This is a genomic window from Pseudomonas sp. P4_B4 (assembly GCF_056402255.1).
On record NZ_JBFUHS010000031.1, the window covers coordinates 1 to 57671 of the forward strand.

The 57671-nt window shown below is 60.7% G+C and carries 45 protein-coding genes and 2 pseudogenes (1 of these 47 running past the window's edge); 29 read left to right on the forward strand and 18 right to left on the reverse strand.

What is annotated here, in order from left to right; translation table 11 throughout:
• Positions 1-489: 489 nt before the first annotated feature.
• Both AC1DVE_RS25010 and AC1DVE_RS25015 read left to right on the forward strand, forming a co-directional pair.
• Positions 490-1599, forward strand: a complete 1110-nt coding sequence (locus tag AC1DVE_RS25010; RefSeq protein WP_223453670.1) for a DUF3182 family protein — start codon at positions 490-492, stop codon at positions 1597-1599.
• Positions 1589-2347 carry an alpha/beta hydrolase family protein gene (locus tag AC1DVE_RS25015; protein WP_057713108.1) on the forward strand — a complete coding sequence of 253 codons (759 nt, stop codon included), beginning with the start codon at positions 1589-1591 and terminating at the stop codon, positions 2345-2347. The genes AC1DVE_RS25010 and AC1DVE_RS25015 overlap by 11 nt, the downstream gene beginning before the upstream one ends.
• A 31-nt stretch (positions 2348-2378) precedes the next feature.
• On the opposite strand, the gene AC1DVE_RS25020 is transcribed toward AC1DVE_RS25015, so the two are convergent.
• From AC1DVE_RS25020 to AC1DVE_RS25035, 4 genes and pseudogenes are all read right to left on the reverse strand, one after another.
• Complete coding sequence (locus AC1DVE_RS25020) at positions 2379-3365, reverse strand: lysylphosphatidylglycerol synthase domain-containing protein (RefSeq protein ID WP_223453667.1); 987 nt, start codon at positions 3363-3365, stop codon at positions 2379-2381.
• Positions 3352-4645: pseudogene (gene clsB / locus AC1DVE_RS25025) on the reverse strand (cardiolipin synthase ClsB). The gene AC1DVE_RS25020 and the pseudogene clsB overlap by 14 nt, the downstream one beginning before the upstream one ends.
• The gene (locus tag AC1DVE_RS25030) at positions 4642-5406 is read right to left on the reverse strand and encodes an endonuclease/exonuclease/phosphatase family protein (protein WP_223453692.1); all 765 of its coding nucleotides are present in this window, start codon (positions 5404-5406) and stop codon (positions 4642-4644) included. The pseudogene clsB and the gene AC1DVE_RS25030 overlap by 4 nt, the downstream one beginning before the upstream one ends.
• Positions 5407-5655: 249 nt before the next feature.
• The gene (locus AC1DVE_RS25035) at positions 5656-6867 is read right to left on the reverse strand and encodes an MFS transporter (RefSeq protein WP_223453663.1); all 1212 of its coding nucleotides are present in this window, start codon (positions 6865-6867) and stop codon (positions 5656-5658) included.
• Positions 6868-7071: 204 nt separating this feature from the next.
• On the opposite strand from AC1DVE_RS25035, the gene AC1DVE_RS25040 reads away from it, so the two are divergent.
• The gene (locus AC1DVE_RS25040) at positions 7072-9201 is read left to right on the forward strand and encodes a mechanosensitive ion channel family protein (RefSeq protein ID WP_223453661.1); all 2130 of its coding nucleotides are present in this window, start codon (positions 7072-7074) and stop codon (positions 9199-9201) included.
• A 51-nt stretch (positions 9202-9252) separates the two neighbouring features.
• On the opposite strand, the gene AC1DVE_RS25045 is transcribed toward AC1DVE_RS25040, so the two are convergent.
• Positions 9253-13560, reverse strand: coding sequence for a DNA glycosylase AlkZ-like family protein (locus AC1DVE_RS25045; RefSeq protein ID WP_477784277.1), 4308 nt, complete (start codon positions 13558-13560; stop codon positions 9253-9255).
• 216 nt (positions 13561-13776) lie between these two features.
• Here AC1DVE_RS25045 and AC1DVE_RS25050 point away from each other — a divergent pair, with 216 nt between their 5' ends.
• On the forward strand, positions 13777-14661 hold the full coding sequence (locus AC1DVE_RS25050; protein WP_046041630.1) for a sugar nucleotide-binding protein: 885 nt from the start codon (positions 13777-13779) through the stop codon (positions 14659-14661).
• On the forward strand, positions 14654-15583 hold the full coding sequence (locus AC1DVE_RS25055) for an NAD-dependent epimerase/dehydratase family protein (RefSeq protein WP_223453657.1): 930 nt from the start codon (positions 14654-14656) through the stop codon (positions 15581-15583). Before AC1DVE_RS25050 ends, AC1DVE_RS25055 begins: the two co-directional genes overlap by 8 nt.
• 294 nt (positions 15584-15877) lie before the next feature.
• Here the strand turns inward: AC1DVE_RS25055 and AC1DVE_RS25060 are convergent, their stop codons facing one another.
• The 5 genes from AC1DVE_RS25060 to AC1DVE_RS25080 form a co-directional block, all read right to left on the reverse strand.
• Entirely contained in the window at positions 15878-16576 is a 699-nt protein-coding gene (locus AC1DVE_RS25060) for an OmpW/AlkL family protein (RefSeq protein ID WP_223453655.1), read from the reverse strand.
• A 181-nt stretch (positions 16577-16757) separates the two neighbouring features.
• Entirely contained in the window at positions 16758-17276 is a 519-nt protein-coding gene (locus tag AC1DVE_RS25065; protein ID WP_090451674.1) for a DUF3299 domain-containing protein, read from the reverse strand.
• 11 nt (positions 17277-17287) lie between these two features.
• Positions 17288-18553, reverse strand: a complete 1266-nt coding sequence (locus AC1DVE_RS25070) for an ABC transporter permease (RefSeq protein ID WP_056728943.1) — start codon at positions 18551-18553, stop codon at positions 17288-17290.
• Position 18554: 1 nt separating this feature from the next.
• Positions 18555-19265, reverse strand: a complete 711-nt coding sequence (locus tag AC1DVE_RS25075; protein WP_223453653.1) for an ABC transporter ATP-binding protein — start codon at positions 19263-19265, stop codon at positions 18555-18557.
• Positions 19266-19399: 134 nt separating this feature from the next.
• Entirely contained in the window at positions 19400-19990 is a 591-nt protein-coding gene (locus AC1DVE_RS25080; RefSeq protein ID WP_223453652.1) for a DUF2796 domain-containing protein, read from the reverse strand.
• 135 nt (positions 19991-20125) lie between these two features.
• Here AC1DVE_RS25080 and AC1DVE_RS25085 point away from each other — a divergent pair, with 135 nt between their 5' ends.
• On the forward strand, positions 20126-20464 hold the full coding sequence (locus tag AC1DVE_RS25085) for a hypothetical protein (protein WP_223453650.1): 339 nt from the start codon (positions 20126-20128) through the stop codon (positions 20462-20464).
• Between the two features lie 28 nt (positions 20465-20492).
• Here AC1DVE_RS25085 and trxA read toward each other — a convergent pair whose 3' ends face one another.
• From trxA to AC1DVE_RS25100, 3 genes are all read right to left on the reverse strand, one after another.
• Positions 20493-21365 carry a thioredoxin gene (gene trxA / locus AC1DVE_RS25090; RefSeq protein ID WP_223453648.1) on the reverse strand — a complete coding sequence of 291 codons (873 nt, stop codon included), beginning with the start codon at positions 21363-21365 and terminating at the stop codon, positions 20493-20495.
• Positions 21366-21547: 182 nt separating this feature from the next.
• Positions 21548-22201, reverse strand: coding sequence for a class I SAM-dependent methyltransferase (locus AC1DVE_RS25095; RefSeq protein WP_223534533.1), 654 nt, complete (start codon positions 22199-22201; stop codon positions 21548-21550).
• Positions 22198-22662 (reverse strand): YbaY family lipoprotein, encoded by a 465-nt coding sequence (locus AC1DVE_RS25100; protein WP_223533898.1) that lies wholly within the window; start codon positions 22660-22662, stop codon positions 22198-22200. The genes AC1DVE_RS25095 and AC1DVE_RS25100 overlap by 4 nt, the downstream gene beginning before the upstream one ends.
• A gap of 127 nt (positions 22663-22789) precedes the next feature.
• Here AC1DVE_RS25100 and nrdR point away from each other — a divergent pair, with 127 nt between their 5' ends.
• From nrdR to AC1DVE_RS25160, 12 genes are all read left to right on the forward strand, one after another.
• Positions 22790-23254: a transcriptional regulator NrdR gene (gene nrdR / locus AC1DVE_RS25105; RefSeq protein WP_003228656.1), complete on the forward strand. Its 465-nt coding sequence runs from the start codon at positions 22790-22792 to the stop codon at positions 23252-23254.
• Complete coding sequence (gene ribD, locus AC1DVE_RS25110) at positions 23251-24381, forward strand: bifunctional diaminohydroxyphosphoribosylaminopyrimidine deaminase/5-amino-6-(5-phosphoribosylamino)uracil reductase RibD (RefSeq protein ID WP_223453643.1); 1131 nt, start codon at positions 23251-23253, stop codon at positions 24379-24381. Before nrdR ends, ribD begins: the two co-directional genes overlap by 4 nt.
• Positions 24382-24572: 191 nt before the next feature.
• On the forward strand, positions 24573-25250 hold the full coding sequence (locus tag AC1DVE_RS25115; RefSeq protein ID WP_046041642.1) for a riboflavin synthase: 678 nt from the start codon (positions 24573-24575) through the stop codon (positions 25248-25250).
• A gap of 16 nt (positions 25251-25266) precedes the next feature.
• Positions 25267-26358 carry a bifunctional 3,4-dihydroxy-2-butanone-4-phosphate synthase/GTP cyclohydrolase II gene (ribBA, locus tag AC1DVE_RS25120; RefSeq protein ID WP_090325554.1) on the forward strand — a complete coding sequence of 364 codons (1092 nt, stop codon included), beginning with the start codon at positions 25267-25269 and terminating at the stop codon, positions 26356-26358.
• A 91-nt stretch (positions 26359-26449) separates the two neighbouring features.
• Positions 26450-26926 carry a 6,7-dimethyl-8-ribityllumazine synthase gene (ribH, locus tag AC1DVE_RS25125; protein WP_003228649.1) on the forward strand — a complete coding sequence of 159 codons (477 nt, stop codon included), beginning with the start codon at positions 26450-26452 and terminating at the stop codon, positions 26924-26926.
• Complete coding sequence (gene nusB, locus AC1DVE_RS25130; protein ID WP_003185935.1) at positions 26923-27423, forward strand: transcription antitermination factor NusB; 501 nt, start codon at positions 26923-26925, stop codon at positions 27421-27423. The genes ribH and nusB overlap by 4 nt, the downstream gene beginning before the upstream one ends.
• 18 nt (positions 27424-27441) lie before the next feature.
• Positions 27442-28407 carry a thiamine-phosphate kinase gene (gene thiL / locus AC1DVE_RS25135; RefSeq protein WP_223453641.1) on the forward strand — a complete coding sequence of 322 codons (966 nt, stop codon included), beginning with the start codon at positions 27442-27444 and terminating at the stop codon, positions 28405-28407.
• On the forward strand, positions 28404-28907 hold the full coding sequence (locus AC1DVE_RS25140) for a phosphatidylglycerophosphatase A family protein (RefSeq protein ID WP_007970166.1): 504 nt from the start codon (positions 28404-28406) through the stop codon (positions 28905-28907). The genes thiL and AC1DVE_RS25140 overlap by 4 nt, the downstream gene beginning before the upstream one ends.
• Before the next feature lie 53 nt (positions 28908-28960).
• Positions 28961-29701, forward strand: coding sequence for a substrate-binding periplasmic protein (locus tag AC1DVE_RS25145; RefSeq protein WP_223453639.1), 741 nt, complete (start codon positions 28961-28963; stop codon positions 29699-29701).
• A 251-nt stretch (positions 29702-29952) separates the two neighbouring features.
• Complete coding sequence (gene ribA / locus AC1DVE_RS25150) at positions 29953-30570, forward strand: GTP cyclohydrolase II (RefSeq protein ID WP_150726901.1); 618 nt, start codon at positions 29953-29955, stop codon at positions 30568-30570.
• Positions 30567-30986 carry an MFS transporter gene (locus AC1DVE_RS25155; RefSeq protein ID WP_477784278.1) on the forward strand — a complete coding sequence of 140 codons (420 nt, stop codon included), beginning with the start codon at positions 30567-30569 and terminating at the stop codon, positions 30984-30986. Before ribA ends, AC1DVE_RS25155 begins: the two co-directional genes overlap by 4 nt.
• Entirely contained in the window at positions 30986-31786 is an 801-nt protein-coding gene (locus AC1DVE_RS25160) for a cobalamin-binding protein (protein ID WP_223453636.1), read from the forward strand. Before AC1DVE_RS25155 ends, AC1DVE_RS25160 begins: the two co-directional genes overlap by 1 nt.
• A gap of 166 nt (positions 31787-31952) precedes the next feature.
• On the opposite strand, the gene AC1DVE_RS25165 is transcribed toward AC1DVE_RS25160, so the two are convergent.
• From AC1DVE_RS25165 to AC1DVE_RS25180, 4 genes are all read right to left on the reverse strand, one after another.
• Positions 31953-33836, reverse strand: a complete 1884-nt coding sequence (locus AC1DVE_RS25165; protein ID WP_223453634.1) for a TonB-dependent receptor domain-containing protein — start codon at positions 33834-33836, stop codon at positions 31953-31955.
• A 152-nt stretch (positions 33837-33988) separates the two neighbouring features.
• The gene (gene dxs, locus AC1DVE_RS25170) at positions 33989-35887 is read right to left on the reverse strand and encodes a 1-deoxy-D-xylulose-5-phosphate synthase (RefSeq protein ID WP_223453633.1); all 1899 of its coding nucleotides are present in this window, start codon (positions 35885-35887) and stop codon (positions 33989-33991) included.
• Positions 35888-35978: 91 nt separating this feature from the next.
• Entirely contained in the window at positions 35979-36866 is an 888-nt protein-coding gene (ispA, locus tag AC1DVE_RS25175) for a (2E,6E)-farnesyl diphosphate synthase (protein ID WP_223453631.1), read from the reverse strand.
• Positions 36863-37105 carry an exodeoxyribonuclease VII small subunit gene (locus tag AC1DVE_RS25180; protein WP_007970180.1) on the reverse strand — a complete coding sequence of 81 codons (243 nt, stop codon included), beginning with the start codon at positions 37103-37105 and terminating at the stop codon, positions 36863-36865. Before AC1DVE_RS25180 ends, ispA begins: the two co-directional genes overlap by 4 nt.
• A gap of 512 nt (positions 37106-37617) precedes the next feature.
• On the opposite strand from AC1DVE_RS25180, the gene AC1DVE_RS25185 reads away from it, so the two are divergent.
• The 6 genes and pseudogenes from AC1DVE_RS25185 (at position 37618) to AC1DVE_RS25210 (ending at position 47790) form a co-directional block, all read left to right on the forward strand.
• Complete coding sequence (locus tag AC1DVE_RS25185; protein ID WP_223453630.1) at positions 37618-38409, forward strand: YfaP family protein; 792 nt, start codon at positions 37618-37620, stop codon at positions 38407-38409.
• 39 nt (positions 38410-38448) lie between these two features.
• Positions 38449-40161, forward strand: coding sequence for a DUF2138 domain-containing protein (locus tag AC1DVE_RS25190; protein ID WP_223453629.1), 1713 nt, complete (start codon positions 38449-38451; stop codon positions 40159-40161).
• Positions 40158-40796, forward strand: a complete 639-nt coding sequence (locus tag AC1DVE_RS25195; protein WP_223453628.1) for a DUF1175 domain-containing protein — start codon at positions 40158-40160, stop codon at positions 40794-40796. Before AC1DVE_RS25190 ends, AC1DVE_RS25195 begins: the two co-directional genes overlap by 4 nt.
• Positions 40793-45352: an alpha-2-macroglobulin family protein gene (locus AC1DVE_RS25200; RefSeq protein WP_223532910.1), complete on the forward strand. Its 4560-nt coding sequence runs from the start codon at positions 40793-40795 to the stop codon at positions 45350-45352. Before AC1DVE_RS25195 ends, AC1DVE_RS25200 begins: the two co-directional genes overlap by 4 nt.
• Positions 45330-46974, forward strand: a pseudogene (locus tag AC1DVE_RS25205) (DUF2300 domain-containing protein). The gene AC1DVE_RS25200 and the pseudogene AC1DVE_RS25205 overlap by 23 nt, the downstream one beginning before the upstream one ends.
• A gap of 3 nt (positions 46975-46977) precedes the next feature.
• On the forward strand, positions 46978-47790 hold the full coding sequence (locus AC1DVE_RS25210) for a YfaP family protein (protein WP_223453625.1): 813 nt from the start codon (positions 46978-46980) through the stop codon (positions 47788-47790).
• A 68-nt stretch (positions 47791-47858) separates the two neighbouring features.
• On the opposite strand, the gene AC1DVE_RS25215 is transcribed toward AC1DVE_RS25210, so the two are convergent.
• Positions 47859-48101, reverse strand: coding sequence for a hypothetical protein (locus AC1DVE_RS25215; RefSeq protein ID WP_223453623.1), 243 nt, complete (start codon positions 48099-48101; stop codon positions 47859-47861).
• Positions 48102-48338: 237 nt separating this feature from the next.
• Between AC1DVE_RS25215 and AC1DVE_RS25220 the strand changes: the two genes are divergently transcribed.
• From AC1DVE_RS25220 to AC1DVE_RS25240, 5 genes are all read left to right on the forward strand, one after another.
• Positions 48339-49352 carry a PDDEXK nuclease domain-containing protein gene (locus AC1DVE_RS25220; protein WP_223534525.1) on the forward strand — a complete coding sequence of 338 codons (1014 nt, stop codon included), beginning with the start codon at positions 48339-48341 and terminating at the stop codon, positions 49350-49352.
• Positions 49353-49643: 291 nt separating this feature from the next.
• Complete coding sequence (locus tag AC1DVE_RS25225) at positions 49644-52934, forward strand: helicase-related protein (protein ID WP_477784279.1); 3291 nt, start codon at positions 49644-49646, stop codon at positions 52932-52934.
• Entirely contained in the window at positions 52931-53623 is a 693-nt protein-coding gene (locus tag AC1DVE_RS25230; RefSeq protein ID WP_477784280.1) for a DUF4391 domain-containing protein, read from the forward strand. Before AC1DVE_RS25225 ends, AC1DVE_RS25230 begins: the two co-directional genes overlap by 4 nt.
• Positions 53624-53666: 43 nt before the next feature.
• Complete coding sequence (locus AC1DVE_RS25235; RefSeq protein WP_477784281.1) at positions 53667-55538, forward strand: site-specific DNA-methyltransferase; 1872 nt, start codon at positions 53667-53669, stop codon at positions 55536-55538.
• 146 nt (positions 55539-55684) lie between these two features.
• Positions 55685-57671 carry the 5' portion of a type III restriction-modification system endonuclease gene (locus AC1DVE_RS25240; protein WP_477784282.1) on the forward strand. 1067 nt of this gene lie beyond the right edge of the window, so 1987 of the gene's 3054 nt are visible here — the first part of the coding sequence; the start codon lies at positions 55685-55687; the stop codon falls past the right edge of the window.

A 57671-nucleotide genomic window follows, 5' to 3' on the forward strand; every position in this document is an offset into this window, starting at 1 on the left:
CTTGATAGCAGAAACCGGCATTGCCATTGAACATCCCCCGAGATATGGTTTTGAGCACTTGAAGGGCTCACCCAGAGGCGCAGGCTTGTTCCTATCGTCGGTCTAGCCAGATGCATTCTTTATCGGCGCTTGGGTGAAAGGAGGAGGGGCGAAATCTCCCACGGATCTGTACTGCGCTAACAGTCAGAATCGAGCCTTGTCCCTCCTCCTCCCTTCAAGTCCTAGCATACAAGCGAGCCTGCTCGCGATAGCGGTGTGTCAGGCGACATCAATGTTGATGGTGCTGGCCTCATCGCGAGCAGGCTCGCTCCCACAGGAATCGTGCAAAATGCCGGAGTATCAAAGGGCGTCGTGCAGAATAAAACAGGCCCCATGCCATCACTTTATACGCAACGGGCTGATTTAAAACCCCTTTTGCCGCAACGGGCCTTGGCCTGATCTCTGCACCCCTTCAGCTACATTCATCAAGCGTCGATTGAAGGGGGATGCATGACCCCAACAAACCGCAGGAAACTGGTGGTCGCCCATTCGGTGCTCGCCGACGCGCCACTGCACGAAGTTGAAACCAACCGTGCACTGGCCCGCTGGCTGGCGCAGATTTTGCGGCTCAAGTACGGTGGCAGCTACGACCCGCAGTTGCATGACGGGCGGGACCTCTACCTGTTGCCGACCCAGACCCTGGTGGGCGCTGCGGCTGCCCGGCAACTGGGGGTCAAGGGACCGGAGGATTTGTGGGGTGGTTATGTCGACCACGACTTCATCTGCACCAAAGCCATCAGTCACGGATTGCTCAACCGCCACGCCCATGCGCCGCCAGGCTGGGCTCCGTTGTTTTCCGAGCGGGTGCGCAACGTGGTGCTCGACGGACTCAGCGTGTTCTCCCTGAAGGATGCGCGCCCGGCGGCGGAGCATCTGTTGTACACCGGGCCGATCCGCCTGAAGCCGATTCATGCCTGTGCCGGACGTGGTCAGGAAGTGATTAAAAGCCTCGACGAGTTCGATGAAGTGCTTGCCAGGCCAGAGGCTGAGGCCACGTTCTGCGAAGGCGTGGTGCTCGAACAGGACCTGGGCCAGGTGATCACCCACAGCGTCGGTCAGAGTTTTATCGGCGGCAAGGTACTCAGTTACTGCGGTGATCAATACTTGACCGAGGACGCTCAGGGTGAGCAGGTGTATGGCGGGTCCAACTTGCTGGTGGTGCCGGGTGACTATGACCAATTGCTGAAGCTGGATCTGCCGGAAGACGTGCGCCTGGCGATCCATCAGGCACAGGTGTTCGACAACTCGGCGGATGAAGCCTACCCAGGTTTCTATGCCTCGCGGCGCAACTACGACATCGCCCAGGGCGTTGATAGCGACGACCAGCCTCGCAGTGGCGTGCTCGAACAGTCCTGGCGCATGGGCGGTGCCAGCAGCGCCGAGGTGGCGGCCTTGCAGAGTTTCGTCAACGATCCGGGGATGTGCGCGATTCGTGTGTCTTCGGTGGAAACCTACATCGATCAGCCGCTGCCGGCAGACGCCATCGAGGTGTACCGCGGGCCGGCGCAGACCAGTGACTTTCTCCTCAAGTACGTGACGGTTAGATCCTATGACGGCTAGAAGCGAATCCATTCAGATCGACATCGACGACGAACAGATGAGCGGGACCTTCCTGAGTCCCAAATCGAAAGTCCCCGGTGTGCTCTTCGTGCACGGTTGGGGCGGCAGTCAGGAGCGGGATCTGGAACGCGCCAAAGGCATCGCCGGGTTGGGTTGTGTATGCCTGACCTTCGACCTGCGCGGGCACACCGGTGGCACCGGCATTCCATTGTCCCGGGTGACCCGGGAGGACAATTTGCGCGACTTGCTGGCGGCCTATGACCGCCTGCTTGCACACCCGGCCCTCGATACATCGGCGATTGCCGTGGTCGGTACCAGCTATGGGGGTTATCTGGCCTCGATCCTGACCTCGCTCAGACCGGTGCGCTGGCTGGCGCTGCGGGTGCCGGCGCTGTATCGCGACGAGCAATGGCACGCGCCGAAACGCGACCTGGACAAGCTGGATCTGCGTGATTACCGAAGCACCCTGGTGCGTGCCGACAGCAATCGTGCCTTGCATGCCTGCTCGCAATTCACCGGGGATGTCCTGCTGGTGCAGTCCGAGACCGACGACTACGTACCCCATTCGACGATCATGAGTTACCGCGCGGCGTGCCAGCAGACTCACTCGCTGACCCATCGCATCATCGATGGCGCCGATCACGCGTTGAGTGATCCGGTTTCGCAGCAGGCCTACACCTCGATCCTCGTCGGCTGGATTACCGAGATGGTGGTGGGGGAGCGGTTGAGCATTATTCAATCATCCTGAGATTTGCGGTGTGCTTGCGGACGCCACAAAATCACTTGGTTTTTTTCTTGATCCGCAACGCCTTGGCCTTGGCCTCCACCAGCAAATACATCACCACGGTAATCAACAGCGGCAGGATGAAATAAATCGCCCGATAGGCCAGCAGTCCCGCCACCAGGCTGCCCCGCGAAACCTCGTGTTGCAGCAGCGCCACGAATACTGCTTCCAGCACGCCGAGCCCGGCCGGGATGTGAGTGATGACTCCGGCGATGGCGCTGATCAACAACACACCCAGTACCAGTGGATAGTCCAGTTTGCTCGGCAGCAAGGTGAAAATCACCGCCGCCATCAGCGACCAGTTCAGGGCACCGAGTGCCAGTTGCAGCACCGCCATGCGCAGCGAAGGCAGGTCAATCTCGATGCCTCGAGTCGCCCACTCCCGACGTTTGGCAAACCGACATGCTGCCAGGTACCCGGCGCTCAGCAGCAATAACAAAACCCCCACGCCTTGCAGTGCGTTACTGCTGAGTTTCCAGCCCGGCGGCATGCGCACCAGCCCGCTGCTGAACACGGCGCCGGCAATCACCATGTAGCCGAACCAGTTGGTCGCCAGGCTCAGGCCGAGGATTTTCGCGATGTTGCTCTTGCTCACCCCGAGCCGCGAATACAACCGGTAACGCATGGCGATGCCGCCGACCCAGGCGCTCAGGTTCAGGTTGAAGGCGTAGCTGATGATCCCCACGGGCAAGATCTGCTTCCAGGTCAGGTTCTGGCGGATATAGGTGCGGCCGATCAGGTCGAAGCAGGCGTACACCAGAAAACTTACCAGGGTCAGCCCCGACGCAATGATCAGCGTGCGCACCTTGAAATCGGCCAGGTTATCGAACACTTCGTTCCATTCGAGGCGCTGGGCGAACATCGTGAACAGCACGATCAGCATCAGGAAAAACAGCATCGTCAGCGGTCGTTTCCAGCGGCTCCAGTGCGACTTGCCAGGGCTTTTGGCGTGAGTTGCCGTGTGCGTATCAGCGCGGTTCATGGTCAGCGCTCCCGGTCGGAGGGAGGGAAGGGTTTCAGGCGAGGTTTATGCGCCGGCAACCAACCGGCCCACGCCGGGAAATGCCGCAGGAAGTGAAACACCAGAAAACCGATGGTCATGTGCCAGACACGCCCGCGTGGCGCGATGTCGGGAGACATGGCCTGGCAATGATTGTCGCTGAGGTCTTCCAGGCGATCGAACAGATGACGATTGAAGCCACGGTCGCGGATCAGCACGTTGGCTTCCAGATTCATCGACAGGCTCAACGGGTCGAGGTTGCTCGAGCCAACGGTGCTCCAGTCCTCATCCACCAGCGCGACCTTGCCGTGCAGCGGGCGGTCGCAATATTCGTAGATCTTCACCCCGGACTTGAGCAAGTAATCGTAAGTCATGCGCGCCGCGAGCCTGGCCACCCGCATGTCTGGCTGGCCCTGCAGGATCAGCCGCACATCCACGCCTCGGCGAGCCGCGTTGCGGATCTCGCGCAGCAAGCGGAAACCGGGAAAGAAGTAGGCGTTGGCGATCACCACCCGGCGCTGCGCCTGGCGCAATACCTGTCGGTAAACCTCCTCGATGTCGGTCTGGTGTTCCCCGTTGTCGCGGTACACCAACCGCACCTGGCCATCGTGATCACTTAAGGCCAGTTCCGAGCGCCGCTGCCGACGGCGTTGCCACCAGTATTTGGCGTGCACTGGGCGGCCGCATTGCAGCAGGGCAAAGTGATGGATATCGGCCACGGCCGGGCCTTGCACTTCTACGGAATAATCCTGTTTGGCCTCGGGGCCGAAGTCGGCCAGATGATCGGCAGAAAAGTTGATCCCGCCGACGAACGCGACGGTGCCATCCACGACCACAATCTTGCGGTGCAGGCGCCGGAACCAGTTGGTGCGCATGCCCAGGCGTTTCGGCGCCGGGTCGAACATTTGCAGGTGTACGCCGGCGGCGGTCAGGGCGGTGAGGAACCCGGTACTCAGTTCGCCGCAGCCAAAGCCGTCGAGGCTGACGGTAGTACGCACGCCACGTTGAGCGGCTTCGATCAGGATCTGTTGCAGCTCATTGCCGACCTTGTCCTCGAACAGAATGAAGGTTTCCAACAGGATTTCACTTTGCGCCCGGCGCAGGGCTTCAAACACCCGGGGAAAATACGCCTCACCGTTTTCCAGCAACTCGACCCGATTGCTGCCTTGCCAGCCGTATTCGACATCGACCGCTGTCGGCTCGCGAGTGGGCGGAGCAGGGATGTGTTCCAGCGTGGTGTTTTCCATCGACTGGCTGCTCATAGCTCGATCTCCACCGACAGCGGGACGTGGTCGGAAAGGTGCGACCAGGGGCGGGAGGTCAGCACTTGCGGATGGCTGGCCTTGAGGTTGCGCACGTAGATGCGGTCCAGGCGCAATGCCGGCAAGCGCGCGGGGAAACTGCGCGCCGGTTTGCCATGGTGCGCGGCGAAGACTTCACGCAAACCGCTGGGCGTGAGCAATGCATCGGCGCGCTGGCGCCAATCGTTGAAGTCCCCGGCGACAATCACTGGGGCATCACCCGGCAGGGCATCCAGGCGTTGGGCGAGCAACTTCAGTTGTGCTGTGCGGTGGGTTTCGCGCAGCCCCAGGTGCACGCAAATCGCATGCACTTCCTGGCCATCACCGGGCAAGCGCAACACGCAATGCAGAATTCCGCGGTTCTCGTGGCCGCTGATGGACACGTCGAGGTTGTCGTGGCGGATGATCTGGAACTTTGACAGCAGCGCATTACCGTGATCGCCCGCCGGATACACCGCATTGCGGCCATAGGCGAACTGCGGCCACAGGCTGTCGGCAAGGAATTCGTATTGCGGCATCGCCGGCCAGTTGGTGTAGCGCCTGGGATGCTGTTCGTGGGTACCGTGGACTTCCTGCAAAAACACCACATCGGCAGACACACTGCGCACTGCTTCACGCAGTTCCGGCAGGATGAAACGCCGGTTCAGCGCGGTGAAACCTTTGTGGGTGTTGACCGTCAGCACCGTGAAACGACAAGTGACGGACGAACCCTGTACCCGCATGTCGGTTGCGTTTGAGTGTGCGGGAATATCGGTGTGATTCGCTGTCATGTCGTCTCCCGCCTGACGGCTCCTGTCATTGGATGACTCTGGGGCAGTGGCGAAAGTTTCGATGGGGCGGCGGACGGTACACAGTTTACTAATCACCACAAACATTGTGGGAGCGGGCTTGCCCGCGATAGCGGATTGGCAGCCACCTCCATGTTGAATGTGCCGTCGCCATCGCGGGCAAGCCCGCTCCCACAGGGTCCCTCAGTGGCCAGCAACGATCCGGGTCGTCCCTTCAACCGGTTCGGCATAGACCGGGCCGAGGCGATCAAGACGCCCGCTCCACGCGGTCAATGCCAGCGCCACCAACACCACCAGGCCACCGATCCACGCGGTGTGAATCAGTCCCATGTGGGCGACGATCAGGCCACCGCCCCACGCGCCACCGGCAATGCCGAGGTTGAACGCCGCGATGTTCAGGCCGGATGCCACGTCCACCACCTGCGGGGTGTGATGCTCAGCCTGGCGCACCACATACACCTGCAACCCCGGCACGTTGCCGAATGCCACGGCACCCCAGACCAGCACGGTGGCCAGCGCCAGCCAAGGATTGCCGGCGGTGAAGGTCAGCACGAACAACACGGCGGCGAGCAGGGCAAAGATGATTTTCAGGGCGCTGATCGGGCCGTGTTTGTCCGCCAGTTTGCCGCCCCAGATGTTGCCGACGGCCACGGAGATGCCGTAGACCAGCAACACCAGGCTGACGGTGCTGGCGCTGAAGCCGGAAAGGTCCTGAAGAATCGGTGCGAGGAAGGTAAAGGCAATGAACGAGCCACCGTAGCCGACGGCCGTCATGGCATACACCAGCAACAGGCGCGGTTGCTTGAGCACCTGCAGTTGCTGCCGCAACGATGCGGGTTTGCTGTGGGCGATATTTTTCGGCACGTAGATCAGGCTGCCGATGAAGGCGATCACGCCCAGGGCCGAAACGGCGAGGAAGGTTTCACGCCAGCCGAAATGCTGGCCGATGAATGTCCCCAGCGGCACGCCGGTGACCAGCGCCACGGTCAGGCCGGTGAACATGATGGCAATCGCGCTGGCGGCTTTTTCCTTCGGCACTAGACTGGTGGCGATGGTCGAGCCGATCGAGAAAAACACCCCGTGGGCCAGACCGGTGACGATCCGCGCGAGGATCAACGACTCATAACTCGGTGCTTGCCACGCCAACAGATTGCCGAGGGTGAACAGCACCATCAGCGACAACAGCAGCAACTTGCGCGGAACCTTGCCGGTGAGGGCGGTCAGCACCGGGGCGCCGACGGCAACGCCAAGGGCATACAGGCTGACCAGCAGGCCGGCGGACGGCAGGCTGACGCCGAGGTCGGCGCCAATGGTGGGTAACAGGCCAACGATGACGAACTCGGTCGTCCCGATGGCAAAGGCGCTGAGGGTCAGCGCGAGCAAGGCAATGGGCATGGCTACAACTCCGGAGGTTGATTCGATGGAGCGCAGTGTCGGGATTTGGCTCGTTCAGAAAAATACAGGGATGGACATTTGATATTTGCCTTGGGCGCAAAGATCGCGAGCGCGGGTGTTAGTCTGTGGCGAGGGAGCTATATCCGAACTTGCCCGGTATTTCTCGATCAGTTCCATACAGACACAGCCAAAGGAGCGGGTGCTTTGATCAGGCTCAAGACCGCGATACTGCTGGGAGCGTTGCTGTTTGTGAGCAGCGAGCAACTGGAAGCCGCCGCGATACCGGGGCTGCCGGCCACCGCGACTGCTGCGACGCCGTTGGCCCACCCCGAACCGCTGGTGCAAGGCGGATTACTGGGGGCCATCAGTTCGAGCATCGACGAGGTCCAGACCAAACTCGATCTCAACGAAAACCTCGTCGACGTCTGGCGCCTGCGTGCTGACCGCGCGGCCGATGAAGTGGATCAGTTGGTCAATCAGCCTTCGGCCCGTTCGCCCTGGAGCGTCGCCGGCGATTTCCTGCTGCTGACCTGCGTGTGGGCGGCCGTGTTTGCCTGTCTTTGGCTGCTTGGGCGGATGGCCGCCAGGCGTCTGTGCGAGCATCGTCTGCTGCTCAGTCGTGAACGGGGCCAGGCGTTGCTCGGCTACGTGTTGCCCTACACCCTTCCGGCGGTGGTCAGCCTGCCCTTGACGATTTATGCCAGTCAGTTTTTGCCGATATCGGCGGGAAGGGCGCTGGCGCTGTGTCTGGCTTATGCCACTAGCGCGGGGATATTTTCCGCGTCATTGGTGCTGTCGCTGGTGGTGGTGTTCAATGCCGGGCACAAGCGGCGGGCGGTGCAGATCATCCGCAAGAACAGTCCCCGACCCTTGTTCGTTATCGGCTTTCTGGTGGCATTGAGCGACGCTCTGACCAGCCCGCAGATCGCCCATCAACTGGGCAACAATCTCACCAGCAGCATCGCCGTGTTCACCGGGTTGGCAGCGTCGATATCCTTCGGCTTGCTGGTGATCCGCATGCGCCGCCCGGTCGCTCATGTGATCCGTATCTTGCCGCTGGCCCAGCGCCTCAAGCAGCCGGCGTTGCGTGAAACCCTGCGGATATTTTCCGGGCTCTGGTATTGGCCGATTCTGTTGATGGTACTGGTTTCGATCATCAATCTGATCGGTGCCGGGGCCGACAACCAGAGAGTGCTGCGCAGCGCCTTGTTCACCACGGTGTTGCTGATTGCGACGGTGTTTCTCAGTACCACGCTACATCATCTGTTCAAGGCGCGCAGCGAGGCGGACCTGCGCCGCAGCAGCGCCTACAAGGAGCGCTTTCTCAATCTGTCCCACGCCTTGCTACGCATCGGCATGGCCATCGTGTTCATCGATATCCTCGGGCGGATCTGGGGCGTGTCGCTGTTCGAATTCGCAGTGACCAACGCCGTGGGCCGGGCGATCAGTGATTCCCTTAGCCACATCGGTTTCATTCTGCTGGTGACCTGGATGGTGTGGGTGGTGCTCGACACGGCGATTCAGGAAGCCCTGAAACCACCGACCAACAAGCGCTCGGCGCACCAGCCGAGTACGCGGGTGAAAACCATCCTGCCGCTGTTGCGCAACGCGATCAAAATCATCCTGGTGGTGATTTGCGCGATCACTACCATGGCCAACCTGGGAATTAACGTCGCGCCATTCCTGGCAGGTGCCGGGGTCATCGGCCTGGCGATCGGTTTCGGTTCCCAGCAACTGGTGCAGGATGTGATTACCGGGCTGTTCATCATCATCGAAGACACCTTGTCCATCGGAGACTGGGTAGTGCTCGATTCCGGTCACGCAGGCACCGTCGAAGGCCTGACCATCCGCACCTTGCGCCTGCGCGACGGCAAGGGCTTCGTGCACTCGGTGCCGTTCGGGCAGATCAAGGCCGTGACCAACCAATCGCGGCAATTCGCCTATGCGTTTTTCTCGGTGCAATTCACCTACGACACCGATGTCGACAAGGCCATCGAACTGATCCGCGAGGCCGGGCATTCCATCAGCAACGACCCGTTCCTGCGCTACAACCTGCAAGGACCGCTGGATGTGTTTGGAGTCGACAAGATGGACCTCAACGGTGTGGTGCTGACCGCGCAATTCCGGACGGTGTCCGGTGGTCAATACGCGGTGAGCCGGGCCTTCAACCAGCGTTTGAAAAAGCTTGTGGATAACTGCCCGTGGGTGAACTTCGCGCAGACTTATCCACAGCAGGCGCTGGTGCCGAGGCATCCGGTCGAAGCACCACCCGAGGCAGCGCATGAGTCGGACCATTCGGCGGTGCTGATGCCGGATCGGCCGCGGTCTCAATAGTTTTTTTTGCCGTGCTGGCCTCATCGCGAGCAGGCGCCAGACCAGACACTCTCAATGCCGGATCAGTTTGTTGCGCACCTCGGCACCCACCCGCTGATCCAACTCCCCCCAAAATTGCTGCTTGCCAGCAATCTCGGCAGCAACCGGCAACCCGTCGCGATACACCAGCCGATTGCTCGCCAGTGCCGGGACTTTCGCGCCGGGCAATAGCGTGCCGGCGAGGTTCAGCGGATCGACCCCGCACACTGCGACCAGACTGCCGTCATGGGGCCGACGCCGCACCTCCCGCAACAATGGAATCGCCTCCGGCAGTGCGAATTGCTCGCCCGCCAGGCCGCTGACAAACCGCCCGCCGCGAATCTCGCCGCGTGCCTCCAGGCGATGGAAAGTACGCAGCAGTTCGCGCCAACTCGGCAGCCAGTCTGCCTCACGTTCCAGCAAACGCCAGAACACCACGCCGTAGCGGCGCAGCAACGTCAAGGCGATGTGTTCCAGGGTTTCGGCGGGCGTCCGCTGGTTTTCCACCACCGGCGCGGCCGGCGCGCGTCGCAACAGGGCCCAGCGCCCGGCGTCGTCCATGCCACCGATGAATGCCCCGCGTCCACGCCGACTGTTGCGAGGCTGGCGCTTGCTGGCCGGGGTAATCAGTGCGCGCAACCCGGCGAAGCTGTCGGCATTCACTAGCCCCGCGCCCACCAGTTCCTGCAGGGCGATCTCCAACTCTGAACGCAGCAGGTGGGCCTCATGGATCAACTCGTCGAAAAACAGCGCGCCATGCTGGCTGAGGGCGGCGTGGACCTTTTGCGTTTTCGGCGACAGGTCGCTGACCGGCGTCTGTTCGGTCAAGTCGCTCCAGAGGCTGACCCGGTTGCGCGGCAGCAACACGATCGGCGTGCTGCGCAGCGCGGTGCTGGCGCTTTTGTTGTGCGCAGTCAGGCGCGTCCACACCAGTCTGCCGCTGCGGCACAGTTCATCGAGCCAGGTCGCCGAGTAGTCCTTGATTCGCGCTGGCAGGATGTCGCTGTCCCAGGCTGAGGCGGCGGCGGGGTAGCCTTCGAATTGCGCGACGACGGCAGGCAGTACCGCCGCGCCCTGGCCCTGGCTTGCACTCGACACATGCTGCCAGTCGAACAGAAATCGCATGAAATCCTGCAACGCCACCGGTTCGATTTCCCGGTGCAGGCGCTTGACCGTATAGCGGTGAATCCGCGCCAGCAAATGCCGCTCGCACCATTCTTCCCGGGTGGTGCCCGGGGTGAAGCGACCGCGCAGCACGTAGCCTTCGCGTTCAAGTTGCGCCAGGGCCTGGTTGACCTGCGCAGCGGGCAATCCGAGTGGTTCGGCAATACGATCGAGCGCCAGCGGCCCGAAGGCGCTGAGCCGTGCGCGGATCAGTTCTAGGATGGCGTCGTCGGGTTCCCAGGCCTCATCGAAGTCCGGCAGCGCTTGCAGCGATGGCGTCAATTCGGCCTGTGGATAAATCGCCCGCAGGCAGGTCAGGCGTTCCAGTGCCAGCCACAGCGATTGCCTGGCGTTGATCTGCAAACGGCTTGCGCGTCCGCTGTCGGCCAGGGTCGTGAGCCAGTCGAGCCACTGCGGATTGGCTCCGGCTTCGGCGTCGGTGATGCACGCCAGGCTCATCAAGGCCTCGTGCATTTCATCGACAGCGGAGGGCGCCGGCCAGGCTTCTTCGCGCACGGCGGCAATCGCCTCGGCGTCCAGGGCACCGAGATCGTCGGTGGATTGCGGGTCGCTCCAGCGCCGATTGAGCACCGCTTGGGTGCGGCGTTCCTCCAGCGGCGCATCGTCGAGAAAGGTATAGGGCCGGGCACTGAGAATCTCCGCCGCCAGCGGCGAAGGCGCCGGCAAGTCGCGGCTGATCAGGCGAATGTCGCCGCGTTCCATGCGCCGCAACAAGGCCAGCCAGCCCTCCGTGTCCATGGCGTCGTGCAGGCAATCGTCGAGGGTCTGTTCTACCAGCGGATGGTCGGGAATCTCCCGTTCGCCGGCGAGGTTTTCCACGCAGGCGATTTGATCGGGAAACACGCTGGCGATCAGGTCTTCGCTTTTCATCCGCTGGATCTGCGGCGGGACTTTGCGCCCGCCGCTGTAGCGCTGCAGGGCCAGGGCCACGCCGGCATTCCAGCGCCAGCGCACGCCGAACAGCGGTGCGTCGAGCACGGCTTGAATCAGGATGTGTTCGGCACTGTTGCTGTGCAGGTAGCGCCAGACGTCATCCAGTTCAAAACTGTGGCTGGTGGACAGCGACAGCACGATGGCGTCTTCGCTGGCAGCGGCCTGCAATTCGAAGTTGAAGGTGCGGCAGAAACGCTTGCGCAGGGCCAGGCCCCAAGCGCGGTTGATGCGGCTGCCGAATGGCGTGTGAATGACCAGTTGCGTGCCGCCGGACTCGTCGAAAAAGCGTTCCATCAGCAGTGTGTCTTGCGATGGCAGGGCCCCCAGCGCTTGCCGCGCGCGGGCCAGGTAATCCACCAGTTGTTCGGCGCTGGCAACATTCAAACCCAGGGTGCCGGTCAGCCAGTCGAGCGCTGGCTGCACATTGCCTGGCGCAGCCCCCAGCAGGTCGTCGAGTTGTGCCTGCAAGCGCGCCACCGCCGAGGACAATTCGGCGCTGCGCCCCGGTGCTTCACCGAGCCAGAACGGAATGGTCGGTGGCTGGCCCTGGGCGTCCTCGACCCGGACTTTGCCGGTTTCCACCCGCAAGATCCGATAGGACGTGTTGCCCAACTGGAAGACATCCCCGGCAATGCTTTCCACCGCGAAGTCTTCGTTGATGGTGCCGATGTTCAGCCCTTGAGGCTCCAGCAGCACGCTGTAGTCGGCGTTGTCCGGAATGGTCCCGCCACTGGTCACCGCCGTCAGTTTCGCGCCCCGGCGGCCGCGCAGGGTGCGGTTCACGGCGTCGCGGTGCAGATAGGCGCTACGGATGCCCTGACGCCCGTTGTAACCCTCGGCGAGCATGTGCAGCAGCGCCTGATAGTGTTTGTCGTCGAGTCCGGCGTAGGGCGAGGCGCGGCGCAGCATGTGCAGTAGCGCTTGCTCCGGCCACTCCTGGCAACTGACCTCGGCGATGATCTGCTGCGCCAGCACGTCCAGCGGCGCTTGCGGGATCAACAACGTATCGAGTTCGCCCCGGCGCACGCAGTCGAGCAGCGCGGCGCATTCGATCAGGTCGTCGCGGGTGGTGGCGAACAAACGGCCCTTGGGCGTACCGCCGACCTGGTGCCCGGAACGGCCGACCCGTTGCAGAAACCCGGCAATCGAACGCGGCGAGGCGATCTGGCACACCAGGTCGACGTCGCCGATGTCGATCCCCAGTTCCAGCGACGCCGTGGCGATCAGCACTTGCAGGTCGCCGCGCTTGAGTCGCTGTTCGGCATCGAGGCGAAACTCCTTGGCCAGGCTGCCGTGGTGGGCCGCCACGGCATCCTTGCCCAGGCGCTCGCTCAGGTGCCGGCTCAGGCGTTCGGCCAAGCGCCGGGTGTTGACGAAAATCAGCGTGGTCCGGTGCTCGCGGGCGAGGGCGGCGAGGCGGTCGTAGACCAGTTCCCAGACATCGTTGGCCATCACGGCCGATAGCGGCACGGGCGGCACTTCGATGTCCAGGTCGCGGGGGCGGGCGTGGCCGATGTCGACGATCTCGCACGGACGGTTGTGACCGACCAGGAAGCGCGAGACTGCTTCGATGGGTTTTTGCGTGGCAGACAGACCGATGCGCAGCAGCGGCTCCGGGCAGAGTGCTTGCAGGCGTTCAAGGCTCAGTGCCAGATGGCTGCCGCGTTTGCTGGCGGCCATGGCATGGATTTCGTCGACGATCACCGTTTGTGCAGTGCCCAGCATCTGCCGGCCGGAGTCGGAGCCGAGCAGCACATAAAGGGATTCCGGAGTGGTCACCAGAATGTGCGGCGCCGTCTTGCGCATCGCCGAACGGTCTTTTTGCGGTGTATCGCCGGTGCGCACGGCGGTGCTGATCTGCAATTGCGGCAGGCCCATCACGCGCAATTGCTCGGTAATCCCGGCTAGCGGGTTTTGCAGGTTGATCTGGATGTCGTTGGACAGTGCCTTGAGGGGCGAGACGTAGACCACCAGGGTGGCGTCGGGCAAGCCTTCGGGGCTTTCCAGGCCGCGGTGTACCAGGTCGTCGATGACGGCGAGAAAGGCGGTGAGGGTCTTGCCGGAACCGGTGGGCGCGGCGACCAAAGTCGAGCGGCGCTGGCGGATCAACGGCCACGCCCGGGCCTGGGCGGCGGTGACCGCCGGGAACGTGTGGCTGAACCAGGCGCTGACGGCAGGGTGGAAGCCGCTCAGGGCACTGTCTGCGGGAATGGGCAGGTTCATGCAGCAATTTATGCGGGTGGGGGGCCGAAGATGCAAGTACCACTGGCTGGTCGGTAAACCTGTGGCAGCACCACAAATCCAGGACATCTACACTTTACGGGTGACGGTTGCGCACTAAACCCGCAAAATGCAACGATTCCGGCAATTATCAACGACATCGCCTGGGCGCGGTGTCGATAAAGCCATCGTTTCAATCAGACTGGGCCTGCTGACTCTATGCGAATGCGCCTTATGTTACTGGGCGGCGGAAATGCCCTTGGGCAGGCGCTGATTCGCCTCGGTGCGGAGGAAGACATCGGTTTCCTCGCCCCCCGCCCGCCGCAAGACGGCTGGGATGCCGCGAGCCTGACACAACTGCTCGACGACACCCGTCCCGATGCATTGATCAACCTTGCCTACTACTTCGACTGGTTTCAGGCAGAAGCAGTGAGCGAATCGCGTCTGGCCGGCCAGGAGCGCGCGATCGAGCGTCTGGCGGAACTGTGCCAGCACCACAACATCGTCCTGCTGCAACCTTCCAGCTATCGCGTGTTCGACGGCTCCCGGGCCACGGCCTACAGTGAAAAAGACGAACCCGTTCCATTGGGTTTGCGGGGTCAGGCCTTGTGGCGGATCGAGCAAAGCGTGCGTGCCACCTGCCCGCAACACGTGCTGCTGCGATTCGGCTGGCTGCTGGATGACAGCCCGGATGGCGCCCTTGGCCGCTTCCTGGCCCGTGCCGAACAACCCGAAGAACTGCTGATGGCCGACGACAGGCGCGGCAATCCAACGCCGGTCGACGATGCCGCCCGTGTGATCATTTCTGTGCTCAAACAACTCGATTGCGCCGCGCCGCTGTGGGGCACCTACCATTACGCCGGGCATGAGGCGACCACGCCGCTGGCGCTGGGACAGGCGATTCTGACCGAAGCCCGCAGCCTGCATCCGCTGGCCATCGAAGCCCCAACCGCCCAGGCCCACGCCGCGCGTCCGGATGCTGCCGAAGAACCGCAACACGCGGTATTGGCCTGCAAGAAAATTCTGCACACTTTCGGGATCAAGCCGCGCGCCTGGCGTGCGGCGCTTCCCGGTCTACTGGACAGGTTCTATCGCCATGGCTGACGGTCCCGTTTTGATCACCGGTGGTGCCGGTTTCATTGGTTCACACCTGACTGACGCCCTGCTTGCCAAGGGGCATGCGGTGCGGATTCTCGATGACCTGTCCACCGGCAAGCGCAGCAATCTGCCGCTGGACAATCCCAGGGTCGAATTGATCGTCGGCGACGTGGCCGATGCGGCTTTGGTTGCCCAGGCGATGGCCGGATGCAGTGCTGTGGCGCACCTGGCCGCCGTGGCTTCGGTGCAGGCTTCGGTGGACGATCCGGTGCGTACGCACCAGAGCAACTTCATCGGCACGCTGAACGTCTGCGAAGCCATGCGCCAGACCGGGGTCAAACGTGTGTTGTTTGCCTCCAGCGCGGCGGTGTATGGCAACAATGGCGAAGGTGAGTCGATCGACGAAGACACGCCCAAGGCGCCGTTGACGCCTTACGCGGTGGACAAACTGGCCAGCGAGCATTACTTGGACTTCTACCGCCGCCAGCATGCGCTGGAACCGGTGATTTTCCGCTTCTTCAACATCTTCGGCCCGCGCCAGGATCCGTCCTCGCCGTACTCCGGGGTGATCAGCATATTCAGTGAGCGCGCACTAAAAGGCTTGCCGATCACCGTGTTCGGCGATGGCGAGCAGACCCGGGATTTTGTCTACGTCGAAGACCTGGTCGACTTGCTGGTGCAGGCCATCGAGAAGCCCCGGGTCGAAGACGGTGCGGTCAACGTCGGCTGGAACCAGGCGACGACCCTCAAGCAAATGCTCGAAGCGCTCGAAGCCGTGGTCGGCAAGTTGCCACCGGTGAGCTACGGCCCGGCGCGCTCCGGTGACATTCGTCATTCCCGGGCGAACAACCGGCGTTTGCTGGAGCGCTTTCGCACTTCTTCGCAAACACCGTTGAGCGTGGGGCTGGCGCGGTTGCTGGGGCGATAGATCGCTGCCCTGCGGACATGAAAAAGGCGCCTTTTTACAGGCGCCTTTTTACAGGCGCCTTTTTCACGGCCGGAATTTAACTTTCAGATTTCGCAATTCCTGTGGCGAGGGGGCTTGTCGGATCGCCGCATCGCCCCGCTCGACTGCGCAGCAGTCGTAATTGCAGGCAATGCGGTTTGTCTGAATCACCGCTTCTGCCGAATCTGGGGCTGCTTCGCAACCCAACGGGGCGGTGCGGCGATCCGACAAGCCCCCTCGCCACACAAGCCTCATTCACCACCACGTGAACGTTCTTTAGAACTTGTAGCCAAGACCTACCATGTACACAAACGGATCGACGTCGATGTTGACCTTGGCGCGGGTGCCCGGTGCAATCGAGTTGTTTTCGACGGTGGCGCGGGTATCGATGTCGATGTAGCGCACCTGGGCGTTGAGCATGACATGTTCGGTCAGCATGTAGTCGGCACCGACCTGCCAGGCCAGACCCCAGGAGTTCTTCGCGTTGAAGTTGCTGAAGCCGGCGGACTTGGCTTCGCTGCTGAGGCTTTCGTCGTAGATCCAGGTGTAGTTGATGCCACCGCCGACGTACGGCTGGAAGGCCGACTTCGAATCCAGCGGGTAGTAGACCACGCTCAGGGTCGGCGGCAGGTGTTTGAGGGAGCCGAGTTTGCCGTTGGCGGCAGGCAGGGCGGTACCTTTGAGTTTCACGTCATGCTCGAACGGAGTGGCGGCAAGCAGTTCGATCCCCCAATTGTTGGTGAGCATGTAGGCGAAGTTCAGGCCCAGTTGCGTGTCGCTGTCCATGGTCGCCTTGCCGCCCAGGTTGGTACCGGCCAACGGACCCTGATCGACCTTCACGCTGGAGCTGTCGGCTTTCGGGTTAACGGTGATGGCGCCCGCACGAAGGATGATGTCACCGGCCTCGTGGGCGTGGGCGAGCGGGGCTGCGAGCGCGAGGGCAACCAGCGAAGCGCTGAGCATGGACTTGTTCATGGGGGCTCCAAAGGACGTTAAAAATGTTCGATGTCCAATGGTAAGCCGGCTAACTATTCGGTCTTTTGATGCAGCTCAATGAAAGTGGGAAGGGGTTGTATTTTGTGGTGTTTTTGATGGATTCATCGCGAGCAGGTCGGATCGCGATGACTGACTATCAAGCAACACATGACTACCGGACTCACTCCGGCAATTCATACAGGTAAATCTTGTCCGCCTCCATCTGATACCCGGCATCCGCCAACTCGCTGGTGGACGCCTTGACCTGCAACGCGCCTTCGATCCAGTAAGGCTGATACAACTCGTCGAGCTTCACGCCGACTTCGCTTTTGACGTGCACGATCTGGTTCGACGGCGGTGGCGGCACATGGATGCAGGCGCCGAAATACGGCACCAGCAGAAACTCCGTGGTGCGTCCTTCCTCGCTCACTTCCAGCGGCACGATGTAGCCCGGCAGGCGAATGTTCTGGCCGTCGAGGGTCTTGACCACCGGTGCGTTGGGCATGTCCTGTTTGGCTGCTGGCGCCGACTCTGCCGAGAGCGTGCTGCTCATCTGCGACAGATCGTGCAGCGGCGTCATGTTCGGCACTTCTTTCGGCGCGTCGGGCGGGATCATCTCCGACCAGGTCAGGTCTTTTGGCTGGGCTGCCCACAGGGGTAGGGCGACCAGCATCAACAGCGCAAGTACAGCGCGGGGCATTTTCAACGTCCTCATAAACGGATCGACAGGCCATCGGCCAGGGATTGGCGATAGGCGCGCCAGGCCGGCACGCTGCCCATCAGCAGCGCGGCGATCAGGATGCCACCGAGCAGCGTCCATTCATACTCGCTCGGCCAGGACAGCGGCAGGAACAGACCGTAGTTGGCTTGCACATAACCCTGCGCCGCCGCGATGCACACATACAGCAACGCCACGCCGGCGATCACGCCTGACAATGCCAGGGCAAAGGCCTCGAGCACCAACAGCGTCGCGATGTGCCAGGGGCGTGCGCCCACCGAGCGCAGGATCGCCATTTCCCGGCGGCGTTCATTGAGGCTGGTGAGAATCGCCGTGAGCATGCCGATCAATCCGGTCAGCACCACAAACAGCGAGACCACGAACAAAGCTTTTTCCGCGGTGCCCATCAGGCTCCACAGCTCTTGCAACGCCACACCTGGCAGGATCGCCAGCATCGGCTCACCGCGGAATTCGTTGATTTCCCGTTGCAGGGCAAAGGTCGAAATCTTGTTGTTGAGACCGAGCATGAACGCGGTGATCGCTTGCGGCGTGAGGTCCATGTTGCGCGCCTGATCGGCCGTGATGCGCCCCTCGCCCCGGGCCGGCACGCCGTTATGCCAGTCGATGTGAATCGCTTCCATGCCGCCAAGGCTGATGTGCAGCGTACGGTCCACCGGGGTCCCGGTGCGCTTGAGAATGCCGACCACGGTGAACGGTTTGTCGTCGTGCTTGACCAGGCTGATCGCCGCCACGCCGTGGGCCAGCACCAGTTTGTCACCGAGTTTGTAGTGCAGTGCATCGGCCACTTCGGCACCGAGCACCACTTCGAACGGGTCAGTGGCAAACGCCCGGCCATCGGCCAGTTGCAGGTGTTGCTGGCGGCCGTACTGATAATGCTCGAAGTAGGCTTCGGTGGTGCCCATCACCCGGTAGCCGCGATGGGAATCACCGAGGGACATCGGGATCGCCCACTTCACTTTCGGGTTGCTGGCGAAGTGTTCGAAGCTGTCCCAACGAATGTTGTTGGTGGCGTTGCCGATGCGGAACACCGAGTACAGCAACAGGTTCACCGAGCCTGAGCGGGCGCCGACGATCAGGTCGGTGCCGCTGATGGTGCTGGCGAAGCTGGCCTTGGCTTCGGTGCGCACGCGCTCCACCGCCAGCAGCAGGCACACCGACAGGGCGATGGCGAACGCGGTGAGGATCGCGGTGAAGCGGCGGTTAGCCAGGCTGGCCATGGCTAGACGAAACAGATACATCTCAAACCTCTGCGGGCGTGGCGGCGCGATTGAGTTCGGCCAGCGACAGGTTGTGGTCGAACAGCGGCGCCAGGCTCTGGTCATGGCTGACGAACAACAGGCTCGACCCGGCTTCGCGGCACTCGGCGAACAGCAGGCGAATGAAGTTCTCGCGGGCGTCGTAATCGAGGGCCGAGGTCGGCTCGTCGGCGATCACCAGTTCCGGTTGACCGATCAGCGCGCGGGCGGCGGCGACCCGTTGCTGCTGGCCGATGGACAGTGAGTCGGCGCGGCGACCGAGGATGTTCTCATCCTTCAAACCCAGGTGGGCGAGCAGCGTGGCGGCGGCTTTATCGACGCTGCCGTGACGTTGTTTCGCCCGTTCGGCGCGCAGTTTCGAGAAGTGGCAGGGCAGTTCGACGTTTTCACGCACCGACAGAAACGGCAGCAGGTTGAACTGCTGGAAAATGTAGCCGGTGTGGTCGACGCGAAAGTGGTCGCGGGCGCCGGCCGAAAGTTGCGTCAGTTCCTGGCCGAGCAGGCGGATGCTGCCGCGATCAGGCTTTTGCACGCCGCCGAGCAGGCCGAGCAGGGTGGTCTTGCCGCTGCCGCTGGGGCCTTTGAGAAACAGGGTTTCCCCGCGCTCCAGGCGAAACGCCGGGATGTCCAGCAGCGGCGGGTGACCGGGCCAACTGAAGCCCAGGTCGGACAGTTCGATGAGTGCTTGGGTCATGTGAAACCGGTCTGGTTGGTGGTGAACCCTGTGGGAGCGGGCTTGCTCGCGAAGGCGGTTTTACAGTCACATTGATGTTGCATGGACTGCCGCTTTCGCGAGCAAGCCCGCTCCCACATTCGATTTGCGGTGGATCAGAATTTCAGCGCCGCAGCCTTGGCCGTCACTTCAACCCCTTGCTGCCCGCTCGGGCCGATCAGTTGTACCTGAATTTTTTGGGTGGCCGGGAAGCTGGTGAAAATATTCGCCAGGTCCAGCGACTTCAGTGCCGCTGGTGTGGCGCAGGTGAACTGATAGCGAGCGTGGATTTCGCTGTGATCATGGTGATGCTCGTGGCCGTCTTCGTCCTTGGCGTCTTCATCGTGATCATCGTCGGCATCGGGCTTGTCGCCGAACAGCGGGCTTTCCAGTTCCTGGTTTTCCACCACGCAACCGGCGGCTTTTGGCAGGTTGAACAGGGCCAGTGGTTGCTCAAGCCGAGCGCGGGCGGCGGCGACCTTGGCTTTGTCTGCGTCGCTGGTGGCGACGTGCTCGAAACCCACCAGGTTCATGGCCGGGCTTTCCAGTTCCAGCTCCAGGGTCTGCCCGTCCAGCGCCGCATTCAGGCGACCCACGCCATGTTCGTGGGCACCCAGGCTGCCATGCTCATGATCGTGTTCGTCGGCGGCATGGGCGACAGCCAGCGGCAACATGGCAAACGGCAGAGCGAGAAGCAGACGACGCATGGCGAGTCTCCGGAAAGTAAAATGAAGAAATTGTTATGTGATCTTATAACGTAAGTGCGCAGAGTTTGACTGCCTGCTTGGCGTTGCACAAGTCCCATGGGAGCATGCCGGGAAGAAATGTGTGGGAGCAGACCTATGTTGCGAATTCGCGGAAGCATCGGCGACTGGCCGGTGGATTTGACCCTGGAGATGGACGACGCGGACTGGGCGCGACTAGGCGCGCAGTTGCAGGTGGAAAAATCCGAGGTCAGCGCGCCAGCGGCGAAACCGCTGAATCAGGATGATGCGCTGTGGCAGATCGCCAGGGATTTGCTGCGCAAGGCCGGGCAGCTCAGCGGGCCGGACCTGCTCGATCAGTTGGAAGGATTGACTGGCAGCGCGGCGGCGGGCAAACGCCTGCTGGTGCGTTTGCGCCATAGTCCGGACGTGAAGGTGGAAAGCGGTACCGATACGCCGCTCTATCGCTGGTTGTAGGAGCAAGCTCGCTCCTACAAGGTCGTGATCAGTACAGCGCGGCAAACAACTTGCGGCGGTACGTGCTCACCAACGGATGATCGTTGCCCAGCAACTCGAACACCTGCAGCAAGGTCTTGTGCGGCAAGCCTTCGCTGTAGCTGCGGTTGCGGATGAACAACTTCAGCAAAGCATCCAGCGCGGCATCGTACTGCTGACGGGCCAGTTGCTGGATCGCCAGTTGATAGACCGCCTCATCGTCCAGCGGGTCTTTCGCCAGTCGCGCCTTCAGGTCGGCGGCATCCGGCAAGTCCTTGGCCAAACCGAGAAACTTGATCTGTGCCTTGGCGCCGGCCAGCGCGGCCTTGTGCTCGTCGCTCTTGACCGCATCCAGCACGGCTTGCGCTTCGCCCAGTTCACCGCGCTCGGTCAGGCAGCGGGCGTACAGGATCAGTGCCTTGGCGTTGGTATTGTCTTCACCCAACAGCACTTTGAGCAGGGCTTCGGCATCGGCAAAACGGCTGTCATCGAACAGCGCCTGAGCCTGCTCGAACGGATCGGCAGCGGCCGGTGGCGGCATCTGTACATGGGGTTCGAGCAGAGTGCGCACGGCGGATTCGGGCTGGGCACCGGCAAAGCCGTCGACAGGCTGGCCGTCCTTGAACAGCACCACGGTCGGCAGGCTGCGGATGCCGAAGCGGGCAACGATGTCTTGCTCGATGTCACAGTTGACCTTGGCCAGCAGCAACTCACCCTGATAGCTCTCGGCAATGCTCTGCAGCATCGGCATCAGCACTTTGCAGGGCGCGCACCATTCGGCCCAGAAATCCACCAGCACCGGCTTGTGGAAAGAGTTCTCGATCACCGACTGGTCGAAATCGGCAGTCGTGGCGTCGAAGATGTACGGCGTTTCCTGACTCATGGGGGATCTCGTAAAAGCGTGAATGGGGCAACTATACGACTTGGTGGGGGGCGGCCGGAAGCGGTTGGTCGCTAGTCTTCTGTTGCCTGACAAACTGTCATCGCGAGCAAGCTCGCTCCCACAGGGGATTTGTGAACGACACGGATCCAGTGTAGGAGCGAGCCTGCTCGCGATGCTTTTAGCTAGCGTTGCGCGTGGTACAGGCTCACATGCCGAAACTCGTGGGGCTCGGCCAGATCCGGCAGGGTCATGGCTTCGAGCATCTCTATGCGCCGGTACAACGGGTGGCGAAAATCCCGCACTCGGGAATCCGCCACCAGCGCCTCTCGGCCGCGGCTGAGGAACTGGTCGAGCAGCGGCAGGTTGGCCCGGTCGTACAGCACATCCGCCACCAGGATCAGATCGAAGCGATCGGCCTCGGCGAAAAAATCCGTCGAGTAGTTGAGCTCTACGTTATTGAGCTCGGCATTGGCCCGACACGCGGCAATCGCCAGCGGGTCGAGGTCGCAGGCCAGCACTTCCAGCGCGCCGGCCTTGGCAGCGGCAATCCCTGCCACCCCGGAACCGGCACCGAAATCCAGCACCCGCTTGCCTTCGACCCAATGCGGGTTTTCGGCCAGATAACGGGCCACGGCCAGGCCGCTGGCCCAGCAGAAACTCCAGTACGGCGGCTCATGCAGGATGCGTCGGGTCTCTTCCGGGCTGAAGGCGCGGTCCATGTTGTCGCCGTCGATCAGCCACAACTTCAGGTCGGTCCCTGGTAACTCACAGGCGACCAATTGCGTATCACCGAGCAGTTCACCCAACGCCTTTTGCAGGTCGAGCGGTGCACTCATGGGGCTTTGACGAATTGCAGTTGGCCCAGGGCCTGGGTGGTCGGCTGGGTGATCAGCTGCGACGGCAAGTGCAGGATCAACTGCCCGGACTGACTGGCGCGGCCTCGCAGTTCAACGCGGGCCCCGGCCGGGAAGGATTCCGGATTGAAGCGCAGGTGAAACGCCAGCACCTGGTTGTTGCCGATCAGGCTGGAACTGGCGAGCAATTGTTGCGGGCGGTCCTTTTCGTCGATCACCAGCAGCGCCAGTTCGACTTCAGCGCCGGCTGGAACGCCTTGCAAGGTGCCGCTCAGTTCACGCTGATAGGCGGGCAGTGGGCCGAGGTCGGCGGCTTCCCGGGCTTTCTTCTGCGCTTGCTGCGGCGCCGGGCCTGGCGTTGGCGGCTGGGGCTTGGGTGCATCGCTGCCGCAAGCCACCAGCAGGCTGAAAACACTGAGCAAAATGAGCGGACGTAACGACATTGGTGGCTCCATAAAGCTGAATTCCATGGATCAAGTGATCATCCCGTCTGTATACCGCAAACCCTATGGCTTGTCTTGCCACCGGGATGCGCTACCATGGCCCTCCCTTTTTTTGTTGCCTGCCACCATGCACTGTCCCTTCTGCGGTGCCAACGACACCAAGGTCATCGACTCGCGTCTGGTCGCCGAGGGCGAACAGGTGCGCCGCCGGCGTGAATGCCTGGCCTGCGGCGAGCGCTTCACGACGTTCGAGACGGCTGAACTGGTGTTGCCGCGCCTGATCAAAACCGACGGCAGTCGCCAGCCGTTCGACGAAGAAAAACTCCGCGCCGGCATGCAGCGCGCGCTGGAAAAGCGCCCGGTGAGCGTCGAGCGCCTCGAATCGTCGCTGGTGCACATCAAACACAAACTGCGCGCCACCGGCGAACGCGAGGTCAAATCCCTCGTGGTCGGCGAACTGGTGATGGCCGAGCTGCAGAAGCTCGACGAAGTCGCCTACATCCGCTTCGCTTCGGTATATCGCCGCTTCCAGGACCTCAACGAGTTCCGCGAAGAGATCGATCGCCTGGCCCGTGAACCGGTGAAAGAATGACCACGACCGCCGAACAAGCCATCCTCGATGCTCATTTCATGGCCCGTGCCCTGGAACTGGCGCGCAAGGGGCATTACACGACGCACCCCAATCCGCGGGTCGGTTGCGTGATCGTGCAGGGCGGGCAGATTGTCGGCGAAGGCTGGCACGAGCGCGCCGGCGAGCCCCACGCTGAAGTCCACGCCTTGCACGCGGCCGGTGAGCAGGCTCGTGGCGCCACCGCTTACGTGACGCTTGAGCCTTGCAGCCACCACGGCCGCACACCGCCTTGCGCCGATGCACTGGTCAATGCCGGTGTGGCCCGCGTGGTCGCGGCGATGCAGGACCCGAACCCGGAAGTCGCCGGTCGCGGTCTGCAACGCCTGGCCCAGGCTGGCATCGCCACTGATAGCGGCGTGCTGGAAGGCGAGGCGCGCCAGCTTAATCAAGGTTTTCTGAAACGGATGGAACACGGCTTGCCGTTCGTGCGGGTCAAACTGGCGATGAGCCTCGACGGTCGCACGGCCATGGAAAGCGGCGAAAGCCAATGGATCACCGGCCCGGCAGCGCGTTCGGCAGTGCAGCGCCTGCGCGCCCAGTCCAGCGTTGTGCTGACCGGTGCCGACACGGTGCTGGCGGACAACGCCCGTTTGACCGTACGTGCCGATGAACTCGGTCTGGATGCCGAACAAACGGCACTGGCCATGAGCCGACCACCGCTGCGCGTGTTGGTCGATGGGCGTTTGCGAGTGCCGCTGGATGCACCGTTCTTCAAGGCCGGCCCGGCGCTGGTCGCGACCTGCGTGGCGGTGGAAGAGCAATATGCCAACGGTCCGGAATGCCTGATCGTGCCGGGCTACGACGGCCAGGTCGATCTGCGCCAACTGCTGGTTGAACTTGCCGCCCGTGGCGTCAACGAGGTGTTGGTCGAGGCTGGCCCGCGTCTGGCAGGTGCCTTTGCCCAACTCGGTCTGGTGGATGAGTTCCACATCTTCATCGCCGGCAAGTTCATGGGCTCTTCGGCGCGACCGCTGCTGGACTGGCCGCTCGCGCAAATGAAAGATGCGCCCGAGCTTAAAATCATCGAAATTCGTGCGATCGGCGATGACTGGCGAGTCATCGCCATTCCTTTGCCTCAGTCAGCGTGAGAGCTACTGCACTCGGTAATACTGCGTTAAAAACAGGCTCGGAATGCTCATTTACAACCCGTAAACTCCGCTTCCTCGCCTGTTTTTGCCTTGTCTTCCCTTCGTTCGCTACGCTCTCACGCTGACTGAGCAGCAGGCGTATAATTTCCGGCCATCGCGCAAGCTTTGGCTTAGTTCTCGAGGAGAACCTCATGTTTACCGGCATCATCGAATCCATCGGCAGTATTCGTGCATTGACCCCAAAGGGCGGTGATGTGCGGGTTCACGTCGAAACCGGCAAGCTCGACCTGAGCGACGTCAAACTGGGCGACAGCATCGCGGTCAACGGCGTGTGCCTGACCGCCGTTGAGTTGCCGGGCAATGGCTTTGCGGCGGACGTCAGTCGCGAAACCCTCGACTGCACCGCCATGAACGACCTGAAAAGCGGCAGCCCGGTCAATCTGGAAAAAGCCCTGACCCCGACCACTCGCCTTGGCGGGCATCTGGTCAGTGGTCACGTCGACGGTGTGGGCGAAGTGGTTGCCCGTACCGAGAACGCGCGCGCCGTGGAATTCCGCATCCGTGCGCCGAAGGACCTGGCCAAGTACATCGCCCATAAAGGCTCGATCACGGTCGACGGCACCAGCCTGACCGTGAACGCAGTCGATGGCGCCGAGTTCCTGCTGACCATCATTCCCCACACCCTGAGCGAAACCATCATGGCGTCGTACCAGCCAGGCCGCCGGGTGAACCTGGAAGTGGACTTGCTGGCCCGTTACCTGGAGCGTCTGCTGCTGGGCGACAAGGCCGCAGAGCCAGGCTCTTCGCAAAAGCCCGGCAGCACCATTACCGAAAGCTTTCTGGCCCAAAACGGCTACCTCAAATCCTGACTCAAGGGGGTGCCTTGTGGCGCTCAATAGCATCGAAGAACTGGTTGAAGACATCCGCCAAGGCAAGATGGTCATCCTCATGGATGACGAAGACCGCGAGAACGAAGGCGACCTGATCATGGCCGCCGAGTGCTGCAAGCCCGAGCACATCAACTTCATGGCCAAGCACGCCCGTGGCTTGATCTGCATGCCGATGAGCCGCGAGCGCTGCGAACTGCTCAAGCTGCCGTTGATGGCACCGCGCAATGGTTCCGGTTTCGGCACCAAGTTCACCGTATCGATCGAAGCGGCCACCGGTGTGACCACCGGCATTTCCGCCGCCGACCGTGCGCGCACCGTGCAGGCTGCCGCCGCCCGTGATGCCAAGGCTGAAGACATCGTCAGCCCGGGCCACATCTTCCCGCTGATGGCCCAGGCCGGCGGTACCCTGGCCCGCGCCGGCCACACCGAAGCGGCGTGCGACCTGGCGCGCATGGCCGGTTTCGAGCCGAGCGGCGTGATCTGCGAAGTGATGAACGATGACGGCACCATGTCCCGTCGCGCCGAGCTGGAAGCCTTTGCCGCTGAACACGACATCAAGATCGGCACCATCGCCGACCTGATTCACTACCGCATGATTCACGAACGTACCGTTCAGCGGATTGCCGAGCAGCCACTGGACAGCGAACTGGGCCAATTCAACCTGGTGACCTATCGTGATTCCGTGGAAGGCGACGTGCACATGGCGCTGACCCTGGGCAACGTGTGTGCCGAAGAACCGACCTTGGTTCGCGTGCACAACATGGACCCGCTGCGCGACCTGTTGATGGTCAAGCAACCGGGTCGCTGGAGCCTGCGCGCCGCGATGGCTGCGGTTGCCGAGGCTGGCAGTGGCGTGGTGCTGTTGCTCGGTCACCCGCTCGATGGCGACGTGTTGCTGGCGCACATCCGCGAAACCGCCGACCACGCCGCAGTGAAAAAACCGACCACCTACAGCATTGTCGGTGCCGGTTCGCAGATCCTGCGTGACCTCGGTGTGCGCAAAATGCGCCTGATGTCGGCACCAATGAAATTTAATGCGATATCCGGTTTCGATCTGGAAGTTGTAGAATACGTGCCCTCCGAATAATGACCGGTTGTTTCCGGCCTTGAATTCGCGGTTCAAATATCACCGAGGGGCGCGTACGAGACGCGTCCCGGCTCTTTAAGAGATCTATCGAATGACCCTGAAGACCATCGAAGGTACCTTCATCGCCCCTAAAGGCCGCTACGCTCTGGTAGTGGGCCGTTTCAACAGCTTCGTCGTTGAAAGCCTGGTCAGCGGTGCAGTTGATGCCCTGGTTCGCCACGGCGTGAGCGAAAGCGACATCACCATCATCCGCGCGCCTGGCGCCTTCGAAATTCCGCTGGTTGCGCAGAAAGTCGCCCAGAAAGGCGAATTCGCGGCAATCATCGCCCTGGGCGCGGTCATTCGTGGCGGCACTCCGCACTTCGAATACGTGGCTGGCGAGTGCACCAAGGGCCTGGCCCAGGTGTCCATGGAGTTCGGCGTTCCGGTCGCTTTCGGCGTCCTGACCGTTGATTCCATCGAGCAAGCCATCGAACGTTCCGGCACCAAGGCCGGCAACAAAGGTGCTGAAGCTGCTCTGTCCGCTCTGGAAATGGTCAGCCTGCTGGCGCAGTTGGAGGCCAAGTGATTAGCGACGAAAGCGATCGTTTCAACCCGCGCGATCCAAAGCCTGCGGATGCCGGCAAGCCATCGAAAAGCGTCAAGCGTCGCGAAGCCCGTCAGCTCGCGACCCAGGCGCTGTACCAATGGCACATGGCCAAGCAGTCGCTGAACGAGATCGAAGCGCAGTTCCGGGTCGATAACGATTTCAGCGATGTCGACGGCGCGTACTTCCGCGAAATCCTGCACGGGGTTCCGCAGTTCAAGACCGAAATCGACACCGCGCTCACGCCATGCCTGGACTTGACCATCGAAGAGCTGGACCCGGTTGAACTGGCGGTTCTGCGCCTGTCCACCTGGGAACTGCTCAAGCGCGTCGACGTGCCGTACCGCGTTGTGATCAACGAGGGTATCGAACTGGCCAAGGTCTTCGGTTCCACCGACGGCCACAAGTTCGTCAACGGTGTGCTCGACAAGCTGGCCCCGCGTCTGCGTGAAGCTGAAGTCAAGGCGTTCAAGCGCTGATTGGCGTTTGAATCAGCAATGGGCGAGTTTGAGCTGATCCGCAATTTCTTCGCCGCCGCGCCTTGTGCGCAGGGCGGCGAAGGCGTTGCCCTCGGGATTGGCGATGACTGCGCCTTGCTGGCTGTTCCCCCCGGGGAACAGATGGCGATCTCTACCGATACGTTGGTGGCCGGTGTGCATTTCGCCGATCCCTGCGATCCGTTTCTGCTCGGTCAGCGCTCGCTGGCCGTGGCCGTCAGCGACCTGGCCGCCATGGGCGCCACCCCGATTGCCTTTACCCTTGCCCTGACCTTGCCGACGGTGACCGCCGATTGGCTGCAAGCCTATGCCCGTGGTTTGAACCAGATGGCGCAAAGCTGCGGCGTGGCGCTGGTGGGCGGTGACACGACCCGCGGGCCGCTGAGCCTGACCATGACCGTGTTCGGACGCGTGCCAGCCGGTCTGGCGTTGACCCGCAGTGGAGCGCAACCGGGCGACCTGCTGTGTGTCGGCGGCGACCTGGGCAATGCCGCCGGTGCCTTGCCCTTGGTGCTCGGCCAGCGCACAGCCGAAGCGAGCATTGCCGAGCCGTTGCTGGCGCATTACTGGTCGCCGCAACCGCAGCTCGGCTTGGGTCAGGCGTTGCGTGGCAAGGCCACTTCGGCGATGGATATCTCTGACGGTCTGCTCGCTGATTGCGGGCATATCGCGCTGGCGTCGAAGGTCGGTATCGAAGTCGAGCGGGATCGATTGCCGCTGTCGCAGAGCCTGGTCGACTTTCTCGGCCAATCGGATGCACAGGTTGCGGCCCTGAGTGGAGGCGACGATTACGTCCTGGCTTTCACCTTACCGTCCGTCGAGTTGCCGCTATTGCTGGCCGACGGCTGGCCGATCCATGTGATTGGGCGCGTCGTTAATGGGCAAGGTGTGACACTGCTGGATGCCAACGGACAAGACATCACCCCGCAAACCCGGGGTTATCAACATTTTCGGGAGTCACCGTGACAGATCATCCCAAACAGGTCCCGGCGGAATTCGTACCGCCGTCGGTCTGGCGTAATCCGTGGCATTTCCTGGCGTTCGGCTTCGGCTCGGGCACCTTGCCAAAAGCGCCCGGCACTTGGGGGTCGTTGGTTGCGCTGCCCTTTATCCCGTTGTGGCAGATGCTGCCCGACTGGGGTTACTGGCTGATGCTGGGCATCACCATGCTGTTCGGCTTCTGGCTGTGCGGCAAAGTGGCCGACGATTTGCGGGTACACGACCATGAAGGCATCGTCTGGGACGAAATGGTCGGGATGTGGATTACCCTGTGGCTGGTGCCGGAAGGTTGGCAGTGGTTGCTGGCGGGGTTCTTGATGTTCCGCTTCTTCGACATTCTCAAGCCATGGCCGATTCGCTGGATTGACCGGCACGTACATGGCGGCGTCGGCATCATGCTCGATGATGTCCTGGCCGGGGTGTTCGCCTGGTTGGCGATGCAGGGGCTGGTGTGGTTTTTCGCCTGACCGGGGATTTCCAGGCGTTGATCATGAGAGCTGTTTATCGGGGGAAGCGGGGGATGGCTGTACGCGGATTGATGGTGATGGCGTTCGCGATGTTTTGTTCTTTTGCCCTGGCGGGAGGAGGGGGCGCCACGCCGCCGTCGGTGATTCATCTGGCCAGCGAAGACTGGGAAGACTACACCGCCGCTGACGGTCATGGACTGGGTTGGGACGTGCTACGGCAAGTGTTCGAGCCGGCGGGCGTCAAGGTCGATATCCGCACCGAGCCCTACGTGCGTTCGCTGGGCCTGGCCGAACGTGTCGAAGTCGATGCTTGCGTCGGTTCCTATCGTGATGAGTCCGAGGGTGTGCTCTATCCCCATTGGAACTTCGACACCGATCACATCTATGCCCTGGGCCTGGCCAGCAGTCCGGTACCCACCCCGCAAACCCTGGGCAATTATCGACTGGCATGGGTCCGCGGCTACGATTACCAGGATTACTTACCCAATGTGCGCCACTTCGACGAAGTGCAGCGGCGTACCGGCATCGTGTCGATGCTGATCCACAATCGCGCCGACTTCTACATCGATGCCCTGACCGAAGTCGATTTCGTCATCAACCGCGCCAAGGATCCGTCCCAGCTGCGGCGCACCCATATCGCCGAGTTGCCGCTGTATCTGTGCTTCGCCAAGACCCCGAAGGCGCGCACGTTAATGGCCCTGTTCGACCAGCGCATGGAGCAATTGGTGAAAAGCGGCGAGCTGAAACCGATTTTTGAACGCTGGAAACAGCCGTATCCGTTTGATTCGAACTGACACGGTTCTTACGGCTGATGATGTACCCATTGTGGGAGCGGGCTTGCTCGCGAAAGCGGTGTGTCATGCAACAATGATGTCGACTGACACGACGCCTTCGCGAGCAAGCCCGCTCCCACATTGATTGCGGTGCGGCTTTTATCAAACATTTTGATAGTTATCGCCGATAATTCAGCCTAAGCGTCCTCCGGAACCTGCTGTTACAATGCCGGCTCTGCGAATCTTCAGACTTTTAGATCAGGAGCACACCGGTGCCTGTCGTTTTTGTCGCCGCTTCCAAGCTGCCAACGCCTTTTGCGCAATTCACCATGCATGGCTTTCTCGATGAAGCCACCGGCCGCGAGCACGTTGTGCTGAGCCTGGGTGAATTCGCCGACGGTGCCCCGGTACTCGGCCGGTTGCACTCCGAATGCCTGACGGGCGATGCCTTGTTCAGCCAGCGTTGCGACTGCGGCTCGCAACTGGAGGCCGCCTTGCAGGCCATCGCCCGCGAAGGTCGTGGCGTATTGCTCTACCTGCGCCAGGAAGGCCGGGGCATTGGCCTGCTGAACAAGATCCGCGCCTATGAGCTGCAGGACGGTGGCGCCGATACCGTTGAAGCCAACGAACGCCTGGGCTTTGCCGCCGACCAGCGTGACTACGCCATGTGCCTGCCGATGCTGGAGCACCTGGGCGTGAAGTCCCTGCGCCTGATGACCAACAACCCGCGCAAGGTCAAAGCCTTGACCGACATGGGTATCGTGGTCGCCGAGCGCGTGCCGCTGCACACCGGCCACAACCCGCATAACCGACTCTACCTGGCGACCAAGGCCAGCAAGCTCGACCATATGATGGGCAATGAGCATCAGGGCGAGGTAGACCGGGCGTGACCCGCGGTCAGGTGCGGCGGCGACTGTCCGTCAACTGGTGGCAATACCTGGCGCTGGCCCTGTTGCCGCTGTTTGTGATCAACGCGCTGTTCGGTCAGAGTGAAGCCATTCTGCCGGTGCTGGCGATGCCGTTGTTCATCGCCGGAGTCGCCTCGATGTTTATCAGCCTGAAGTTTTTCGGTGCCTACAAACATGCGCTGATCGCCACCCAGAAAGCCCTCGATACCCCTGAAGAGCCTGCCGCCTGGATCAGTCTGGCGGCCAAGCGACGCACGGCATTCCTTGCCGCCGGGCTGCCGGCCTGGATCGGTGCCCTGGCGGTGTTCGTCGGTCTCGAAGCCGTGCCGCTGATGCTGCTGGCTCTGTCGACCGCCGTGCTGTTTTACCTCTACCGTATTCCGCGTCAACTCGGTTGATGCGCGCGCGCTGGCTGGCGGTGTTGCTGCTGGCCGCCAGTGGCTCGACCATCGCGGTCGAGCGGGTTGTCAGTCTCGCACCGTCGCTCTCTGAAATCGTCGTTGAACTGGGCTCCGCCGACCTCCTGGTCGGTGTGCTGGACGCTGGTGAACGGCCTGCGCCACTCAAGAACCTGCCCTCCGTTGGCCGCTATGGCCAGCTGGATATGGAGCGGTTACTCAGCCTGAAACCCGATCTGTTGCTGCTATGGCCCGGTAGCGTCGGCCCGGCCCAGCGTGACCAGCTCAAGCGACTGAATATTCCCACCTACGTCGCCGAACCCCACAGCCTGGACCAGCTCGCCGCACAGATCGAGACCATAGCCGCTCAGCTCGGTCGGCCTGAACGCGGAACTTCATTGGCCAGCGATTTACGCCAGCGGCTGGATGAATTGCGCCAACGCTATCGACGGGATAAGCCGTTACGGGTGTTTTATCAGGTCTGGGATCGGCCGCTGTATACGGTTGGCGGTGAGCAGATCATCAGCGATGCGCTGGAGGTCTGCGGTGCGCAAAACGTGTTTGCCGACCTGAAACTGCCGGCACCGCAAGTCAGTGTGGAAGCCGTGCTGCAGCGTAATCCCGAGGTGATTCTGGCCAGCGAACAGGCGCAGCTTGATGTGTGGAAAGCCTGGCCGCAGGTGGCGGCGGTAGCACAAGGGCAATTGCGCCTGGTGACGGACAAGGGCCTGGAGCGGCCGAGTGGGCAGATGATTGAGGCAACTGCAAAGCTCTGCCAGTTGATCGCGCCTGATCGCTGACCCGTGGCGAGGGGGCTTGCCCCCGTTGGGCTGCGAAGCGGCCCCAAGTCCTGCAATGGTGTTTCATCTGGCATCCCCCATCAGCCTGATTGCGGTTGCTGCGCAACCGAATGGGGCGGTGCGGCGATCCGACAAGCCCCCTCGCCACAAATGATCGAGTCTGGCTTTAGATCTCCGGCGTCCATGTCACCCCGAACATCCACGCCCGACCCTCCTCGCGATACCCGTACTGGCTACCTTGGAAGCTGTACAGCGCCCGGCTGTAACCCTTGTCCAGCAGGTTATCGACCTTCAGCTCCAGACTGATTTCACGATTGAGCTCCCAACTGCTGCGCAGCCCCAACAAGGCATAACCGCCCAGCGGCTGTTGATTGTTCAGGTCGTCATAGCTGCTGCTGACCGCTTGCCAACTGGCGCCGAGGCCCAGGCGATCGAACTGTCGGTCCAGGTCCCAGCTCAAGGTGCGTCGCGCGCGACGGGCCAGGGTATGGCCCGTATCACGATCCCGCGGGTCGATGATCGCCACGCCAAGGTTGCTCTGCCAGCCGAACAGTTCCTGCTTCAGCGCTGCTTCGAAGCCGTTGATCCGCGCCGAGGCGACGTTTTCGGGGCGCGAGTTGCTGCCGAAGATGATCGCGTCTTCAAGGTCGGTGCGATACAGCGACGTCTCCAGGCGACTGCTCTCGGTCAACTGGCTGCGCCATTGCAGCTCGTAGCTTTTCGAGGTTTCAGGCTTCAGGTCCGGGTTGCTGAAGTCGGGGTAGTACAGATCGTTGAACGTAGGCGCGCGGAAGCCTTCGCTGTAGGTCAGCAGCACTTCGTTGTCCGGGTTCAGCGGCAGGGTGAAGGTGCCGCTCCAGGTGTTCTGGCTGCCGAACTGCTGGTTATCGTCGTGACGCAGGCCCAACTCCGTGGAGAAACTGTCGGCCCGATAGTGATGCTGGATGTACGCCGCACGGTTCCAGCGACTGTCCTCATCGAATGCGGTGCTGCTGTTGATGCGGTCTTCATACCAGTCACCACCAAGCAGCAAACTGTTGCGTTCGTTGAGCGTCAGGTCGTTCTGCCAGTTCACCGCATCGCGGTAGGTGTTGAACACGCTGCGCTCATCGCTGAGCTTGTCGAGGGTCTTCTCGCGGTTTTCGCTGTGGCCGAACTCGATGCGGGTTTTCCACAGATCATTGATGCGCGCGTCGATGTAACTGCTGACACTGCTCACATCGAATTCGGTGTAGGGCTGCTGTTGGACCGACTCGAACGTATTCATGTCGAAGCGCCCGAACGGGTTGTCGAACTCGCTTTTGCCGCGGTTATCCAACGCGTTGGCGCCGATCTCGATGTCATCGCTGAGTGCGTGGCTCAAGCTCAGGCTAAACGACTGGTTTCGGTACTCGTCATGGTCGCCGTCGCTGGGGAACGACTCGTGGGTGCGATTGATCTCGGCGGTTTCGTCAAGGCTGGTGCCGAGGTTGAAGCGGGTCTGTTCATCGCCGCCGGACAAACCGAGGCTGCGCTCCCAGGTCTGATTGCTGCCGAAGCCGACGTGCATCCGCGGCTGCAGGCCTTGTTCGCCGCCACGGCGGGTGAAGATCTGGATCACCCCGCCAATCGCATCGCTGCCATAAATCACCGAACGGGAGCCGCGCAGCACTTCCACGCGCTCGACCTGCTCGATATTGATGTGTTGCAGGTTACTGTCGCCGGAGGTCGAACTGCCGATGCGCTGGCCGTCCACCAGCACCAGGCTCTGGGCCGACTGGGTGCCGCGGATGTAGACACCCGGAAGGCTGCCGCGCCCGCCGGTCTGCGAGACTTGCACGCCTGGCACCCGGCGCAACAGATCAGTGACGCTATCGGGTTGCAGGCGATCGATGTCTTCGCGGGTGAATACGGTGTTGGCGGCGCTGCTGTCGTTGCGCGCTTCGACCTGGCGGTTGGCGCTGATCAACACGTCGGGCAGCTTCAGGGCCTGATCGCGTTCGAAGGTGTCGGCATAGGCGTTGGCGGTGGGCAGCAGAAACAGAGGGAGGGCGAGGCGGGAGAACTTCATTGATAGTCCGTTGGTGTTTCGAGGCGCACACAAATCAAATGTGGGAGCGGGCTTGCTCGCGAAGGCGGAGTGTCAGTCAACTTCTCAGTTGAATGATCCGACGCTTTCGCGAGCAAGCCCGCTCCCACAGGGTGTTGCATGTATCCAGGGATTTAGAGGTTGAGCAGTTGCAGGCGCTCGCGGATCGAAGCCTCGATCCCGGCTTCATCCAGGCCGCACTCAGCCAGCATTTGCGCAGGCTTGGCGTGTTCGACGTAAATGTCCGGCAAGCCCAGGTGCAGCACCGACTTGAGGATGTTTTCGCGGGCGAGGAATTCGCTGACCGCGCCACCGGCGCCGCCCATGATCGCGTTTTCTTCGACGGTCACCAGCAGCTCGTGGCTGCCAGCGATTTCGCGAACCAGCGCTTCATCCAGCGGCTTGACGAAACGCATGTCGACCACGGTCGCGTCCAGCGTCTCGGCGACTTTCAGGGCTTCGGCCAATTGCACGCCGAACACCAGCAGGGCGACTTTGCTGCCTTGGCGGCGGACTACACCTTTGCCGATCTCGATTGGCTCGAGGTCTTTCTCGATGGTCGCGTTCGGGCCGTTGCCGCGCGGGTAACGCACCGCCGCCGGGCCTTCATACAGGTGACCGGTGGTGAGCATCTTGCGCAGCTCGTTTTCATCGCTCGGGGTCATCACCAGCATGCCGGGAATGCAGCGCAGGAACGACAAATCGAAGCTGCCGGCGTGGGTCGGACCGTCTTCGCCCACCAGGCCTGCGCGGTCGATGGCGAACAGTACGTCGAGATTCTGCACTGCGACGTCATGCACCAACTGGTCGTAGCCGCGCTGCAGGAAGGTTGAATAGATGGCCACCACGGGTTTGGCGCCTTCGCAGGCCATGCCGGCCGCGAGGGTGACGGCATGCTGCTCGGCAATGGCCACGTCGAAGTAGCGCAGCGGGAAACGTTCGCTGAAAGCGACCAGGTCCGAGCCTTCCTTCATCGCCGGGGTAATCCCGACCAGACGCGGATCGGCAGCCGCCATGTCGCACAACCATTCACCGAACACACCTGAGTATTTCGGCCCACTGGCCTTTTTCGGCGCGGCAGCCGGGGCGTCCAGGGGTTCGAGTTTGGTGATGGCGTGGTAACCGATCGGGTCGACTTCCGCCGGGGCGAAACCTTTGCCTTTCTTGGTGACGACGTGCAGGAACTGCGGGCCTTTCAGATCGCGCATGTTGCGCAGGGTGGCGATCAGGGTCGGCAGGTCGTGGCCATCGATGGGGCCGATGTAGTTCCAGCCCAGCTCTTCGAACAGCGTGCCGGGAACCAGCATGCCCTTGGCATATTCTTCGGTGCGACGGGCGATTTCCCAGGCACCGGGCAGGCGCGACAGCACTTTCTTGCTGCCTTCGCGCATGCTCGCGTAGGTGCGGCTGGAAAGGATCTTCGCCAGGTAGTTCGACAAGCCACCGACGTTGCGCGAGATCGACATGTCGTTGTCGTTGAGGATCACCAGCATGTTGGCGTCCACTTCCGGCGCATGGTTCAGCGCCTCGAACGCCATGCCCGCGGTCAACGCGCCGTCGCCAATCACCGCGATCGCTTTGCGCTCGCTGTTTTGCAGGCGGGCGGCAATCGCCATGCCCAGCGCGGCACTGATCGAGGTGCTGGAGTGGCCGACGCCAAAGGTGTCGTACTCGCTCTCGGAGCGGCGCGGGAACGCAGCGACGCCGTCCTTCTGGCGCAGGGTGCCCATGCGCTCGCGACGACCGGTGAGGATCTTGTGTGGATAAGCCTGATGACCCACGTCCCACACCAACCGGTCGTCCGGGGTGTCGAAGACGTAATGCAGCGCGATGGTCAGCTCGATCACGCCCAGGCCGGCACCGAAATGCCCACCGGTCTGGCCGACCGTGTAGAGCAATTCCAGGCGCAACTCATCGGCCAGGGTTTCCAGCTCGGCTTCGCCTAACCGGCGCAGGCCGTCCGGCGTGTTCGCGCGGTCGAGCAGGGGCGTGGTCGGGCGCTTGCGGGGAATCTCATGAAACGTCGTGGGCATCAGGCGAATCGTTATAGGTATAAAAGATGCGGCAGTTTACCTGATGCATCGGTCCCTGCCCACGCGTTGGTTTTTTTTGGCGGATTCGCCGTCAGCTGCGGCGATCGACGATATACCGGGCCAGATCGCGCAACGGCTCGGCCGCTGCGTCAAACGGTCGCAGGGCGTGCAGGGCCTGGTCGCGCAGTTCCAGGGCATAGGCCTTGGCAGCGTTGAGGCCGAGCAGGGCCGGGTAGGTCGGTTTGTCCCGGGCAATGTCGGCGCCCTGGCGTTTGCCGAGGGTTTCGGTATCGCTTTCGACGTCGAGAATGTCGTCCTGCACCTGGAATGCCAGGCCGATGGCCTGTGCATAAGTCTGCAGGGACTTGAGTTCGTCTTTCTCGGCACGGCCGCTGGCCAGGGCACCGAGTTTGACGCTGACCGCGATCAACGCGCCGGTCTTGTGCCGGTGCATGTACTCCAGGGCTTTCTGATCAAGCTTCAGACCGACCGAGCCGAGGTCGATGGCCTGACCGCCGACCATGCCCGCCGGGCCTGCCGCCAGCGCCAGGGCGCTGACCATTTGCAGGCGGATTTCGGCATCCGATGCGTTCAGGCGTGGATCGACCAGGGCGCTGAAGGCCAGGCTCTGCAAGCCGTCGCCGGCGAGGATCGCGCAGGCTTCATCGAATTTCTTGTGGGTGGTTGGCTGGCCGCGACGCAGGTCGTCATCGTCCATCGCCGGCAAATCGTCATGCACCAGCGAATAGGCGTGGATCAGCTCCACCGCACAGGCTGCGCCGTTGGCTTGCTCGGCCTTGCCGCCCAACGCTTCGCACGCGGCGTAGGCCAACAGTGGACGCACGCGTTTGCCGCCATTCATCACGCTGTAGCGCATGGCCTCGTACAGCCGCGCCAGCTCGGGGCTCGGCGCGGTGAACAGGGTTTCCAGGGCTGCATTGACCCGGGCCTGGCTGCTTGCCGAATACGCTGCAATCATTCTGGCTGATCCGCGTCGAAGGGTTCCTCGGCCAACTCGCCATCACGCTCGAGCAGCACCTGAACCTTTTGCTCGGCCTGGGCCAGCGCCGCCTGGCAATCGCGAGTCAGACCGATGCCTTGCTCGAAAGCGGCCAGCGAGTCCTCCAGCGACAATTCGCCATTCTCCAGACGCTCCACCAGCGTTTGCAGGTCGGCGAGGGACTGTTCGAAATCCAGTGCAGCTTTTTTGCGGGCCATGGCGGCGATTTCCGGTTGACGTTAAACCGGCGCGACACTAGCAGATAGGGGGGGCATGGGCAAATGAGCGGGGTGTTTGACAGGCGAAAAGCGGAGCCCTGTGGCGAGGGAGCTTGCTCCCGCTGGGGCGCAAAGCGACCCTAAATTCATCTGGCAGGTTTTTCAGGAATACTGAGGTCAATTGATTGGGCCTGCTTCGCAGGCCAGCGGGACGGTGCGGCGATCCGACAAGCTCCCTCGCCACAAAGTTAGTGGTCCTAAAGTGTGCTGAGGATTATTCGGCTCACGTTATGAGCCGAATAACATCGCTATTCGGCTCACCGTCCACCCATTACCGTGACTCCCACCGCAATTTCGGAGCCATCCGATTGTTAAAAAACACCCAAATGGCTAACCTTCGAGCCCTATACGACCTGGCAGTTACGGGTCTTTCAGACGAAACGCAGTATCCACATCTGTAACGCGCCCAGGATCAGGCGCAAGGTTTCGTCATGCATGGCAGGAGGCGTCGCATGCGCTCATTTCTTTTGCTGCTGATCGGGTTGGCTATCGTGCCCGTGATTCTGGCTGCGCCGAATGCCGAGCTATCGGAGCCGGTGGGCGGCTGGCGTTACAACGGTTTGCTGGACCGTAGCGAAAACCCGCAAGTCGCCTATCCCACGCCCCCCATCGACCGGGGTGTGCAGCGCAATCGCACGATGATCGAAGGCCAACTGAAGGCCCTGGGCACCCAGCGTGGGCCGCACACCTTGGCGGTCAACGGCAATCCGCTGAATCTCTATACCGACGAGCAAGGGCGTTTTGCCCGGCCCTATGCGTTTGGCGCCGGCTCCAACAGCGTCGAAGTGCGCAGCGCCGAAGGCCAGTCCCTCAAACGTGTTCAATTCTATGAAGCCAACAACCTGCGTACCCCAGCGCGGATTCGCGTGGTGCTGGGTTGGGATGATCCGAAGGCCGAACTCGACCTGCACATCGTCACGCCCGATGGCCAGCATGCCTTCTGGGCGCACCCGGCCTTGACCAACGGCGGCGGCCTCGACCCTGACGGCGTCGATGGCCCGGGTCCGGAAATGTTCACCATGACCGCGCCGCTGCATGGCACCTATCTGGTTTACGTGAACTATTGGGGCAACTTCGGCAGCGGCGGCTATAACTTCGATGAGTCCAGCAACCAGAACGAGGTCATTACCTCGCAGATCAACCTGGTGCTCAACGAAAACACCGTCGATGAAAAACGCGAGACGTTCATCGTGCCCCTGCGCGCAATCGGCGACCTGCTGCTGGTCAAGACTTTCAACTACTAAGCATCCCCGCTCCACGGATGAACATCGGGTTTTGTGAACATGAGTGATAGCACTGTTACTCCGGCCGCTGGCGCACCAGCGACCAAACCTTCCCTGCATTGGCCGACGCTGCTGATCGGGATATGCCTGGTCATTGGCGTGGCCGGTGGGTTGGGGTGGTTCATGCACAAGCCCAAGGCCCCGGCGCCTGTATTGGCCAGTGACAAATTGGGCATGAGCCGCCCGGATGGCCTGCTGGAAACCCATTCCCTGAGCCAGTTGCCCAAGGACCTGCTGGCGGTGCCGTTCCTCAAGGAAACCCTGACCGAAGATTTCGTCTTCTATTACGAAACCCATGCCGACCGCCTGGGGTTGATCGGCAGCTTGCGGCGAATCATCTACGAACATGACCTGAAACTGCAGGACACCTTGATCGAGCAACTGTTCGATCAACCTGCTGACGTAGCGTTGTGGCGCGGGGCGGATGGGCGGCTCAAGGATTTCCTGCTGGTGATGGATCGCGGCGGGCTGGCCAAGGTGCTGGAGCCGCTGGCCAAAGTGGCGCTGGACGACTCGCAGTTGAGCAAGGTCACTGACGTGAAGGTCGGTACCGACGACGTGGCGCTCTATCAACTCAGTTACAACGCGAGTAAGGCGCTGCTGTTCGCGTCCCATGGCGACAAACTGGTGGTGCTGTCCAATCCGGCGAAACTCTACGATCCGCAAAGTGGTGCAACGGAAGAGTCGGGCAGCGTGTCGACCACGGCCATTGCGGCGCTGCTCAATGGCGACAAACTGTTCCCCGAAGCCTTCGGCCTGCCGCCTCGTGCGCCGGAGGTGAAACAACGCCTGTCGGTGAATGCCAGCGTGCTGGCCATGGGTTACCAGCGCTTCATTCCGAACTTCGCCGGCCTGCGTTTCGACATGGACGACAAGGGCTGGCACAGTTTTCTGGCGATGGATGAACTGGAGAATCAGCCGGACTTCGAATTCAAACCGATCTGGCAAGCCATGCCCATGGGGGCCAGCGCTTGCGTGGCGTTGCCGCTGGCTGCCGAACAACAGAAACCACTGCTGGTGAAACTCGGTGCCGAGGAGAAGGTGGCCCAGGCATTGACCGAACACATGGCCGGTGCGGCGGGCCTGTGCTGGTATGCCGATTCGCGGTTGTATACGCCCTTGCTGGTGGCCAGCCTCAACGATGACGACAGCGGCAAACTCGATGGGGATTTGGGCAGCCTGTTCGGCTCGATGGTCGGCGCCTACGAGAGCAATGTCGAAGAAGGGGCCTTCCCGGTGGCGGAAAAGCAGGAAGGCCAGAGCCACCAGTGGCAACGTCAGGTCAGCTCCAGTTTCGGTCCCTATGCGGCCAAGGAAGCCGAAGTCCCCGACGCCATCACCGGCAAGGCGTTCATGAAAGTCAGCCTGGCGCGGCATGGTTCGACGCTGCTGTTTTCCCTCGACGACAAGCTGGTGGACAAGGCCCTCGGCACCCTCGACAAACGCTTCCCGCCGATGGCCGACGTGGTACCGAAAGACCTGTTGATGCCGGTCTATTTCGGCCCGGATTCGATGGCGCAACTGATGCAGCAGGAAACCCTCGACAGCCTGCCCCAGGACATGGAGCCGGTGTTCTACAACGCCGCGCAAACCTACCTGATCCCGAAACTGCGCAAGCTCGGCGGCTACGGCAAATACGCCCTGACCTTGCCCGAAGGCAGCGAGCCAGACGGCCACTGGCAGTGGCTGCCGCTGGAGTGGAAAGCCCTGTGACGACATTGATCCGAAGTCTCGGCCTGCTGGCGTTGTTGCTGAGCGCGGGTGCCCGCGCTGTCGAGGCACCGTCGCTCGACCCACAGCAATCCCAGGTGTTTCGTGCCTGGTTCGTGCGCATCGCCCAAGAGCAACTGAGCCAGGGCCCGAGCCCCCGTTGGTATCAGCAAGACTGCGCCGGGCTGGTGCGCTTCGCCGCTAACGAAGCGTTGAAGGTCCATGACGACAAATGGCTGCGCAGCAATGGACTGTCCAATCGCTACCTGCCGCCGGAGCTGCAACTGAGCGACGCCCAGCGCGGTCTTGCCCAGCAATGGCAGCAGGGCGGCGGCAAGATCGGGCCATACGTCAATGCGATCAAATTGATCCAGTTCAACAGCCATCTGGTCAGCCGCGATGTGTCTCAAGCACGCCCTGGCGACCTGATGTTTTTCGATCAGGGCGACGATCAGCACCTGATGATCTGGATGGGCCGCTACATCGCCTATCACACCGGCACCAGTACCCCCACCGACAACGGCATGCGTTCGGCAAGCCTGCAGCAACTCATGACATGGAAGGACACCCGATGGATACCCGACGCAGCCAACCCCAACTTCATCGGCGTCTATCGACTGAATTTTCTTTCCCAATGACCGGTGCCCGCATGCTGCGTTTTCTGTCTCTGATGTTGGTATTGGTGCTGCCGTTCTCGGCGGTTGACGCCGAAGACTCGGTCCCGTCCAGCGGCTATGCGCCGGTCGCCGGCGAGAGTTTTTTCCTGCTGGCCGACAGCAGTTTTGCCAGCGATGAACCGGCGATGGTGCGCCTCGAAGCGCCGGGCCGCGACTATCGCCGGTTTCGCATGGAGCCCTACGGCGGTGCCGATATTCGGGTGTATCGCATCGACAAACCGCTGGATTTCCTCAAGCGCCAGAAGAACCTGCATCGGGTGGTCAGCGATGGCCAGTTCAAGGGTGAAGGCCTGTCCAATACCCTCGCTTACCTGTGGGACAACTGGTATCGCAAATCCCGTCGGGTGATGCAGCGGGCGTTTTCCTACGAGTCGCGTAAACAAGTCACCGAGGAAGTGCCGGAACTGAAGATGGGCAACGCGATGGCCGCACCAACGCCCTACGATGCGCAGCCGCAATTCGCGCTGATACCGGGTTTGCCGGTGGTCAGCCAGTTCCGTTATCCGTTGTGGCAGGCCAAGCCGATCCAGCCACCTGCAGGGGTGAACCTGGCCGGGTCTTCCAGCGAATTCGTCAGCGTCGCGCCGGGCAACGTGTACATCCCGTTGGGCAATCTCAAACCGGGTCTTTATCTGGTGGAGGCGCTGATCGGCAAGTACCGCGCGACTACCATGGTGTTCGTCTCCAACACCGTGGCGGTGAGCAAGATCGCCGGTGACGAATTGCTGGTGTGGGCCGCGCGCAAACACGAAGGCAGTTCGGTGCCGAATGTCAATGTGTTGTGGACCGATGGCCTCGGCGTCATGAGCAGTGGCGCCACCGATACCGACGGCTTGCTGCGCCTGAAACACGTCAGCCCCGAGCGCTCGTTCGTGATCGGTGAGGACGAAGAGGGCGGGGTGTTCGTCTCCGAGAATTTCTACTACGACAGCGAAATCTACGACACCAAGCTCTATGCCTTCACCGACCGGCCGCTGTATCGGCCGGGGGATTGGGTGTCGCTGAAAATCGTCGGGCGTGAATTCAAGAACGCGCGGGACTCGGTGCAGCCAAGCGCGGCTGACGTCAATGTGACCGTGCTGGATGCGACCGGCACGGCGCTGCAATCCCTCGATCTGAAGCTCGATTCCAAGGCAGGCACTCAAGGCCGATTCCAGTTGCCCGATAACGCCGTGGCCGGTGGATATGAACTGCGTTTCAACTACAAGGATCAGGCCTACAGCAGCGCCTTTCGCGTCGCTGAATACATCAAGCCGCACTTCGAGATTTCGCTCAATCTGGCCAAGCAGGATTACCGTACTGGCGAGCCGGTCAAGGGCAACCTGGTGCTGCTGTACCCGGACGGCAAGCCGGTGGCCAATGCGAAATTGAGCCTGAGCCTGCGCGCCCAACAGCTGTCGATGGTCGACAACGAACTGCAATACCTCGGGCAATTTCCGGTGGAGCTGACCAGCACCGAATTGACCACCGATGCCAAGGGCAACGCGTCCCTCGACTTGCCGGCTGCGGACAAGCCAAGTCGCTACATGCTCACGGTGTTTGCCAGCGACGGCGCGGCGTATCGGGTCAAGACCACCAAGGAAATCCTCATCGACCGTGGCGCGGCGAATTTCCGCTTGAGCGCGCCCTGGCGCTTCAGCGCGGTGGGTGACAAGGTTGCGTTCAGCTACGCCCGCGAAGGCGAGCAGGCCGATGCCGTTACGCCGGGCAGCTATGGCTGGGTGCGACTGGAAGACCAGAGCACCGGCGAAGGCAAACTCGCGGCAACCGACAAGGCGTTCACCCTGGCCTTTGACCGGCCGGGGACCTACAACCTGACACTCAAGGATGATCATGGCCGGGTGGTTGGCGCCACCGGCCATTCGGTAACCGGCGAAGGCGTCAAAGCCGTACCCGGCACCGTGGAGATCGTCCTCGACAAGCCCGAGTACATCGCAGGCGATGAAGCGCTGGCACTGATCACTTTCCCCGAGCCAGTGAGCGATGCGCTGCTATCTCTGGAGCGGGACAAAGTCGAAGCCACTGCGTTGCTTTCCAAGGGCGGCGACTGGCTGAAGCTGGAAAAACTCAGCGATACCCAATACCGCGCGCGCATCCCGGTGAAAGACGGTTTCGCGCCGAACCTGACCTTCTCGGTGCTGTACACCAAGGGCGGCCAGTACAGTTTCCAAAACGCCGGCATCAAGGTGGTCACGCCACAGATCGACGTGGCCATCGCCACCGACAAAGAAACCTATCAGCCGGGCGAAACCGTCTCGGTGGACCTGACCACCCAGTTCGCCGGCAAAGCGATTCCTGCGCACCTGACGGTCAGCGTGGTTGATGAAATGGTCTACGCCCTGCAACCGGAAGTGGCGCCGAGCATCGACCAGTTCTTCTATCACCCACGCCGCAACAACGTACGCACCAGTGCCAGTTTGTCGTTCATCAGCTATGACGTCGCCTTGCCGGGCAGCCCCGGTGCACCGGGCAAAGCCAATCGCAGTGAGCGCGGCGTGAAGGTGCTGGAGCGACCGCGTCGCGAGGACGTCGACACGGCGGCGTGGCAACCTGAATTGCTGACCGATGCCAACGGCAAAACCCGCTTCACCTTCAAGATGCCTGACTCCCTGACCCGCTGGCGCATCACCGCCAGGGCCATCGCCGATGGCGGGCAGGTCGGGCAGAAGAAGCAATTCGTGCGCTCGGAAAAACCGCTGTACCTGAAGTGGAGCGGCCCGACTCGATTCCGCGCCGGCGACAAACCGGACCTCGGTGTGTTCGCCTTCAGCCAGGCCGAGAAACCGGTCAAGGCCGAACTGGTGACCCATTTCGCCGGCAACGAACAGCGTGTGCCTGTGACCCTGAACAGCGGCATCAACTACATCCCGTTGCCGAACTTTGAACTGGCCAATGGCGAGTGGAGCGCCGAGCTGGTGCAGGATGGCAAAACCGCTGATGCTCTGGCGGTGCGCCTGAGCGCGACCGGTGAAGGCTGGCAGGTGACTCAAACCCAGAGCCTTGATGTGGGTGAGGGCGATACGCCGCTGACATTACCGACTGACGCCAGTGATATCCGCCTGCATCTGGACGACAGTCCGCAAGCGTTGTTCCGTTCTGCACTCGACGATCTGTTGAGCTACCCCTACGGTGGCGTCGAGCAGACCGCCAGCCGCCTGCTGCCATTGAGCATCGCCTACCCGACGCTGGCGGCGAATCCGCAGACCCGTGATCGCCTGCGCCTGATCATGCAAAACAGTCGCTTGCGCCTGGTACAAATGGCCGGCCCTTCGGCGTGTTTCACCTGGTGGGGCATGGACGGCGAGCCGGATGCCTTCCTCACCGCCTACGCCTATTACGCCGACTGGCATGCCAGCCAGGTGCTGGAACTGAGCCTGCCGCCGGAGCATTGGCAGCGGGTGCTGGAGGTCTACGCCAAGCAGGCGAAGAGCACGCCGCTGTTGCAGCGGGCGCTGATCCTGTCGTTCGCCAAACAGATGCAGTTGCCGGTCAACACCTTGCTCAGTGGCTTGATTGACGACCTGGCGAAAGCGGGCGAGGGCACTGCCGCGAACCTGATGGAGGACGGCGAAGACAGCCTCGTCATGAGCGATCCGGATTCCGCATTGGGGCTGGCGGCCGCACGAGTGCTGACGGCATCGCTGGCCAGGCAAGCGAAGGTCGCTTTGCCGGATGCGTTCAATCGGCAACTGGCCGACGCGCAGCAACGTCTGGCGGTCAGTTCCCAGCCGTTTGCCGAAGCGCTGAACCTGTCGCTGCAACCCTTCGATCAGGCTCACGGCCAGGCCTTGTTGCAACGTTTGCTGCCACAGCAATCGACCCTGGAACGGGCGTTGGCATTGACCTGGCTGCAACGCAGCATCGAGCAGGCATCGCCCACCATTGCATTGGCGCCGGGTGAAGGCTGGAAGAAACAGTACGGGGTTTCTGGTGAGATGTATTGGACGTGGCAGGGGGCTGCGCCAGTGCCGACGGTATTGACGCTGACCGGGGTACAAGAGCGTCCGCTGCGCGCTGCATTGAGCTACCGCAGCCAGCAGCCGGCGGTCGATCCGATGGCCGTGACCATCACCCGTCGCCTGTCGCGACTGGTGCCGGGGGATGAGGCCTTCACCTTCAAACTTGAAGCGATCGGCAACGCGCCGCTGTCCAGCGACAACCTCTATCTCGACGAAGTGATCGTCACCAGCAAAGCCGCCAAACCGTTGCGTTACGGGATGCTGGAAGTGCCGCTACCACCGGGCGCCGATGTCGAGCGCACCACCTGGGGCATCAAGCTCATGGGCAAGGCTGGCACCGAACCGACATCGCTGGAGAAGGCGCGATTCGAACCGGGGCAAATGGCTTACGCCGTTCCGGTCGATGCCTTGAGTGGCGAGTTGCGTCTGCGGCATTTGGTGCGTTTCTCGCAGAAGGGGCAGTTCAACTTGCCGCCGGTGCGTTTCACTCAGATTTATGCGCCGCAACATCAGGCGCTTGAACAAAAGGCAACCCTTGGCCAAGTCACGGTTCACTGACGTGCACAGGCTGCTGATAGGTTGGTTGCTGTGTTTGATCCCTGTGCTGGCAACGGCGCAGGACGAACCTCTGCGCCTGGCCTTCAAGGGAGACTTGTTGTCGCTGAGCCGAACGCAGGTGATCACCCGCGAGCCGTTGCCGCAGACCTTGCAGACGCCGCTGGGCAGTGTGTGGAAGTTGTTCGTCTACGCCTGGCTGGGTGGACACCGGCGCGCGTGAGCCGGCTTATGAATGCCGCGGCCAGTCGAAAGAAGAGGTTTATTGCTGCACGGCGGGTGGCAGGATCGAGCGTGATCAGGCGTTGGTGAAATCGTGCGGTCTGTATTTCGAATCCGCGCGGTTGGGCATCGGCGATGCCGACTGGCGAGCCTATTGGCAGACGCGGCAGGCGCCGCAATGGTTGCTGGATTTGCCTTCGTTGCAACCGGCTACCCGGGTTTCGGTGGCGGAACTGTTGAAGGTGTTGGCCGTGCTGCCGGCGCAGGATCAAGCCCGGCGTGTGTTGCTCAATGTGGTGCTCAATGCCGCTGATGGCCAAGTCGTCGGCGAGCTCGGAAGCCGCCTGCGAGTGAAAACCTGGAGCTGGCTGGCGGATCAGGATGCAACATCGCGTCAGGGCGGGTTTGCCGGTTGGACGGCGGATGGCACACCGGTCTGGGCTGGAGGACGGGGCACCAGTCAGCGGGTACTACGTGATTACGCACCGGCACTGTCTACGGTGATTCCTGTTGCATGGCCTGCGGATGCAGGGCAGTGCGTAGAAGTCGACCTGTTCTCCCGCTATCCACTTCGGCGCGTGCTGTCGGGGGGCAGTGTGGTGACTTCCGGGGCATTGCAGGGTGACTACCGCGTTGAATTCGCCAAGGGTAATGCGCTGGATATTCACAGCGACGGCGAACTGTTTCTGCTGAACGATAAGCTCGTGGCTCGTCTGGATCGCGAAGAGTACGTCGCCCGAGTTCTCCAGCGTGAAGCCAGTGCCGAACCGGTCGAGGCCGCCAAAGCCCTGGCCGTGGCCATTCGTACGTACCTGCTGCAAAACGCCACGCGCAGCGGAGACTGCCTGAGCATCGACGACAGCAGCAGCCGTCAGCGGGTCGCACCGCGTCCGGCGTCGTCCGAGTCTCGCGACATCGCCGCCTGGACCAGCGACCTGGTGCTGGCCGGCAGCACCGTCACCTACCATTCCGATCAACCCGGCCCGGACAAGCTGTCCTGGCAGCAAGCTGTCGAACAGGCCCGTGCCGGCCAGCGATACGACGCCATCCTGCTGCACGCCTACCCACGCGCCAGCCTCAGCCGCTGGGACAACCCGGTCGCGTCCTGCGAAGCGTTGCCCGCCGCGCAAGCATGGCTGCAGAAACAACGGCGCGGCTGGCGCCAAAAACTTGAAAGCGAAACCGGCTACAACGAGGTCAGCACCTTCGCCGTGTGCCGCCTGGCCTTCGGTCGCCCCTATGTCGACCGCGGACGTCAGCGCATCTACGTACGCGGTGCGCAGACGCTGCAAGAACGCCTCGACCTGACCCACGAATACCTGCACCTGGCCTTCGAAGCACACCCCAATGGCCAGGATGAAACCTACATCGAAGGGCTCGCCCGCCACCTCTTGCTGGAATAGTCCATGAAACTCCGTTATCCACAGGTCTTGCTGTTGCTCTGTTCGCTGGTGGCGTTGCCATCGGTGATGGCGGCTGACAGCGTCAAACTCAATACCCCCGCAGGCGGCTGGCGCACCGGAGCGCCTGAGGGCGAAGGGGAAAACTTCGGGCAGACCGTCAACTACCCGGCCTCGTCGGTGAATACCCCGGCAGGGCAGGCCAATACCGCGCGCATCAGCGGGCAGATCAAAGTCACGCCCAAATCCACAGAGCCCGGCCGGCTGATCGTCAACGGGGTGAGCATGCCACTGAAAATCGACCCGGCCGGCCGCTTCGATCGCCCGTTCTCATTCCCCAACGGCAGCAACAGCGTCGAGGTTCGCAGCCCTGATGGCCAACAACGTCAGCGCACGCAATTTCTCAACAGCGGCGGCGGTGCGACCCCGGCCAAGTTGCGCGTATTGCTGTCCTGGGACAGCGACAACACCGACCTCGACCTGCACCTGATCACCCCCGACGGCGCCCACATCTGGTACGGCGACCGCGTCGCCCCCAACGGCGCAGCGCTCGACGTCGACGTCACCACCGGCTACGGCCCGGAAATCTTCGCCATGCCCGCGCCGATCAAAGGGCAATATCTGGTCTATGTGAACTACTTTGGCGGCGGCTACAGCAGTGATGAAGAGGGGCAGGAAGACGCGGTGCAAGCGCTGACCACGGCGCAGGTGACGGTAATTACCGAGGAAGGCACGCCGAGTGAGAAGATGGAGACCTTCCTGGTGCCGATGCGTGCGGTGGGGGAGTTGACGTTGGTGAAGTCGTTCAGCTATCCGTGAGGTTGAGGTACAACTTGCGCAGCGTTTGCACACGATTGCGACCGTGATCCTTGGCGCTATATAGGGTTTCATCCGCCTGTGAAAGCAGGCTCGAAAGGTCGTAGCCCGACTCGCGGTTGAAAACGAGCGGGACAATATCGACCCCGCCAACTGATCAGCACCACACCCAGCGCCGCCAGCAGCATCATTGCACCCAGATATGCCAGAGGAAGCTCGCCGGTATCACGCCACCAGGCATGACAGGTCAACAAACCCATCAGAATGAAAACGAAGACCGAGACTACCAGCAGGGTCGGGATGTGCAGATCCATTGCGTAGGTTCCCGTTGAGCTTGAAAGCGAAGTCTGACCGGCAGAGCTTCTTCCGGGGTAAGGGGGCGGTTTTTGGACGGGGTGGATTTGGCATCGACCATTTTGGCTTTGCACGTGTTCTCTGGGCGGGATGGAGGCCTATTAGCGTTGTTTCATGCAGACATACATTGTGAATGTTCTTGCGTCGGTATCAGGAGTAATTGAGAGGGCCTCCAACCGACATGGAAATGCCCTGACGTGAATGATCTTCGTAGCGATACCTCTCTCGAATCAGCTTTCAACGAAATCACCCAACTGATTGTGACCGCGCGACAACGCGCCATGCAGGCGGTCAACACCGAACTGATTGAGCTGCACTGGCAGGTTGGGGCCTACATCAGTCGCAAAATTGAAGCGGCGGAGTGGGGTGATGGGGTGGTGGCGCAGCTGGCTCAGCACCTGGCCTATACGCAGCCTGGATTGCGGGGGTTCACCCGTGCGAATCTTTTTCGCATGCGTAAGTTTTACGAGGCTTATAGGCATGACGCAAAAGTCGCAGCACTGCTGCGACAATTGCCCTGGACCCAGAATCTGATCATCCTCAACCAGAGCAAACGCCCGGAGGAGCGTGAGTTTTACCTGCGCTTGGCAATCCAGGAGAAGTGGTCGAGCCGCGAACTGGAGCGGCAGTTCAAGGCCGCTCTGTTTGAACGTTCAGTGGTCAGCCCGGCAAAAGTGTCAGCACCGCTGCGACAAATTCATCCCCAGGCCCTGGATGTGTTCAAGGATGCCTACGTGGTCGAGTTTCTGGCTCTGGAACGTGGTCATGCCGAGACAGACTTGCATGGAGGCCTGTTGCACAAACTCAGGGATTTTCTGATCGAACTGGGCAGGGACTTCTGCTTTGTGGGTTCGCAATATCCGTTGCAGGTAGGTGGGCGGGACTTTGCGCTGGATCTGTTGTTTTTCCACCGCGGGCTGAACTGCCTGGTGGCGATCGAACTCAAGGTCGGACGCTTTGAGCCGGAATACCTGGGGAAGATGGATTTTTATCTTGAAGCGTTGGACCGCAATGTCCGCAAGCCACACGAAAACCCGGCGCTTGGCGTATTGCTGTGCGCGAGCAAAGAGGACGAAATCGTCGAGTACGCCCTGAACCGCTCACTGTCGCCTGCCTTGATCGCGGAGTACCACACTCAATTGCCAGACAAGAAACTGTTGCAAGCCAAGTTGCAGGAGTTTTATGCGCTGAATACGGAAGGGGTTGGGTGATTCGCGAATCACTTTCTTTCAGGCATTAAAAAGCCGGCTTGTGGGCGGCGTTATTTTTGAGTTTTTGCCTTGTTTTGCTGGGCTTGATGGCTTTCTATATTTCTATCCCCCCATTTGTCCCCCCACTACGGTCGTTCGTGCGCTCACCCATTCAACCGCAAGGTTGGGATGGTCATGGCGTTCATTGGGCTGAAATTTTGCGTACGTGGCAATCTGCTGGCTAGTAATCCGTGATATTCGTCGCAAGCTCCATGATAATCCCCTCAGCTCGCATAAAAGGGAATCCTTCATATGGAACTGATCGACAACATCAATACCCTGCTTGGTGAAAGCCTCAAAGGTACGATCAAGCCGGGTTCAAAGCTGAAGATCGCCGCTTCGTGCTTTTCGATCTATGCCTATGTGGCGCTGAAGAAGGAGCTGGAAAGCATAGACTCCTTGGAGTTCATCTTCACCTCGCCGACCTTCGTACCCAATGAGGTCAGCGACAAGATCAAGAAGGAGCAGCGCGAGTTCTATATCCCCAAGGCAGAGCGCGAGCGCAGCCTCACGGGTAGTGAGTTTGAGATCCAGTTGAAGAATCAACTTACTCAAAAGGCCATCGCCAAGGAGTGTGCTGACTGGATACGCCGTAAGGCTACTTTCCGTTCCAACCGGGCTCAGGCTCCGATGCAGCCCTTTATCGGTTCACAGGCTGAGTCAGGTGACGCTGTATTTATGCCCGTTCAGGGATTTACAGCTGTCGATCTGGGCTACCAGAAAGGTGGCGCGCTCTCGAACATCGTTTCCCGTTTCGATGAACCGGCCCACACGGGTATGTTCCTCAACTTGTTCGAGCAGATTTGGAGCGACCCGGAAAAGCTTGAAGATGTGACTGCTCGGCTCTGCGATCACATCGCGTCGGTCTATCAGGAGAACGCCCCAGAGCGAATCTATTTTCTAATGCTCTACAACATCTTCCGCGAGTTCCTAGAAGACATAAATGAGGATGTGTTACCCAATGACCGCACCGGCTATCAAGACAGCCTGATCTGGCAAAAGCTGTTCAACTTCCAGCGCGACGCGGCCACCGGATTGATCAACAAACTGGAAACCTACAGCGGCTGCATCCTGGCCGACAGCGTAGGCCTGGGTAAAACCTTCACCGCATTGGCGGTTATCAAGTATTACGAACTGCGTAACAAGTCCGTTTTGGTGCTATGCCCGAAGAAGCTCTCCGATAACTGGCGGAACTACAACCAGAACCTCAAGACCAACATCTTTGCCAAGGATCGCTTTAGCTACGACGTGCTCTGTCACACCGATCTGACTCGTACCCGTGGCGAGTCGCTGGGCATTCCGCTGGATCGCGTCAACTGGGGTAACTACGACCTAGTAGTGATCGATGAGTCGCACAACTTCCGTAACAACGACGTCTATAAAGACAAAGAGACCCGTTACCAGCGGCTGATGAATCAAGTCATTCGTCAAGGCGTGAAGACCAAGGTACTGATGCTCTCCGCCACCCCGGTCAACAATCGCTTCAGCGATTTGCGCAACCAATTGGCCTTGGCCTACGAGGGCGACAGCGACAACCTCAGTAAGAAGTTGCGCACTGAAAAGGACATCGACGGTATCTTCCGTCGCGCCCAGGCAGCCTTCAACGTTTGGACCGGTTTGCCACCGGAAAAACGCACTGCAGCGGCGATTCTCAATACCCTTGATTTCGATTTCTTCGAGCTGCTCGACAGCGTCACCATTGCTCGTTCGCGACGGCATATCGAGACCTTCTACAACACCGCCGACATCGGCAGCTTCCCTGAACGCCGCAAGCCACTGTCGTTTCATTGCCCGTTGACTCCGCGTGGTGACGTCATAGGCTTCAACGAAATCTTCAATCGGCTGTCGCTGCTTAAGCTCGCCGTGTACGCGCCGGTTAGCTACATCCTGCCGAGTCGGTTGAAAAAGTACGAAGAAATGTACGACACCGAAGTGGAGGGAGGTAAAGGCAAGCTCAAACAGGTCGACCGCGAGAGAAGCCTGCAAGCGCTGATGACCACCAACCTGTTGAAGCGGCTCGAGAGCTCGGTCGAGTCTTTCCGCCTGACCCTGAAAAATCTGCAGAGCACGCATCGGAACGCGCTGGACAAAATCGCCACTTTCAAGAAAACCGGCCTTGCCAGTGACTTCGCCGACGTTACCGCTGCCTTTGAAGATGCCGATTTTGACGACGACAACTTACCGTTGCCTGGCGACATTACGATTGGTAAGAAGATTCAGATCAGCTTGGAAGACATGGACGTGCCGTCGTGGGAGCAAGACCTGGAAGGCGACCTAATCTTCATTGAAGAGTTGCTGGCTGAAATGGCCAAGGTCACACCAGCCGATGACGCCAAACTGCAGCACCTGAAAACCCAAATCACCAGCAAGCTGGCATCGCCGATTAATCCTGGCAATCGCAAGGTGCTGATTTTTACCGCCTTCGCCGATACCGCCAATTACCTCTACGACAACCTTGCTGAGTACCTGCTGAGCGCTCACAAGGTGCATTCCGGCAAGGTCACCGGCAGCGATGCGCCCAAGTCCACTCTCGGCACTATGCCGGGAAGTCGCCAGACTTACGACTTCCAAGGTTTACTGACGCTGTTTTCACCGCGCTCGAAAGAAAAAGCGCTGATTTACCCGGACGAGCCGCGTGAAATCGACATCCTCATCGGTACCGACTGCATCTCCGAAGGCCAGAACCTGCAGGACTGCGACTACCTGATCAACTACGACATTCACTGGAACCCGGTGCGCATCATCCAGCGCTTTGGCCGGGTGGATCGTATTGGCTCGCAGAACGCCAGCATCCAGTTGGTCAACTACTGGCCAGACATTAGCCTCGACGAGTACATCAACCTCAAAGAGCGGGTTGAAAACCGCATGATGATCGCTGACGTTACCGCCACTGGCGACGACAACGTGCTCAGCGCCCAGGCCAACGACGTGGCCTACCGCAAAGAGCAACTGCGACGTTTGCAGGATGAAGTGATCGAGATGGAAGACATCAAGACCGGCGTCTCCATCACCGACCTCGGCCTCAATGATTTCCGCATGGATTTGCTCAGCTACATCAAGGCCAATGGTGACCTCGGCAGCATCCCCAATGGCTTACACGCCGTCGTGCCGGCACGGCAGGAACTTGGCTTGGTGCCCGGCGTGATCTTCACCTTACGCAATCGCAAGCACGGCGCCAGCCTCAATCAACAGAACCGCCTGCATCCCTTCTACCTGATCTATATCAGTCTGGAAGGGCAGATCATCAGTGATCAGACAGAAGCCAAGCGTCTGTTGGACCTGGCTCGCAGCGCCTGTAAGGGCCACAGCCAGCCGATCAGTGATGCCTACCAGCGGTTCAATCAGTCCACCCAGGACGGGCGTAACATGCGTGCCTACTCCAACCTACTCGACCAAGCGATTCGCTCGATGATCGATGTGAAGGAAGAGAAAGATATCGACAGTCTGTTCAGCGGCGGTAAGACCACCGCGCTGGTCGACACCATCTCTGGGCTGGATGATTTCGAGTTGATTACTTTCATTGTCATTCAGGCCGTGGCATGAGCCAGGCCGCAGTCACTCCGGCAGTTACGCCAGCGCTATTTAGTTTTCCGCCGCAGGCCAAGGTTGGTCGTGTGGTGGCGAAGAACAAAATCTATGAGCGCGGTTCTGTTGGCTCGATACTGCGCGATAAATTTATTGCCCAGGTCGAGCAAATCACCTGGCAGTACAAACTGGCCCCGGAAACCATTAATCTGCCGGCGCGGGGCGGTGTCGTAGAAATTCAGATCTTCGACATTGCACTAAAAACCGCCGAACTCGATGTAGATGTACTGCGCGCCATCGATCGCGCTATTCCACTGCCGATCATCTTTCAGTTGCACCATGAACAGCGCACCCGCATGGTTGCGACCTTTAAGCGCCCCAGCGAAGCCGATGCTAGCAAGTGGGTAATCGATGGTTACTTCGCCGGAGCTTGGCTGGCTGCTGATGACGAACGTCAGCCCTTGCCGGTGGCGCTGGATCTGTATGGCCTCTACGAACAACTGCTGCGCAGCTTGCTACCGCAGCGGGCGTGGCCCGGAGAAAGCCTGCCCGAACAACTGCTGCGATTGGCTCAGCTGCGCAGCCTGCAAGGCGAGCAGCGCAAGCTGGAGGCGCGTTTGCACAAAGAAATACAGTTCAATCGCAAAGTAGAGCTCAACGCTCAATTGCGGGAACTGCAGACCCAAATTGATCAGCTGAGCACGTGAGCGCCAGTTCGTACCCAAGAATTCAAGAATTACAGGACGTCCCATGGACAAGCTGAAGATGCACTCTCCAAACATGGCCGAAGCCAATATAAACAAGCTGGCAGAGTTATTCCCGAACTGCATCACCGAAGCTCGGGATGCAGCGGGCGAGCTGAAGAAGGCCATCGACTTCGATCTGCTTCGTCAGGAGCTGTCTTCGTCCATCGTAGAGGGGGCACAAGAGCGCTATCAGCTGAATTGGCCGGGGAAGCGTGAGGCGTTGCTCGCGGCTAATGCGCCGATAGCCAAGACGCTACGTCCTTTCAGAGACGAGAGCGTCGATTTCGACAGCACTCAGAATCTGTTCATCGAAGGCGACAACCTGGACGTGATCAAGCTGTTGCAAGAGAGCTATCTCGGCAAAGTGAAAGTAATTTACATCGACCCTCCCTACAACACTGGTAGGGACTTCATTTATGACGATGACTTCAAGGATGACACCGAGAGCTACCTCCTGCGCTCAAATCAGGCTGACGACTCAGGCTTGCGTATTGTGGCGAATACAGAGGCCAATGGTCGCTTCCATTCCGACTGGTTGACGATGATTTATTCACGTCTTCGGCTTGCTCGCAATCTCCTGCGGGACGATGGTGTAGTGTTTATTTCCATTGATGACAACGAAGTCGACAACTTGCGTAAGGTTTGCAGTGAGGTTTTCGGAGAGGAAAACTTCGTGGCGCAGGTTATCTGGCAGAAAGTCTTTTCGCCGAAGAATTCTGCGAGATGGTTTTCTGAAGACCACGACTACGTGCTGGTGTACGCCAAATCGAAAGACCAGTGGACCCCAAACCTTCTCCCTCAAACGGAAGAAATGATAGCGCGCTACAAGAATCCTGATGGCGATTCCCGTGGCCCATGGACGTCAAGTGATCTCGCCGCCAGAAATCGCTACGATGCTGGGCTTTACCAAGTGGAGTGCCCCTCTGGTCGGATAATTGATGGTCCCCCCAAAGGTCGATACTGGGGGATAAGTGAAGCCAACTTTAAAAAGCTAGATCAGGAGAATCGAATTTGGTGGGGGGAGGACGGCAGCAATATGCCGCGCTTGAAGAGGTTCCTGTCTGAGGTCCAGCAAGGTCGTACGCCTCAAACCTTATGGACTTATAAAGAAGTCGGTCATACGCAGGACGCAAAGAAAGCGCTTCTGAAGTATGTGCAGTTTGAGCATACAGAGAACGTCCTTAACTCGGTGAAACCGGTGGAGCTGCTGCAACGCATTCTCCAACTGGCAAGCAAGCCTGACGATAGCAGCATCATTCTCGATTTTTTTAGCGGCAGTGGAACAACAGCACACGCTGTGCTGAAACAGAACGTTGAAGATGGTGGGAATCGGCGTTTTATCGGCGTTCAGATTCCAGAACCTTTGCCAAAGCCGGAACCTGGGCTCTCTTCAATCTTTGAGATGGGGCTCAATCGTGTTCGGAACTTCAGTACTGAAGTCCGAATGCTGGACGGGGCGGTGAAGTGCGATTTGGGCTTTCGAGTTCTGAAAACAGATACGTCCAACATGAAAGAGGTGTATTACACCCCGGACGCAGTGAGCCAGGATCTTCTTTTCGATCAAGTCGACAATATCCGTGAAGACCGCACTCCCGAAGATCTGCTGTTTCAGGTGCTTCTGGACTGGGGGGTGGATCTGGCCCTTCCTATCAGCCAGCGAGTTATCGACGGCAAGACCGTGTTTTTCGTTGACGGCAATGCACTGGTCGCCTGCTTCGATATCGGTATCGACGAAGACTTTGTCAAACAGCTCGCCGGACATAAGCCGCTACGTGTGGTGTTCCGCGACGCCGGCTTCGCCAGTGATAGCGTGAAAATCAACGTCGAGCAGGTATTCAAGCTGCTTTCGCCAGCTACCGAAATTAAGACGCTTTAAGGGGCTGATATGGATGCTCAAGCCATGCAGGCACTACTGGACTCTCTGATTGAGTGTTGGGAAAACGAGGTAGTGGAGTTCAAGCGCGCCGGGAACGATTATTCGACCGACGCCTGCAATACCCTTGGGTCAGCCAGGAATTACGCATGAAACTGAAGTTTAAAGTCCAGCCCTACCAGACTCATGCGGTAGACGCCTTTGCCGACTGCTTTGCTGGTCAGCCAAAATCCTCGGGCGTGAGTTATCGCGTTGACCCTGGAGCTAAGCCATTCGCACCGGTGGCACCGCAACAGATCGACCTGCTCGGTGCGAAGACGATTGAGCCTACGGAGGCGGGCTTCAAGAATGCGGAGCTAGCGTTGAACGCGGCGCAGTTGCTGGGGAACATTCAAGGCGTACAGCGCCGGCAGAACCTGCCGTTATCGGTGGCGCTGGCTAGCGACAAGCATACGGGTTGCACCATCAACCTCGATGTTGAGATGGAGACGGGCACTGGTAAGACCTATTGCTACATCAAGAGCATGTTCGAGCTGAACAAACGCTATGGTTGGAGCAAGTTCATCGTCGTGGTGCCGAGTATTGCCATTCGTGAAGGTGTCTATAAGTCGCTGCAGATCACGGCTGCGCATTTCTTGGAGAGCTACGGCAAGAAGGCGCGCTTCTTCATTTACAACTCCAAGCAGCTACACAACCTGGAAAGCTTTTCCTCGGATGCCGGCATCAACGTCATGGTTATCAACGTCCAGGCGTTCGCAGCCCGTGGTGCAGACCAGCGGCGGATCTATGAAGAACTGGATGACTTTCAATCGCGCCGCCCGATCGACGTGATCAAAGCCAACCGGCCCATCCTGTTTCTCGATGAGCCGCAGAAGATGGAGGGAACCAAGACGCTGGCTTCCTTCAGTGAGTTCAATCCGTTGATGATCGTGCGCTACTCGGCCACCCACAAAACGGAGTACAACAAAGTCCACCGCCTTGATGCGCTGGATGCCTACAACCAAAAGCTGGTGAAGAAGATCAGCGTACGCGGCATCACTGTCAAAGGCCTGACCGGCACCAATGCTTATCTGTTTTTACAGGACATTGAAGTCTCGACCAAATCACCTGTGGCGCGGGTCGAGATGGAGATCAAACAGAGCACTGGTATCAAGCGAGTAATGCGCAAACTCGGCCGCAACGACAATCTGTACGACCTCTCTGGTGGGCTGGATCAGTACAAAGACTACGTGGTTGCCGATATCGACGCTCGTATCGATAGCCTGAGCTTTACCAATGGTGTGGAGCTAGTTGCCGGGGAGGCCGTGGGCAACGTGGATGAGGCTGCCATGCGCCGCATCCAAATCCGCGAGGCGGTAAAGGCACACTTTCAGAAAGAGATGATGCTGTTCGGCAAGGGGATCAAGGTGCTGTCGCTGTTCTTCGTCGATGAGGTGGCTAAATACCGCCAGTACGACGCAACCGGCGAATTGCCCGGCGAGTACGCGCAGATCTTCGAGGAGGAGTACAACACCTACCTCACCGATGTGATGACGCTGGAAGACACGCCCTACAACCACTATCTCAAGGGTATTCAGGCTCGCCAGACCCATAATGGCTACTTCTCTATCGACAAGAAGAGCAAGCGCCTAGTTGATCCCACCGTGGGCAAAAAAGCCACTGAGACCGACGACGTAGATGCCTACGACCTGATCCTCAAGGATAAAGAACGTTTGCTGTCGTTCGATGAGCCGGTGCGCTTTATCTTCTCCCACTCGGCTTTGCGTGAAGGCTGGGATAACCCCAACGTCTTCGTTATTTGCACCTTAAAACACAGTGATAACAGTATCTCCAAGCGCCAAGAGGTTGGTCGTGGCATGCGCCTGGCGGTCAATCAATTGGGTGACCGTATGGATGACCCGGCCACTGTGCACCAAATAAACGAATTGACGGTGGTAGCCAGCGAAAGCTACAAGGACTTCGTCGGCGCACTACAGAGGGACATCAGCGACTCGTTGTCGGCCAGGCCGCGTGAGGCCAACGAGAGTTACTTCAAAGGTAAGATTTTACAAACCCCGACTGGCGACGTTGAGGTCTCTGCACAACTGGCCAAGCAGATTTACAAATACCTGCTGAAAAACGACTACACCGACGACA

Bases quoted from the DNA above. Each gene is read 5' to 3' on its own strand.
- AC1DVE_RS25010 (WP_223453670.1), top strand. From the start codon at position 490: ATGACCCCAACAAACCGCAGGAAACTGGTGGTCGCCCATTCGGTGCTC.
- AC1DVE_RS25015 (WP_057713108.1), top strand. From the start codon at position 1,589: ATGACGGCTAGAAGCGAATCCATTCAGATCGACATCGACGACGAACAG.
- AC1DVE_RS25020 (WP_223453667.1), bottom strand. From the start codon at position 3,365: ATGAACCGCGCTGATACGCACACGGCAACTCACGCCAAAAGCCCTGGC.
- AC1DVE_RS25030 (WP_223453692.1), bottom strand. From the start codon at position 5,406: ATGCGGGTACAGGGTTCGTCCGTCACTTGTCGTTTCACGGTGCTGACG.
- AC1DVE_RS25035 (WP_223453663.1), bottom strand. From the start codon at position 6,867: ATGCCCATTGCCTTGCTCGCGCTGACCCTCAGCGCCTTTGCCATCGGG.
- AC1DVE_RS25045 (WP_477784277.1), bottom strand. From the start codon at position 13,560: ATGAACCTGCCCATTCCCGCAGACAGTGCCCTGAGCGGCTTCCACCCT.
- AC1DVE_RS25050 (WP_046041630.1), top strand. From the start codon at position 13,777: ATGCGAATGCGCCTTATGTTACTGGGCGGCGGAAATGCCCTTGGGCAG.
- AC1DVE_RS25055 (WP_223453657.1), top strand. From the start codon at position 14,654: ATGGCTGACGGTCCCGTTTTGATCACCGGTGGTGCCGGTTTCATTGGT.
- AC1DVE_RS25060 (WP_223453655.1), bottom strand. From the start codon at position 16,576: ATGAACAAGTCCATGCTCAGCGCTTCGCTGGTTGCCCTCGCGCTCGCA.
- AC1DVE_RS25065 (WP_090451674.1), bottom strand. From the start codon at position 17,276: ATGCCCCGCGCTGTACTTGCGCTGTTGATGCTGGTCGCCCTACCCCTG.
- AC1DVE_RS25070 (WP_056728943.1), bottom strand. From the start codon at position 18,553: ATGTATCTGTTTCGTCTAGCCATGGCCAGCCTGGCTAACCGCCGCTTC.
- AC1DVE_RS25075 (WP_223453653.1), bottom strand. From the start codon at position 19,265: ATGACCCAAGCACTCATCGAACTGTCCGACCTGGGCTTCAGTTGGCCC.
- AC1DVE_RS25080 (WP_223453652.1), bottom strand. From the start codon at position 19,990: ATGCGTCGTCTGCTTCTCGCTCTGCCGTTTGCCATGTTGCCGCTGGCT.
- AC1DVE_RS25085 (WP_223453650.1), top strand. From the start codon at position 20,126: ATGTTGCGAATTCGCGGAAGCATCGGCGACTGGCCGGTGGATTTGACC.
- trxA (WP_223453648.1), bottom strand. From the start codon at position 21,365: ATGAGTCAGGAAACGCCGTACATCTTCGACGCCACGACTGCCGATTTC.
- AC1DVE_RS25095 (WP_223534533.1), bottom strand. From the start codon at position 22,201: ATGAGTGCACCGCTCGACCTGCAAAAGGCGTTGGGTGAACTGCTCGGT.
- AC1DVE_RS25100 (WP_223533898.1), bottom strand. From the start codon at position 22,662: ATGTCGTTACGTCCGCTCATTTTGCTCAGTGTTTTCAGCCTGCTGGTG.
- nrdR (WP_003228656.1), top strand. From the start codon at position 22,790: ATGCACTGTCCCTTCTGCGGTGCCAACGACACCAAGGTCATCGACTCG.
- ribD (WP_223453643.1), top strand. From the start codon at position 23,251: ATGACCACGACCGCCGAACAAGCCATCCTCGATGCTCATTTCATGGCC.
- AC1DVE_RS25115 (WP_046041642.1), top strand. From the start codon at position 24,573: ATGTTTACCGGCATCATCGAATCCATCGGCAGTATTCGTGCATTGACC.
- ribH (WP_003228649.1), top strand. From the start codon at position 26,450: ATGACCCTGAAGACCATCGAAGGTACCTTCATCGCCCCTAAAGGCCGC.
- thiL (WP_223453641.1), top strand. From the start codon at position 27,442: ATGGGCGAGTTTGAGCTGATCCGCAATTTCTTCGCCGCCGCGCCTTGT.
- AC1DVE_RS25145 (WP_223453639.1), top strand. From the start codon at position 28,961: ATGGCTGTACGCGGATTGATGGTGATGGCGTTCGCGATGTTTTGTTCT.
- AC1DVE_RS25160 (WP_223453636.1), top strand. From the start codon at position 30,986: ATGCGCGCGCGCTGGCTGGCGGTGTTGCTGCTGGCCGCCAGTGGCTCG.
- AC1DVE_RS25165 (WP_223453634.1), bottom strand. From the start codon at position 33,836: ATGAAGTTCTCCCGCCTCGCCCTCCCTCTGTTTCTGCTGCCCACCGCC.
- dxs (WP_223453633.1), bottom strand. From the start codon at position 35,887: ATGCCCACGACGTTTCATGAGATTCCCCGCAAGCGCCCGACCACGCCC.
- ispA (WP_223453631.1), bottom strand. From the start codon at position 36,866: ATGATTGCAGCGTATTCGGCAAGCAGCCAGGCCCGGGTCAATGCAGCC.
- AC1DVE_RS25180 (WP_007970180.1), bottom strand. From the start codon at position 37,105: ATGGCCCGCAAAAAAGCTGCACTGGATTTCGAACAGTCCCTCGCCGAC.
- AC1DVE_RS25185 (WP_223453630.1), top strand. From the start codon at position 37,618: ATGCGCTCATTTCTTTTGCTGCTGATCGGGTTGGCTATCGTGCCCGTG.
- AC1DVE_RS25190 (WP_223453629.1), top strand. From the start codon at position 38,449: ATGAGTGATAGCACTGTTACTCCGGCCGCTGGCGCACCAGCGACCAAA.
- AC1DVE_RS25200 (WP_223532910.1), top strand. From the start codon at position 40,793: ATGACCGGTGCCCGCATGCTGCGTTTTCTGTCTCTGATGTTGGTATTG.
- AC1DVE_RS25210 (WP_223453625.1), top strand. From the start codon at position 46,978: ATGAAACTCCGTTATCCACAGGTCTTGCTGTTGCTCTGTTCGCTGGTG.
- AC1DVE_RS25215 (WP_223453623.1), bottom strand. From the start codon at position 48,101: ATGGATCTGCACATCCCGACCCTGCTGGTAGTCTCGGTCTTCGTTTTC.
- AC1DVE_RS25225 (WP_477784279.1), top strand. From the start codon at position 49,644: ATGGAACTGATCGACAACATCAATACCCTGCTTGGTGAAAGCCTCAAA.
- AC1DVE_RS25230 (WP_477784280.1), top strand. From the start codon at position 52,931: ATGAGCCAGGCCGCAGTCACTCCGGCAGTTACGCCAGCGCTATTTAGT.
- AC1DVE_RS25235 (WP_477784281.1), top strand. From the start codon at position 53,667: ATGGACAAGCTGAAGATGCACTCTCCAAACATGGCCGAAGCCAATATA.